The sequence below is a fragment of the Streptomyces sp. NPDC047028 genome, from assembly GCF_040644095.1.
Taxonomy (GTDB): Bacteria; Actinomycetota; Actinomycetes; order Streptomycetales; family Streptomycetaceae; genus Streptomyces.
This window is the reverse complement of record NZ_JBEYVS010000030.1, coordinates 1-56785: the sequence shown is the minus strand read 5'-3', so window position 1 is coordinate 56785 and position 56785 is coordinate 1. Positions and strand designations below refer to the sequence as shown.

The window sequence follows — 56785 nt, the reverse complement described above, 5'->3', positions numbered from 1 at the left end:
TGCCCCTACCCGCCCGATCGATCATCGATACTTCGCGGTAACGTGCACGGTCGGAGCAGGCGCCGAGACCCGGACGACCTGACACAGCCGACAGATCAGCGAAGGGGACGATGTGACGGACATCCCAGCGGGAGACATCGCTCGCGTCGGAGTCGTGGGCTGCGGCCAGATGGGCGCCGGCATCGCCGAGGTGTGCGCCCGCGCCGGACTGGACGTGAAGGTCGCCGAGACCACCGGCGAAGCCCTGGAGATCGGCCGCACCCGGCTGTTCAACTCCCTGGCCAAGGCCGCCGAACGCGGCAAGATCAGCGAGGCCGAGCGGGACTCCACCCTGGCCCGGCTGAGCTTCACCACCGACCTCGGCGAGTTCGCCGACCGCGATCTGGTGATCGAGGCGGTCGTGGAGAACGAGCAGGTCAAGACCGAGATCTTCCAGGTACTCGACCAGGTGGTGACCCGGGCCGACGCGATCCTGGCCTCCAACACCTCCTCGATCCCGCTGGTGAAGCTGGCGGTGGCCACCTCGCGGCCCGACCACGTGGTCGGCATCCACTTCTTCAACCCGGCCCCCGTGCAGAAGCTCGTCGAGCTGGTTCCCGCGCTCACCACCTCCGAGGGCACGCTGAGCCGGGCCCAGCTGTTCGCCGAGAAGATCCTCGGCAAGCACACCATCCGGGCCCAGGACCGCTCCGGGTTCATCGTGAACGCGCTGCTCGTGCCCTACCTGCTGTCCGCGATCCGCATGTTCGAGTCGGGCATCGCCGGCCGCGAGGACATCGACAACGGCATGGAGATGGGCTGCGCCCACCCGATGGGCCCGCTGCGGCTGTCGGACCTGATCGGCCTGGACACCATCGTCTCCATCGCCAACTCGATGTACGCCGAGTACAAGGAGCCGCTGTACGCCGCTCCCCCGCTGCTCCAGCGCATGGTCGAGGCGGGCCGGCTGGGCCGCAAGACGGGCTCCGGCTTCTACACCTACCGCTGACCCCACGGCCGTACGGGCCCGGCACCGAACGCGGTGCCGGGCCCGTACGGCCGTTCCGCGAACCCGCTCCGGTCAGCGGCCGTCGGTGAGCCGGAGGTGGTGGAGCAGGAGTAAGGCGGCCGCCATGTTGGCGGCGGGGACCTCCCCCCGGGCTATCAGATCGGGTACGACCTTGAGCGGGACCCATTCCCTGCGGTCCGACTCGAAGTCGTCCACCGGGTGGCCACGGTACTCGCCCTCCTCCGACCAGAAGACGTGGTGCCGGGCGTCGGTGAGGCCGTTGGACGGCTCCACGGTCATGAGGTGGTGCAGGGGCCCCGGCCGCCAGCCGGTCTCCTCCTCCAGTTCCCTGGCGGCCGCGCCCGCGACGTCCTCGCCGTCCTCCACGACCCCCGCGGCCAGCTCCCAGCCCCAGCTGTCGGTGATGAAGCGGTGCCGCCACAGGAGCAGCACCTCGTTGGCCTCGTTGACGACGGTCGCCACGGCGACGGGCCGCAGCCGGATCAGGAAGTGGTCGAGGTGTCTGCCGTCCGGCAGCTCGACATCCGCCAGGTTGACGCTGAACCAGCGGTTTTCATACACAGTTCGTTCGCTCTGTTTCGTCCACTGCACGGTTCTGCCACCTTCCGCTGAGTAAGGGGCAATATCGCAGCAGCGGCGGCGCACCTACAGGGCGTCTACAGGGGCACCCGCAGCGCTCCGTCGATGAGTTCGGCGGCCTCGGCGGTCCCGGCGGAGCCGTTGCGCACCAGGTGTTCGCGTACCGCGCGCAGCCGGTCGCGCAGGCGCTGGGACTCCATACCGCGCGCCTGCTCGGCCATCCGCACGGCGGTGGCCACCGCCCGGTCGGCGTTCCCCTGGCGCAGTTCGATCGTGCTGAGCATGGCCAGCCGGTGCACCCGGCCGCGGTCGTGCGCCGGGTTGTCCACGGCGGCCGCCGCGTGCTCTCCCGCGGCGGCGAGTTCACCGAGACTCAGCAGCGCCTCCGCCACCTGGACGTTGACCAGGCCCGGCTGGACGTACCCGGTCTCGTCGGGCTCGTAGCCGCGCCGGATGCGCTCGGCGGCGGTCTCCGCGCGGCGGATGCAGGACAGGGCGCCGCTGCCGTCGCCGATGTGGGCGTACGCCTTGGCCTGCATCGCGTACAGGTCGGAGGCGAGCGCCGGCGTGATGTGCTTTCCGGCGGCACGCAGCGCGGCCTCCGCGAAGGCGACGGCCTGCCGGTACTCCCGCATGAACAGGGCCTGGTTGACCAGCAGCGCGATCACGTACGCGCCGAGTCCCCGGTCGCCGCTGGCCTTCGCCAGTCGCAGGGCCTGGTGGAAGTAGCGCTGGGCGAGCCCGTGCGCGTCGGAGTCGTACGCACAGATCCCGGCGATCGCCACCAACCCGCCTGTGGCGCGGTGCAGTTGGCGGCCGGTGGCGTCGGTGTAGCTGCCGCGCAGCAGGGGGGCCGCCTCGGCGTTGAGGAACCCGACGATCCGGGCGCGGGTCGCGATGCCGCCGGCCTTCCGGTACATCTGCTCGTAGTGGGTGCGGGCGGCGCGCAGCATCTCCAGGTCGGCCGGGGTGACGCGGTGCCGGCCGCCACGGGAGACGTCCACGTCCTCCGGCGGGTTCTCCCACTCCCACACCGGCATCACGGCGGGCGTGCCGGTGACCGCGGGGGCGCCGAGGACGTGCGGGCGCTGCTGCTCGTCGGAGCGCCACAGGGCGGTGGCCCGCTCGACGAACCCGGACAGGGAACCGGCGTGCGGGCTGCTGGGCTCGCCGGGGACGCCCAGGCCGATGTCGTCGAGGGTGACGGGGCGGTGCAGGCGGGCCGCGAGCACCTCGCAGATCAGGTCGGGCACCTGGCCGCGGGGACGCTGGCCCTTCAACCAGCGGGCCACCGCGGTGTGTTCGTACCTCAGCGCGAGTTGGCGGGCGCGTCCGGCCTGGTTGACGTGGGCGGCGAGACCGGCGTGCGAGATGCCGGCCTCGTCCAGGATCGCGTCGAGCAGAGTGTTGGGCTGCATTCAGGCCCCCCGAGTGCGTGGTGCGCGTCAGCGTAGTGGCTGCGCCTTCACACGGGGTGTGAACGGAGTGCGCCTATCCACAGCGTACGTGCGGTGTCGCTCAGCGTGTCGACCCGGCTTCACTGGAGTGCCCCGGCCAAGCCACCGGCTCCCCCTCATGAACGGCGGCTTGGCCGGGTGCGGTGTCGAGTGCGGGTGCGCTGTCGCTTGTCGCGCAGTTCCCCACGCCCCTTGGGAAGTTACGCGCACTGTCCCTACCTAGGGGCGCGGGCAACTGCGCGGCCGGCCACGAAGCATCCGCAGCCGGCGACGCGCAGAACCCCTGCGGCGGCTAGCCGCGAAGGACAGCTCCGGTTCGCTCGCCCGCGAGGGCAACCGCCGCGTCACGCGCAGCCGACGCCTCGTCAACGGTCAGCGTCCGGTCCCCCGCGCGAAAGCGCAACGCGTAGGCGAGCGACTTCCGCCCCTCCCCCAGCTGCTCCGCGTTCTCGTAGACGTCGAACAGCCGGATGGACTCCAGCAGCGCGCCCGCCCCCTCGCGGAGCGCCGCCTCGACGTCCGCGTGCGGGACGAACTGGTCGACGACCAGCGCGACGTCCTGCGTGGCGACGGGGAACGTCGAGATGTGCGGCCCCTTCACCAGGCCGGCGCTCGCCCGCTCGACGACGTCCAGGTCCAGCTCCATCGCGCTGGTGCGCGCGGGCAGACCCAGGGTCTTCAGCACACCGGGGTGCAGCTCACCGGCGTGGCCGACGACCCGCTCGGTGCCGTCCACGACGACGACCAGCTCGGCGCAGCGGCCGGGGTGCCACGGCCCGTACTGGCCCTTGCGGACGGTCAGTTCGGTGCCGGCCTCGCGCGCGACGATCCGCGCGGCCTCGACCGCGTCGGCCCACTCGGCCGGGCGGCCCCTGCCCCACCAGCCGGCCTGCTCGCGGGCGCCCGCGAGGACGACGGCGGCGTGCCGGGGCTGGACGGGCAGCGCCTCGGTGAGGGAGGCGATCTCCTCGTCGGTGGGACGCCGGTCCACGGGGAGGCGGACGGCGGCCGTCAGCTCCTCGCGGGGGTGGAAGACGAGGCCCGTCTCGAACAGGGCCAGGTCGTGCGAGCCCCGTCCGTCGTTGCGGCGCAGCGCGCCGAGCAGGCCCGGCAGCAGCGTCGTACGCAGCGCGGGCTCCTCGTCGGAGAGCGGGTTGACGAGCTTGACGACGCGGCGGGCCGGGTCGTCGGCCGCGAGGGCCAGCTGGTCGAAGGCCTGCTCGCCGAGGAACGGGTAGTTCAGCGCCTCGACGTACCCGGCGCCGGCCAGCGCGCGGCCGACCCGGCGGTGCAGCCGCTGCCGGTCGGTCAGGCCCAGGCCCGCGGGGGGCTTGGGCAGCGTGGAGGGCAGGTTCTCGTAGCCCTCCAGCCGGATGACCTCCTCGGCGAGGTCGTTCGGGTCGGTGAGGTCGGGCCGCCAGCTCGGCACGGTGACGGTCAGCTCGTCCTGGCCGAGGACGTCGCAGCCGACCTCCTGGAGGCGCCGTACGACGGTCTCGCGGCCGTACGTCACACCGGCGACCTGGTCCGGGTGGTCGGCCGGGATGGTGATGGTGCGGGGCGCGGCGGGCGCGACGACCTCGGTGACGCCCGCGTCGGCGGTGCCGCCGGCGAGGAGCACGAGCAGGTCGACGGTCCGCTGCGCGGCCGCGGCGGCGGCCTGCGGGTCGACGCCGCGCTCGAAGCGGCGGGACGCCTCGGAGGCCAGCTTGTGCCGGCGGGCCGTGCGGGCGATGGAGATCGCGTCGAAGTGCGCGGCCTCCACGACGACCTCGGTGGTGGTGCCCTCGGTGTCGTCGATCTCGGTGTTGGCGCCGCCCATGACGCCGGCGAGGCCGATGGCGCCGCGGTCGTCGGTGATGACCAGGTCCTCGGCGTCGAGGGTGCGGGTCACACCGTCGAGCGTGGTGAGCTTCTCGCCGGCCTCGGCGCGGCGCACGCCGATGGTGCCCTGGACGCGCGAGCGGTCGTACGCGTGCAGGGGCTGGCCCAGCTCCAGCATCACGTAGTTGGTGACGTCGACCGCGAGGGAGATCGGGCGCATGCCGGCCTTCTGCAGGCGGCGCTGGAGCCAGATCGGAGAGCGCGCCTCCGGGTCGAGACCGGAGACGGTGCGGGCCGTGAAGCGGTCGCAACCGTGCGGGTCGGAGACCTGGACGGGGTAGCCGTAGGCGTTCGGCGCCGGGACGTCCAGGAGGGCCGGGTCGCGCAGCGGCAGGCCGTAGGCGATGGCGGCCTCCCGAGCGACGCCGCGCAGCGACAGGCAGTAGCCCCGGTCGGGGGTGACGGCGATGTCGAGGACCTCGTCGACGAGCTGGAGCAGCTCGATGGCGTCGGTGCCCGCCTCGTGCTCCGGCGGCAGCACGATGATGCCGTGCGTGCCGTCGTCGCCCATGCCCAGCTCGTCGGTGGAGCAGATCATGCCGTGGGAGGTCTTGCCGTACGTCTTGCGGGCGGCGATCGCGAAGCCGCCGGGCAGCACGGCGCCCGGGAGGACCACGACGACCTTGTCGCCGACGGCGAAGTTCCGGGCGCCGCAGACGATCTCCTGCGGCTCCCCGGTGCCGTTGGCCTGGCCGACGTCGACGGTGCAGAAGCGGATCGGCTTCTTGAAGCCCTCCAGCTCCTCGATGGTGAGCACCTGGCCGACGACGAGCGGCCCCTTGAGGTCGGCGCCGAGCTGCTCGACGGTCTCGACCTCGAGGCCGACCGAGACGAGCTTCTCCTGGACGTCGCGCCCGGTCTGAGTCGCCGGCAGGTCGACGTACTCCCGCAGCCAAGAAAGCGGGACCCGCATCAGATCTCCATCCCGAACGGCCGGGTGAACCGGACGTCACCCTCGACCATGTCTCGCATGTCTTCGACGTTGTGGCGGAACATCAGCATCCGTTCGATGCCGAATCCGAAGGCGAATCCGCTGTACTTCTCGGGGTCGACGCCGCAGGCGACGAGCACCCGCGGGTTGACCATGCCGCAGCCGCCCAGCTCGATCCAGCCCTCGCTGGAGCAGGTGCGGCAGGGCCGGTCGGGGTTGCCGACGGAGGCGCCCTTGCACACGTAGCAGAGCATGTCCATCTCGGCGCTCGGCTCGGTGAAGGGGAAGTAGTTGGGGCGCAGCCGGGTCTTCATCTCCGGGCCGAAGAGCGACTGGACCATGTGGTCCAGGGTGCCCTTGAGGTCGGCCATGGTCAGGCCCTCGTCGACGGCCAGCAGCTCGATCTGGTGGAAGACCGGGGTGTGCGTGGCGTCCAGCTCGTCCGTGCGGTACACGCGGCCGGGGCAGACGACGTAGACCGGCAGCTCGCGGTCGAGCAGCGTGCGGGCCTGCACGGGCGAGGTGTGGGTGCGCAGGATGACCCCGGAGTCGCCGTTCTCGCCCTTGGGGCCGTCGACGAAGAAGGTGTCCTGCATCTGCCGGGCCGGGTGGTCCGGGGTGAAGTTCAGGGCGTCGAAGTTGAACCACTCCGCCTCGACCTCGGGGCCCTCGGCGATCTCGTACCCCATGGACACGAAGACGTCCGCGACCCGCTCCATCATCGTGGTGAGCGGGTGCCGGGCGCCGGCCGGTACGCGGTCGTAGGGCAGGGTGACGTCAACGGCCTCCTCGACCAGTACGCGGGCGTCGCGCTCGGCCTCCAGTTCGGCCTGGCGACCGGCGAGGGCCTTGTTGACGGCGCCGCGGGCCATGCCGACGCGCTTGCCGGCGTCGGCCTTGGCGTGCGGGGGCAGGGCGCCGATCTCGCGGTTGGCGAGGGCCAGCGGCGAGGCGGGGCCCGTGTGGGCGACCTTGGCCTCGTGGAGCGCGTCGAGGGAGTCCGCGGCGGCGAAGGCGGCGAGCGCCTCGTCCCGCATGCGCTCGATCTCTTCCGGTTTCAAGGTCTCGACCTCGACAGGGTCGTACGACTTATTGGGTGCCGACATCTCTTCCCGTGCTTCCGATTGCTGGCGGATGGTCCCGTACCGGCTCCGACACTGCCTGCGGCCGTGTGAAGGACACAAAGGTGCCAAAGGCCGAGTCTAACGGGGTGCGGACAGGCGATTGCGCCCGTGGCCGTCAGGCGAGATACGCCGGAGCCGCCACGGGCAGCGTAAATCGGAACTCGGCGCCGCCGGCGGGGGCGCGGCCGACCGTGATCGTGCCGCCGTGGGCCTCGACGATGCCCTTGACGATGTACAGCCCGAGGCCGGTGCCGCCGCGCTTGCTGCCCCGCCAGAAGCGGGTGAAGACGCGGTTCATGGACTCCTCCGGGATGCCGGGCCCCTCGTCGCTCACCGTGACCGACGTGCCGGTGTCCTCGCCCACGCGGGGGGACGCCGTGGCCGTGACGTCAATGGTGACGGTTCCCTCGCCGTGCCGCACCGCATTTTCCAGCAGGTTGCTCAGCACCTGGTCGACCTTGTCGGGGTCGGCCCACAGGTCGGGCAGGGGCTGCTCGACGCGGAGCAGGAACCGGTCGGCGCGCTGCCCGGCGGCGACGTACGCCTGGATGTGCCGGCCGACGGCGGCGCCGATGTCGACGGGCTGCCGGCGCACCTCCAGGCGCCCGCTGTCGATGCGGGAGATGTCCAGCAGCTCGGCGATGAGCCGGGTGACGCGGTCGGCGTCGGCGTCGACGGTCTCCAGCATCAGCCGTTTCTGGTCGTCGGTGAACCGCTCCCACTTGGCCAGCAGCGTGGCGGTGAAGCCCTTGACGGAGGTCAGCGGGGAGCGCAGCTCGTGGGCGACGGTGGCGATCAGCTCGGCGTGGCTGCGCTCGGTGCGGCGCCGGGCCTCGGTGTCGCGGAGGGTGACGACGACACGGTGGACGGGACCCAGGGGTTCGGCGCGCACGTAGCGGGCGGAGACGAGGACCTCGTGTCCGCCCGGCAGCAGCAGGTTCCGCTCCGGCTGCCGTACCCGGATGGCCAGTCCGCCGTAGGGGTCCGTCAGCTGCCACCAGCGGCGGCCCTCCAGGTCCTCCAGCGGCAGGGCCTTCTCCAGGCTCTCGCCGAGGGCGTCGGGGGCGCACAGGCCGGTGATGCGGGCGGCGGCGGCGTTGAAGCAGACGACGCGGCCGTCCTGGTCGGCGACGACGAGGCCGTCGGGCAGGTCGTCGGGGTCGATGCCGTGGTCCGCTCCCCGGTCCGCGAGGTCGCCGTGCCGGGGCGCGGGCGTGCGCGCGTCCCGCCCGGCCGCCGCGGTGCTCGTGCGGACCACACTCATCCCCGTACCCCACCTCTCAGCCGGCGCAGGGCCCCGAACTGGTCACCTTACTGGCTCTGGGTGACGGAGCGGCACCCTCCGGAGGCGCGCTGGGCCCGGGCCGACGCATAGAGACATACGGCGGCGGCGGTGGCGAGGTTCAGGCTCTCGGCGCTTCCGTGGATGGGGACGCGTACGACGGCGTCGGCGAGGGCGCGGGTCTCCTCGGGCAGACCCCAGGCCTCGTTGCCGAAAACCCAGGCGGTCGGGCCGCCCATGGTGCCCTCGTCCAGCTCGGCGTCGAGGTCGCGGTCCCCGGCCCCGTCGGCGGCGAGGACGCGCACGCCGGCCGCCGTCAGGCCCTCGATGGCGTGCTCCACGGGCACGCCGACGGCGACCGGCAGGTGGAACAGGGAGCCGACGGAGGCGCGTACGGCCTTGGGGTTGTACAGGTCGACGGAGGCGTCGGTGAGGACGACGGCCTCGGCGCCGGCGGCGTCGGCGCAGCGCAGGACGGTGCCGGCGTTGCCGGGGTCGCGGACGTGGGCGAGGACGGCGACGAGCCTGGGCCGGGCCGCGAGGACGTCCGCGAACGGGGTGTCCAGGAAGCGGCACACGCCGACGAGGCCCTGGGGGGTGACGGTGGTGGAGATGTCGGCGATGACCTCGTCGGGGGCGAGGTGGACGCGGGCGCCGGCGTCGCGGGCGGCGCCGATGATGTCGGCGTAGCGCTCCGCTGCCTCGACGGTGGTGAACAGCTCGGTGAGGGTCGCCTGTCCGGCGGGCCGGTGCGCGGCCGCCTCCCGTACGGCCTGCGGGCCCTCGGCGAGGAACAGCCGGTCCTTGCCCCGGAAGTTCCGCTTGCCGAGGCGCCGGGCGGCGGCGACACGGGCGGACCGGGGGGAGATCAGCTCGGGGGTGGACATCCTCTGAGTCACTTTCCTCGTACGGGGAGCTGCTGCGGCTCGGGGCCAGGGGGCTCACTCACCGGTGCTGCCTGGGTACGGCCCGCTGCGGTGGGCCGGGGGTGGGTTCGCTTACCGGCGCTCGCCGGGTGCCTCCCCCACTCGGCTTCGCTCGAGCGGGGGCCCCCACCGCCCACCCGTGCCGCCCTGGGGATCCCCCCAGGCCCTTAAGGCACTGGGGAGGCACGCATGCCCGCAGCTACGACGTGCCCCGTAAGGGGCGCGGGGAACTGCGCGACGAGCCACGATGCGGCCGCAGGAGAAATCCGGGCGGTCGGGGCAGTGCCCCTTCGGGGGCGCGGGGAACTGCGCGATCAGCCACGACGGGCCGGCGGCCGAACGACGACCGGGGGGCGGGAACGACAGGACCCGCAAGCAAAGCGCCTGCGGGTCCCGGAACTACGACGGCTGAGGCCGGCGCAGCGTCACGCCGCCTTGGGCGCGTTGACGTCCGACGGCAGCGCCTTCTGCGCGACCTCGACGAGCGCGGCGAACGCGTTCGCGTCGTTGACGGCCAGCTCCGCCAGGATCTTGCGGTCGACCTCGATGTTCGCGGCCTTCAGACCCTGGATGAAGCGGTTGTACGTGATGCCGTTGGCGCGGGCAGCGGCATTGATGCGCTGGATCCACAGCTGACGGAAGTCGCCCTTGCGCTTCTTGCGGTCGTTGTAGTTGTAGACCAGCGAGTGGGTGACCTGCTCCTTGGCCTTGCGGTACAGGCGCGAACGCTGACCGCGGTAGCCGGAGGCCTGCTCCAGGATCGCCCGGCGCTTCTTGTGGGCGTTGACTGCCCGCTTGACGCGTGCCACTTGTTAACTCCTTGTAGCGGGGCCGCGGTGGAACTCACGCGGCCCGGAAACGATTGGGTCCCGGTCCAGACGCGCGGCGCTCATGGACGAGCGCCGGAACGTCACTTGCCGAGAAGCTTCTTGATCTTCGCGGCGTCGCCCGGGGCCATCTCGGCGTTGCCGGTGAGGCGACGCGTCACACGGGACGACTTGTGCTCAAGCAGGTGGCGCTTGCCGGCGCGCTCACGGAGCACCTTGCCGGAGCCGGTGATCTTGAAGCGCTTGCTGGCACCGCTGTGCGACTTGTTCTTCGGCATAGCGCCGTACTCTCCTCGTCGGTGGCGCTCCGGTGCCCGGTCGCGAAAACCGGGCACGGTGGAGCGTCGTTCTCTACTGTCGGTTGATCCTCGGGACTCGCGTCCCGGGGGATCACGCCTCGGCGTGCTCCTCGGCGGGCGTCTCGACCTCGGCCTCGACCTCGGCCGCGGTCTCAGCCTCGGCCTCGGCAGGGTTCTGCGAGCGGCCGGGGTTGGCCTTCGCGTCCGCCTTGCGGGCTTCCTGCGCCTGGCGAGCCTCGGCCATCGCCTCGGTCTTCTTCTTGTGCGGACCGAGAACCATGATCATGTTCCGGCCGTCCTGCTTCGGGTTCGACTCCACGAAACCGAGGTCCTGGACGTCCTCCGCGAGACGCTGCAGCAGTCGGTAGCCCAGCTCGGGACGGGACTGCTCGCGACCACGGAACATGATCGTGATCTTGACCTTGTCGCCCTGCTTGAGGAACCGGACGACGTGACCCTTCTTGGTGTCGTAGTCGTGCGGGTCGATCTTCGGCCGGAGCTTCATCTCCTTGATGACCGTGTGCGCCTGGTTCTTGCGCGCCTCACGGGCCTTCATGGCCGACTCGTACTTGAACTTCCCGTAGTCCATGAGCTTGCACACGGGCGGACGGGCGTTCGCCGCGACCTCGACCAGGTCCAGGTCGTACTCCTGCGCAAGCTCCAGGGCCTTGGCAAGCGGAACAATCCCGACCTGCTCGCCGCTGGGACCGACAAGTCGCACCTCGGGAACGCGAATCCGGTCGTTGATGCGGGGCTCGGCGCTGATGGATCCTCCTCGGTTAGCACCACACGGCGGTCTGGCGGACAGCCGCTTACGTCTCTTCTGGTGACCTAACCGCGCCGGAGCAGAAAAAATGCCCCGGACGATCACAGGCGGGGCTCCAAGCACTACCGGAGCACCGCCGCGATGAATCGCGGGGCGCGCTTTCGGACGACTCCATCGTCCGTACGGAACGATGGTGGCCGTCTGACCGGGTGACCCGCCGCCCCGGAGGGTGGTCGGGTGGGAGATCGGAGCCTCCACTTGTGGGCCGAGCACGCAGACGTGTCCAGCCGGTCGTGTATCAGGCTAGCAGGATCGTTTGACAAGGGCTAATCGAGGCGTAAGAAGCGCTGATCGAGGCGGGGCCAGGGCTCGACGAGGCCGGGGCGGACGGACCGCCTATCGTGTGGGGCATGAGTGACACCCCTCCTGAGACCCCCGACTTCGACGCGATGACCCGGGACATCGCCGAGGTCCCCGCCGTCGAGGTGATCGTGACGGTCGCCGTCAACCTGATGAGCGCCGCCGCCGTGAAACTCGGGCTGAGCGAGGAGGGCGAGAAGTACAAGGACCTGGACGAGGCCCGCAAGCTGATCACCGGTCTCGCCGGCCTGCTGGACGCGAGCGCGACCGAGATCAGCTCCTTCCACGCGGCTCCGCTGCGCGACGGCCTGAAGTCGCTGCAGCTGGCGTTCCGCGAGGCCTCGCTGGTCCCGGACGAGCCGGGCCAGGGTCCGGGCGAGAAGTACACCGGTCCGGTCTACGGCTGAGCCGCCGCCCCTCTCTTCTGTTTCCGCACGAACAAGGGCTCGCCCGGAGGCGTGGTCCCGGCCGGCAGCAGTGCCAGGTCGAGGCCGCGCACCAGGCGGGCCCGCAGTGTCTCGTCGGCGGCCAGCCGTTCGGCGACCGCGCGGGCGGCCGCGGCGGGCGGCACGGCCGGATCGAGGACGAGCGCCAGGGTACCGTCCGCCTGACCGGGGCCGAGGTGGGCGCGCAGCACGGCGGGCTCCGCGGCGACGACGGCACGGACGGCCTCGACGACCGCCGGGTCGGCGAGCGGGTCCGTGCTGGTACGGCCCTCGGCGAGGGCGAGCAGTGCCGGGCCGGTCAGTTCGAACGGCACCGGACCGGCGAGGTCCAGCACCACCGTGTCCGCTTTCTCGTGCGCGGCGGCCTGCAGCGCCTGGTGCAGCGGTACGGCCACGGGCCGGGCCGCCGGGTCCCAGCGGGCGAGGGAGTCGGTGGAGGTGAAGGCGGGCAGCGCGGTGCGCCCGCCGGCCTTCAGCGTGGGGACGGCCATGTCGCTGGTCTTCTCGCGGCGCAGCCCGTTCTCGTCTTCCTCGACCTCGCCGAGGACGGCCACGACCGGGACCAGCAGCCGCGCGCCCTTGAGGGCCTCCAGGACCGGCGCGACGGCGGTGCGGTCCTCGGCCCAGGCGGCGAGCGCGGCGCTCAGCCGGGGGTCGGCGGTGCCGTCGTCGTCGGAGAAGCCGGAGTCGGGAATGTTCTTGTTCGCCACGGTCACCGACCTTATAGGGGGCGGCGACCGGGGGCCGGTCGGGGCCCGGACCGACGGCTCAGCGGAACTCGCCGTACTCCTGCGGCCGGCGTTCGCGGCCCCGCCACAGCACGACGCCGGCGATCAGCAGAACCCCGCCGGCGCCGCCCGCGAGGGGGGCCGCCCACGCGGAGGTGCCGGCGGCGTCCTTGGGGGTGTCGGGGCCGGGGCCGAAGTACTTCTCGCCGTACGAGGTCACCTCCAGGCCCTCCGGCTTGAGCCGGGCGGCGGCCTTCAGCGCGGCGGCTGGGTCGACGAGGCCGAAGCCGCGGGAGTCGTCGCGGCCGCCGACGGGAGGGTTGCGGGCCGTGTCCTCCAGGAGCTTCTTGATCTGGGCCGGTGTCAGGTCCGGGTGGACGGCCTTGATGAGGGCGACCGTGCCGGAGACGAAGGCGGAGGCGGCGGAGGTGCCCCAGCCCTCGTAGTACTTGTGGTCGGGGTCGGCGATGACGACGTCCACGCCGGGCGCGCTGACCGCGGCGTACCAGCGGCGGGTGGAGAACGAGGCGCGGGTGCCGTAGCGGTCCACCGCGGTGGCGGCGATGACGCCCGGGTAGGCGGCCGGGTAGGAGACGTGGTCGCCCTTGTCGCCGCCGTTGCCGGCGGAGGCGACGACGACCACTCCCTTCTTGAGGGCGTACTGGACGGCCTCGTCCTCGCCGGCCTCGGGGTGGGCGGAGCTGGAATCGTCGCCGAGGGAGAGGTTGATGACGTCGGCGCCGTGGTCGGCGGCCCAGCGGATGCCGTCGGCGAGGGCGTTGCCCCGGCTGGTACGGGCCTTGGCGCGGGCGGGGTCGCCGTCCTCCAGGATGACCCGCACGGGCAGGATCTTCGCCTCGGGGGCTATGCCGATGACGCCGGCGGTACGGCCGGGTCCGTGGCCGTGCCCGGCGATGATCCCGGCCATCGCGGTGCCGTGCCGGGCCCAGCTCCGGTCGCCGGGCTCGGCGCCGAAGCCGATCATGTCCTTGGCCGGCAGGACGTTGCCGGCCAGGTCGGGGTGGCCGGCCTCGACGCCTGTGTCCAGGACGGCGACGGTGACGCCCTTGCCCCGGGTGACGCGCCAGGCCTGCGCGGTGTGCAGGGCGGACAGGCCCCACTGCTGGGCGCGGATGCCGTCGGCGTGGGCGGTGGCGGCGGGCAGCAGGACGAGGGAGCCGGCGAGGAGAAGGCTCGTGAGCGCCGAGCCGGTGGTGACCGCCCGGCGCGGGCGGCGGACCGGTCGCGGGAACGTGCGGGTCATGAGGGCTTCTCCGTGGCGGCGCCCCCGGTCTGCCGCAGCCGGCGTGCGATGCGGTCGGCCAGGCCCTGCGCCTCGTTGCCGAGGCCGGCCTGGGCGGGGGCCGAGGTGGCGCCGGTGCGGGTGGCGTCGGCGGCGGGCTGGGGCGCGTCGACGGTGCGGCCGTCGGCCCAGCCGGACACGGAGAAGGCGACGACGGGGACGTCGGTGAGGACGGAGATGGTCCAGGAGGCCCGCTGCGCGTCGCCGAAGCCGGCCGCCACGGTGCCCTTGGCGGCGTACGCCCGGGGCAGCAGGTCGGTGCGGCTGCTCAGGTGCTCGTCCCGGAAGCGCTTGGCGAGCGCGGACATGGCGGCCGGGTCGGCCTTGGTGAACAGCAGGCCGACGGTGGTCACATAGCTCTCGGTGGCGTCGGTGTAGGTGGCGCGCAGCAGCCGGCGGCAGCCCACGGGAGCGAGGGCCTTGCGCAGCAGCGGGTCGAAGGCGCGGGCGCAGCCGGAGTCGGGGGCCACGGCGACCCGGGTCCAGGTGCGGTCGGCTCCGCCGGGTCCTGCGCCGGTGCCGTCGACGGTGGGCGGGAACAGCTGGTCGACCGGCTCGCTGTGCCACAGGCTGTCGGCCGCGGTGAACCTGTCCCGCGCCGCCCCGCCGCCGTCGCCGGCGAGCCAGCTCCCCGTGACGGCACCGCCGATGAGCCCCAGCCCGAGGACGACACAGGCCGTCGCGGCAGCGGCCCGGGGACGCACCCGCCGTCTCACCCCCTCAGGTTCGGCAAACGTCACGACGGGCCGCGCGGCAGCACCCCAGGAGTGCGCCGGGTCGGGCGCCGGCGCCGAGCCGGCAGGGTGAGCGGACGCGCCCGCACTCCAGGCGCCACCGCGCGCGGGCCCCGCTTCGGCGGCTCCGCGGGAAGCGGCCGTGGCACCGCGGCCGACGGCAGCGGAGTCGGGCGCGGCGGGAATCGGCCGCAACCGGGCCGTCGTCTCCACGGCGGACTCCGCCGGCGCGATCGGCCTGCTCTGCGGGCGCGGCGGTACGGCCGTCCCGGCGGCGCCCTCCCGGCGTGGCTGCCCGTCCGTGCCGGACGGGCTCAGGGGGGCGGCGACGTCGCCCGTGCCCGGCGGTGCGTCGGGGAAGCGGGCCGAGGCCGGGGGCGGAGGCGGGGTCCGGCGGCTGTCGGGGGCGGGGGTGGGCCGGAGCCGAGGGAAGCGGGAGGCGGTGCGGTCGGGGGCGGGCGGCTGCGCCGGGGACGGCGGGCCGGGCACACTCCGCGCGGGGCTGGGCGTGCGCGGAGTGAAGACCGAGAACTCCTCGTCGGAATCGGCCTGGACGCGGGCGGGCTCGGCAGTCGAGCGGCCGCTCGCCGCACGCGGCCGCTCGACACGCCCAGCAGTGCCACGCGCCGGGTCGTCTCCGTCAGCGGGGCCCGTCGTACGTCCGGTCGGGCCGGTCGGGCCGGTCGGTGAAACGTTCACCTCGGGCCGGCCGGCCATGCGCGCAGTGGGGTCGGTCGCCGGGGCGTGACCGTCGGCCGGGCACGCCGGACGGGCGTGCGGTCCGGTGGGTGAAACGTTCACGTCGGCGCGGTCGGTGGCGTGTGCCGTGGGGTCGGGGGCGGGGTCCGTCGGGCGGCCGAGGGCGTGGTCCGGATCCGGGTGGAGCTTGGGGGGCAGGCCGGGAACGGGGGGATGGGGTGGGCGCGGGGGGACCGGGGCGCGGCGCGCTTCCGTGCTCATGCACCCCCCGTTTCCTCGTGCCCGGGCCGAACTTCGCGTACGCGGGCCGTGCTGGTCGCCGGCCGGCCCGGTGCGGTCGCTCCGCTCCCGGGCACGCATACCCGTACGGCCGGACCGGCATCCCGGTTCAGGTGACGCGGCCCGCAAGCGTTCGGCCGTACGCGTGCGCGTCACTCTACGGGTTGTCCGGGACGGAGAGAGAACCAGTCGGCAGGCCCGGGGCATCTGCCCGGAACGTCCCCCTACCCTGCGGTAATACTCTCTGGCAGGCTTCCGTCATGACTGCGCGCGCCGCCGACCGGGCCCGTTACGACCGGGCCACCGCCCATCTCGACGCCCCTCTCGCGATCGTGGACCTCGACGCCTTCGACGCCAACGCGGACGACCTGGTCCGCCGCGCGGGCGGCAAGCCGGTCCGGGTCGCCAGCAAGTCCGTGCGCTGCCGGGCCCTGCTGGAACGCGCCCTGGCCAAGGACGGCTTCCGGGGCGTCATGTCGTTCACGCTGGCCGAGTCCCTGTGGCTCGCCCGTTCCGGGTTCGACGACATCCTGCTGGCCTACCCCTCCGCCGACCGTTCCGGCTTCGCCGAACTGGCCGCCGATCCCAAGCTCGCCTCCGCCGTGACCGTGATGGTCGACGACGTCGCGCACTTGGACCTCATCGACGCGTCCCGTGACGGCGGCGTTGAGGACGTCCGGGTCTGCCTGGAACTGGACACGGCGCTGAAGATGTTCGGCGGCCGGGTCCGGGTGGGGGCGCGGCGGTCACCGCTGCACTCCCCCGCGCAGCTTGCCGAGCTGGCCCGGGCCGTGGCCCGGCGGCCGGGCTTCCGGCTGGTGGGGATCATGGCGTACGAGGGGCATGTCGCCGGGGTCGGGGACGCGGTCGCCGGACGGCCGCTGCGTTCGCGGGCGATCCGGCTGATGCAGGCCGCCGCCCGGCGGGAACTCGCCGAGCGGCGGGCCGCGGTGGTGCGGGCCGTCCGGGCCGTGGCGACGGACCTGGAGTTCGTCAACGGCGGCGGCACGGGCAGTGTGCAGCACACGGCGGCCGAGGACGCCGTCACGGAGATCGCCGCCGGGTCGGGGCTGTACGTGCCGCGCCTGTTCGACAACTACACGTCGTTCACCGGCCGTCCGGCCGCCCTCTTCGCGCAGCCCGTCGTCCGGCGGCCGGGTGTCGGGATCGTCACGGTGCTCGGCGGCGGCTACCCGGCCTCCGGTGCCGCCGGTCCCGACCGGCTGCCGGTGCCGTACCTGCCCGAGGGGCTGAGGTACGACCCGCAGGAGGGTCCCGGTGAGGTGCAGACCCCGCTGCTCGGCTCCCCCGCCGACGATCTCCTGATCGGCGACAAGGTGTGGTTCCGGCACGCGAAGGCGGGCGAGCTGTGCGAGCGGTTCGAGGCACTGCACCTGGTCGAGGGGGACGCGGTGACGGCGACCGTGCCGACGTACCGCGGTGAGGGGCACACCTTCCTCTAGCGCTACATAGGGGTCACGTACGCGCCCGAGATCCCCCCGTCCACCAGGAAGTCGGTCGCGTTGACGAACGAGGAGTCGTCACTGGCGAGGAACGCGACGGCGGCGGCGATCTCCTCGGCCTCGGCGAACCGGCCGACCGGGATGTGCACGAGCCGGCGCGCGGCCCGCTCGGGATCCTTCGCGAACAGCTCCCGCAGCAATGGGGTGTTGACCGGCCCGGGGCACAGCGCGTTCACCCGGATGCCCTCCCGCGCGAACTGCACGCCCAGTTCGCGGGACATGGCGAGGACGCCGCCCTTGGACGCGGTGTAGGAGATCTGGGAGGTGGCCGCGCCCATCCGGGCCACGAAGGACGCCGTGTTGATGATGGAGCCCTTGCCCTGGTGGCGCATGTACGGGATGGCGGCCTTGCAGCACAGGTAGACGGAGGTGAGGTTGACCTCCTGGACGCGCTTCCACGCCTCCAGACCGGTGTCGAGGATGGAGTCGTCGTCCGGCGGGGAGATACCGGCGTTGTTGAAGGCGACGTCGACGCTGCCGTAGGTGTCGTACGCCGCCTGGAACAGCGCCTCGACCTGCTCGGGGTCGGTGACGTCGGTCTTCACGAAGAGTCCGCCGGTCTCCTCGGCGGCGGCCTTGCCGCGGGGGTCGTCGACGTCGGCACAGACGACGTGCGCGCCCTCGGAGGCGAGCCGGCGGGCGGCGGCGAGTCCGATGCCGCTGCCGGCTCCCGTGACGACGGCGGTGCGACCGGCCAGGCGGCGGCAGATGATGTCGGTGTCAGAAGAGGTCACAGTGCGGGGCCCTCCGTGCTGATGAAGACGTTCTTGGTCTCGGTGAAGGCGGTCAGGGCGTCGGGGCCGAGCTCGCGGCCGAGGCCGGACTGCTTGAAGCCGCCGAACGGGGTCGAGTAGCGGACACTGGAGTGCGAGTTGACGGACAGGTTGCCTGCGCGGACGGCCCGGGAGACGCGCAGGGCGCGGCCCAGGTCGCGGGTCCACAGGGAGCCGGCCAGCCCGTAGGGGGTGCCGTTGGCGAGGCGGATCGCGTCGTCCTCGTCGGTGAAGGGCAGCAGGACGGCGACGGGCCCGAAGATCTCCTCGCACGCGGCCGATCCGTCCGGCCGTTCGCCGGTGAGCACGGTCGGCGGGAACCAGAAGCCGGGGCCGTCGGGGGCGCTGCCGCGCAGGGCGGGGGCGTCGTCGGGGACGTAGGACCGGACGCGGTCGAGCTGCCGGCGGGAGATCAGCGGGCCCATCCGTGTCTTCTCGTCGGCCGGGTCGCCGACCACGACGGCGGCCAGCGCGTCGGCGAGGACGGCGCGGGCCTCGTCGTACACGGACTCATGGACGAGGATGCGGGTGCGGGCGCAGCAGTCCTGCCCGGAGTTGTCCAGGAAGGAGAACGGGTCGAGGGCGGCCTCGAGGTCGGCGTCGGCGAACACGACGTTGGGGCTCTTGCCGCCGAGTTCGAGGGTGACCGGTTTGACCTGCCGGGCGCAGCGTTCCATGACCTCGCGGCCGGTGCGGGTGGAGCCGGTGAACACGATCTTGGCGACGGCGGGGTGGTCGACGAGGGCGCGTCCGGCGATGTGGCCGTGTCCGGGAAGGACCTGGAAGAGGTGCTCGGGCAGGCCCGCTTCCAGGGCGAGTCCGGCCAGGCGCAGGGCGGTCAGCGGGGTCGTCTCGGCGGGTTTGAGGACGACCGCGTTGCCGGCCGCGAGCGCCGGGAAGGAGCCCCAGGCCGCGATCGGCATCGGGAAGTTCCAGGGCGCGATCACGCCGACGACGCCGAGGGGTTCGAGGAAGGTGACGTCCCAGCCGCCGGGGACGGGGATCTGCTTGCCGAGGAGGCGTTCGGCGCCGCCGGCCGCGTAGAGCAGCAGGTCGCGGGCGTTGCCAGCCTCCCAGCGGGCGTTGCCGACGGTGTGCCCTGCCTCGCGGACCTCCAGTTGGGCCAGTTCCTCGACGTGGGTGTCGACGGCGTCGGCGAAGCGGCGCAGCAGCCGGGCGCGGTCGGCGGGGGCGAGGGCCGCCCAGGCCGTCCGGGCGCGTGCGGCCCGTACGACAGCGGCGTCCACATCCTCGGGAGTAGCTGCGGGGACGGTGGCGACGACCTCCTCCGTGGCGGGGTTGAGGACCTTCAACTCGTCGGCTGCGGACACGGATCGTCCCCTCACAGGCGTTCGAAGGAGCGGCGCAGCTCCCAGTCGGTGACGGCTGCGTCGAAGGCGGCGAGTTCGACGCGGGCCATGTTCCGGTAGTGGTCGACGACCTCGTCGCCGAAGGCCGACCGGGCGATCTCGCTGTTCTCCCACAGCTCGGCGGCCTCGCGCAGGGTGGCGGGCACGTGGGCGAAGTCCGCGGTGTAGGCGTTGCCGGTGCAGGGCTCGGGCAGCTGGAGTTTGTGCTCGATGCCGTGGAGGCCGGCCGCGACCATGCCGGCGACGGCGAGGTGCGGGTTGACGTCGCCGCCGGGCAGCCGGTTCTCGAAGCGCAGGGAGCGGCCGTGGCCGACGACGCGCAGGGCGCAGGTCCGGTTGTCGTGGCCCCAGGCGACGGCGGTGGGGGCGAATGAGCCGGGCTGGAACCGCTTGTAGGAGTTGACGGTGGGGGCGTAGAGCAGGGCGAAGTCGCGAAGGGCGGCGAGCTGTCCGGCGAGGAAGTGCCGCATGACCTCGGACATGCCGTCCGGGCCGGGCATCACGCTGGTCCCGTCGGCGTCGGCGAGGGAGAGGTGGATGTGGCAGGAGTTGCCCTCGCGCTCGTTGTACTTGGCCATGAAGGTGAGCGAGACGCCCTCCTGGGCGGCGATCTCCTTGGCTCCTGTCTTGTACAGCGCGTGCTGGTCGCAGGTGACGAGGGCCTCGTCGTAGCGGAACACGATCTCGTGCTGGCCGGGGTTGCACTCGCCCTTGGCGGACTCGACGGTGAGGCCGGCGCCGGCCATGTCGTTGCGGATCCGGCGCAGCAGCGGCTCGATGCGGCCGGTGCCGAGGATCGAGTAGTCGATGTTGTACTGGTTGGCCGGTGTCAGGCTGCGGTAGTTCGCGTCCCAGGCCTGTTCATAGGTGTCCTTGAAGACGATGAACTCCAGCTCGGTGCCGACGTGCGCGGTGCAGCCGAGTGCGGCGAGGCGCTCCAGCTGGCGGCGCAGGATCTGGCGCGGGGCGGCGGCGACCGGGGAGCCGTCCTCCCAGGCCAGGTCGGAAAGCAGCAGGGCGGTGCCGGGGTGCCAGGGGACGCGGCGCAGGGTGGCGGGGTCGGGGCGCAGGGCGAAGTCGCCGTAGCCGCGGTCCCAGGAGGACATGGCGTAGCCGTCGACGGTGTTCATGTCGGTGTCGACGGCGAGGAGGTAGTTGCAGCCCTCGGTGCCGTGATGCAGGACCTCGTCGAGGAAGAAGCGGGCGGCGAACCGCTTGCCCTGGAGCCGGCCCTGCATGTCCGGGAAGGCCAGGACGACGGTGTCGATCTCACCGCCGGCGACGAGGGTGTGCAGCTCCTCGACGCTCAGCGGGGGTGTGCGGTCTGCCACGGGAGAGCCTCCTTGGGCTTCTTCGGCGTCTTCGCTACGCATAAGGTATTGCTTCGAACCATTGCCAGGGAAGGGGGCACGGCCCATGTCGCGGGACGGGACTTCGAGGCCGGCCGACCGGCTCGCCGCCGTGCTGCGGCCGGTGCGCGCGGGCAACGGCTTCGAGGAGGCGCTGGAGCAGATCCTCCAGGTCGTACGGCTGGGTCTGGTGCCCGGCGGCGAGCGGCTGCCGGCCGAGCGGGAGCTGGCCGAGCGGCTGGGGGTCAGCCGGGTGACGCTGCGCGAGGTGCTGAAGGTCCTCCAGGAGCAGGGGCTGGTGGAGGCCCGGCGTGGGCGGTACGGCGGAACGTTTGTGCTGCGGCGCGCGGACGCGGGCGGACAGGACGAGCTACGGCGGCGGATCGCCTCGGTCGACATCGAGGACGTGCTGCGGTTCCGCGAGGTGCTTGAGGTGGGCGCGGCCGGGCTGTGCGCGGCGCACGGGCTGGACGAGGAGCAGACGGCGCGGCTGCGGGCCGCGCTGGACCGCACGCGGGACGCTCCGCTGGGCGAGTACCGGCGGCTGGACACCCTGCTCCATCTCACCCTGGCCGAGCTATGCGGGTCGCCGTCGCTGACCGCGCGGTACGCGGCGGTCCGGGCCACGGTGAACGACCTGCTCGACTGCATCCCGCTGCTGGTGCGCAACCTGGAGCACTCGCAGCGCCAGCACGCGGCGCTGGTCGAGGCGGTACTGGACGGGGACGCGGACGGGGCGCGGGAGACGATGCGGGAACACTGCGCGGGCACGGCGGCGCTGCTGCGGGGCTTCCTCGCCTGAGCGCACTCTGCAAAGGTGTAGGTGTGTACCTTTGGGAGGCAGGGTGGGCGCACGACCGCTGATCGGTGTCAGCACCTATCTGGAGACCGCGGCGCGCTGGGGCGTGTGGGAGCTGGAGGCGGCGCTGCTGCCGGCCGCGTACCCGCGCATGGTGCGGCGGGCCGGCGGGCTGGCCGCGATGCTGCCGCCCGACGACCCCGCGCACGCGGCGGCGACGGTGGCCCGGCTGGACGGGCTGGTGATCGCGGGCGGCCCGGACGTGGACCCGGCGTGCTACCGCGCGGAGCGCTCCCCGCGCACGGGGCCGCCGGCGCGGGAGCGGGACGCGTGGGAACTCGCCCTCCTCCGGGCCGCTTTGGAGACCGGGGTGCCGCTGCTGGGCGTCTGCCGGGGCATGCAGCTGCTGAACGTGGCGTGCGGAGGCACGCTGGTCCAGCATCTGGAGGGGCACGCGGAGGTCGTCGGCGTGTTCGGCGGGCACGCGGTGAAGCCGGTGCCGGGGACGCTGTACGCGGGTGCGGTGCCGGAGGAGACGGTGGTGCCGACATACCACCACCAGGCGGTGGAGCGGCTCGGCACGGGCCTGGTACCGGCGGCGCACGCGGCGGACGGCACGATCGAGGCGATCGAACTGCCGTCGGCCCGGGGGTGGGTGCTGGGGGTGCAGTGGCATCCGGAGATGGGGGATGACGGGCGGGTGATGGAGGCGATGGTCGCCGCGGCGGGGTGAGCGGCGTGGGGGTGCGGTTCGTCTGCCGGGTGCGGGTGCGCTGTGGCTTGTCGCGCAGTTCCCCGCGCCCCTGAGGGGGTTGCCTTGCCGTCGGCTGTGAACGAGCCCTGGGGTCCATTCCGTTGGGGGTGCGGTGGTGACGCCGGTGCGGGTGCGTCGTGGCCGATCGCGCAGTTCCCCGCGCCCCTGAGGGGGTTGCCGTGCCGTCGGCCGTGAAAGAGCCCTGGGGTCCATTCCGTTGGGGGTGCGGTGGTGACGCCGGTGCGGGCACGTCGTGGCCGATCGCGCAGTTCCCCGCGTCCCTGAGGGGGTTGCCTTGCCGTCGGCTGTGAACGAGCCCTGGGGTCCATTCCGTTGGGGGTGCGGTGGTGACGCCGGTGCGGGTGCGTCGTGGTCGATCGCGCAGTTCCCCGCGCCCCTGAGGGGGTTGCTCCGCCGTCGGCTGTGAAGGTGCCCTTGCCTTTGACAGCCGGCGGCACTGCCACACCCCAGGGGCGCGGGGAACTGCGCGGCGAGCCGCGGCGGAGCGGCACGTTCAGCCCTGGGTCAGGGAGAGCAACTCCCTTGCTGGGCCGGTGGGGCGGTGGCCCGTGGGCCAGACTGCTCTGAGGTCGCGGCGTAGGAGGATGCCCTCCACAGGGATCCGGACCAGGCGCCGCGTCGCCAGTTCCTCGCCGACGGCGAGCTCGCTGAGGACGGAGGGGCCGGCCCCGCTGACCGCCGACGCCTTCACCGCCGTCGTGGAGGAGAGTTCGATCAGCGGACGCGCCAGCCCGCCGAGCGCCGCGTCCAGGACCTGCCGGGTTCCGGACCCGCGTTCGCGGAGGATCAGCGGCGTGGCCGCGAGTTCCTCGGGAGTCACGGGGCGCCGGCGCCGGGTCCAGGGATGGCCGGGGGACGTGACGACGATCAGCCGGTCGTGGGCGATCACCGTGGCGTCGAGCCCGGCGGGGACCGAGAGCCCCTCGACGAAGCCGAGGTCGGCCTCGTCGGCGAGCAGCAGTTCCGCGACCTTCGCCGAGTTCCCCGCGAGCAGCGACACCGCCGTGTCGGGGCGTTCGGCGTGGAGCGCCAGGAGCCAGCCGGGCAGCAGGTACTCCGCGATCGTCATGCTCGCCGCGACCCGCAACCGGGAGTCCCGCCGGTCCCGCAGCGCCTGCGCGCCCGCGTCGAAGACGGCCGCCGCCTCCACGATCCGGCGCGCCCAGTCGGTGACCAGGGCACCCGCGTCCGTGAGCCGGGAGCCGCGCGGTGAGCGGTCGACCAGGGCCACGCCCAGCTGCCGTTCCATGGAGCGGATACGGCTGCTGGCGGCCGGCTGGGTGATGCCGACCTCCCGGGCCGCCGCCCCGAGGCTGCCCAGCCGGGCCACGGCCAGCAGCAGCTCCAGCGCGCCGAGATCCGGCACCCGGTGCGCCAGCGAGCCCGCGCCCGCGACTCTGTAGTCGTCGTCGCTCATAAGACCAGCTTATGTCGCACCGTTCAGCGGCCGGCCGCCCGCAGCGCCTCGGACAGGACGCGGGGTGCCTCGGTGAGCGAGGGGCCGTACCAGGTCAGGTGCCGCCCGCTGACAAGTGCGCAGCTCAGACCCGGGAAGGCTTCCGGGCCGTCGCCCGCGGTGAAGGCGTAGGGCTCGTCGGGCAGGACGACGAGGTCCGGGGCCGCCGCGACCAGTTCGGGCAGGGGCACGCGGGGGTAGCGCTCGGCGTGGGCCGCGTGCAGGTGGTCCACGCCGAGGCGGGCCAGCACGTCACCCGCGAAGGTGTCCCGGCCGAGAACCATCCAGGGGCGGCGCCAGATCGGTACGACCGCTGTCCTGCGCTCCGCCGGTGCGGGGAGCGCCGCCCAGGCGGCCTCGGCCCGGTCCAGCCAGCGGGGCCGTACCGGCGCACCGCACGCCCTCAGCACGCGGTCCAGTTCGGTGAACGCCTGCGGCACGGTCCGCACCTCCGTGACGAGGACATCCGGGCCCGCCGCACGCAGGGCGTCGAGGTCGGGGGCGCGGTTCTCCTCCTCGTTCGCCAGCACCAGGTCGGGGGCGAGGGCGGCGATCCGCTCCACGTCCGGGTTCTTGGTGCCGCCGACGCGGACGACGTCCAGGCCGGCCGGATGGCTGCACCAGTCGGTGGCGCCGACGAGGACGCCCGGCAAAGACACCGCGACGGCCTCCGTGAGGGAGGGCACCAGGGAGACGACCCGCATCTAGCGCGTCCGGTCCTTGACCGCCTCGATGTGCTCGGCGACCGCCACCACGATCACCCGGGTGTCGGGGACGGTGGCCCGCCAGCGGTGGCGCACACCGCCGGTCAGGTACAGGGTGTCGCCGCGGCCGAGGCGGTACGCGCGGCCCTCGGCCTCGATCTCCACCGCGCCGTCGGCGACGTACATCAGCTCGTCGTTGCGGTGCTGGAACTCGCGGCCCGCGTCGTGGTCGCCGGTGAACTCGGAGGCGTGCAGCTGGTGGTGGCCCCGCACCAGGGAGCGGAACCGGGGGGAGAAGTCGCCCTCGGCGGACTCGGCGCGGACGACGTCCACGCTGGCCGCGGGGTCGGCGGCGGCGAGGAGTTCCACGGCCGTGGTGCGCAGGGCGTCGGCGAGCTTCTCCAGGGAGCCGCGGCTCGGGCGGGCCTTGTCGTTCTCGACCTGACTGAGGAAGGGCACGGAGAGACCGCTGCGCTCGGCCACCACGGCGAGGGTCAGCTCCAGCGCGCGCCGGCGCCGCCGGACGGCCGCGCCCACCCGCACCGACTGCTGCTCCTTGTGGTCGCCCATCGCTCCCGGTTCCCTCCTTCACCCGTCGTGCCGCGCCCCGGGTGCCCCGGTCCGGCGGCACCCCTTCTGATGAGTTGTCTGCACCCTACGCATGTTCGGCAAACCGTTTCAGGTGCCTGTCACATCCCTGACACGTCCGGCGGCCGGACCCCCACGGTTCGCGCCAGTGCCGTACGGCCGACGCCTACACCGTATGCCCCCTGCTTCAGCGCGCGCACGGGCACGCGTGTTCCCAGCGGGTGGGAGGCGATGGCGCTCCGTGGTTGGCCGGATCCTTACGGTAGGCACGGCGCTCGGGTTATGCCGCGAGGGGTGGGAACTGCCGCGCCCTGACGGACGTACGGCGGTTCCCACCCCTCGGGCGGCGGTCCGGAACTGTCAGGTCACCCGGCCGCCTGGCTCGTGCTGCCGTCCTTGGCGACGGGGGCCCACTTGTCGGCGAGGCCCGGGTGCTGCTTCAGCCAGGTCCGTACGGCGTCCTGCTCCTTGCCCTTGCCGGACTTCTGGATCTGCGCCTCCAGACCGGTGAGCTGCTTCTCGGTCATCGAGAAGTTCTTCAGCCAGGTGCCGACCTCGGGGTTGTCGGCGGCGAAGCCCTTGCGGGCGACGGTGTGCACGCCGTCGCCCTTGCCCCAGGCGCCCTTGGGGTCCTTGAGCTTCTTCAGGTCGTAGTCGCTGTACGCCCAGTGCGGCGACCAGAGGGTGACGACGACCGGCTTCTTCTTGTCGTAGGCGCGCTTCAGCTCGGTCAGCATCGCCGGGGTCGAGCCGTCGATGACCTGGAGGTCGCCCTGGAGGCCGTACTCCTTGAGGACCTTGGTCTTGAGCAGGCCCATCATGCCGGCGCTGGGCTCGATGCCAATGATCTTGCCGTCGAACTCGGAGGCGTGGGTCTTGAGGTCCGCGAGGGAGTTCACGTCCTTCACGTAGGCGGGGACGGTCAGCTCCAGGGAGGTCGGGCCGTACCACTTGCCGAGGTCGTCGAGCCGCTTGCCGTACTTCTTCCAGTACTCGGCGTGGGTGGTGGGCAGCCAGGAGTCCGTCTGGAAGTCGAGCTGGCCGGTGGCGAGGCCGGTGTAGAGGGGGCCGGCCGCGTACTGGGTCGTGGTGACCTTGAAGCCGCGCTCCTCCAGGAGTTCCTTCCACAGGAAGGTGGAGGCGATGCCCTCGTCCCAGGGGATGTAGCCGATGCGGATCTCCTTGCCCTTGCCGACGTTCGTGCCGGAGGCCTCGGAGGTGCCGGAGGAGGAGCCGAAGACGCCCATGCCGCCCGCGACGAGCGCGAGGACGACGACGCCGACGACGGCGACCGCCGGGCGCGGCCGGTACGACCAGACGGTCGGGCGGACCTTGGCGGTGGCCCGGCGGCCCAGCGGGGAGAGCCGGGTGCCCAGCGCGCCGGTCACCCGGTCCAGGTAGATGGCGAGGACGACGATGGCGACGCCCGCCTCGAAGCCGTAGCCGATGTCGACCTGGCCGATGGCCTCGTTGACGGCGCCGCCGAGGCCGCCGGTGCCGACCATGCCGGCGATGACCACCATGGACAGGCCCAGCATGATCACCTGGTTGACGCCGGCCATGATGGTCGGCAGGGCGAGGGGCAGCTGGACGCGCCACAGGATGTTGCTCGGGGTCGTGCCGAACGCCTCGGCGGCCTCGACCAGTTCGGGGTCGACCTGGCGGATGCCCAGCTCGGTCATGCGGACGCCGGGTGCGAACGCGAAGATCAGGGTGGCGACGACACCGGGGGCCGTGCCGAGGCCGAAGAAGAGCATGGCCGGGATCAGCAGGACCATGGACGGCATCGTCTGGAGCAGGTCCAGGACGGGCCGTACGACGGCGCTGACGGCCTTCGAGCGGGCGGCCCAGATGCCCAGCGGTATGGAGAAGACCAGGGCAATGACGGTGGCGACGAGGACGAGCGCCAGCGTCGACATCGCCTTGTCCCACAGGTCCAGCGAGTCGATCAGCGCGAACCCGGCGAAGGCCAGGACGCCGGCGACGAGCCCGCGCAGCCACCAGGCGAGCACCGCCAGGATGCCGGCGAGCAGCAGTGGCGCGGGCGCGGCGAGGACCGTGTCGATGCCGTTGTACATGCCCTCCATGACGGCCTTGATGGCGTCGAAGAGCCAGGACAGGTGGTCGACCAGCCAGTTGACACCGGAGTCGACCCAGTCGCCGAGGTGCAGCCTAGGCACGGGAGATCACCTTCTTCCCCTGGTCGCCGCCGGGGTGGTCGCACGCTCCGGGTTCGCCCTGTTCGTCGCCGAGGAAGCCGACCAGGCGCCGGCGCGGCACGACGCCGACGAGCGTGCGGCCCTCGTCGAGGACGGCCACGGGGTGCGTCAGGCGGGCGCTGATCGCGCACAGTTCCGCGAAGGGGGTCTCCGGGGTGGCGGTCTCGCACCCGCAGTCCGCCTCGTCGCCGCGCACGTCGGTGTCCATGACGGCACCGGCGGTCAGCACGCGGGAGCGGTCGACGTCCTGGATGAAGGACGCCACGTAGTCGCCCTCGGGGCGCAGCAGGATGTCCTCGGCGGTGCCGGTCTGGACGATGCGGCCGTCGCGCATGACGGCGATGCGGTCGCCCAGGCGCATGGCCTCGTTGAGGTCGTGGGTGATGAAGACGATGGTCTTCTTCAGCGTCTTCTGCAGTTCCAGGAGCTGGTCCTGCATGTCGCGGCGGATCAGCGGGTCCAGCGCGCTGAAGGACTCGTCCATCAGCAGCACGTCGGCGTCGGTGGCCAGCGCGCGGGCGAGGCCCACGCGCTGCTGCATGCCGCCGGACAGTTCGTCGGGCCAGGACTTCTCCCAGCCGGCCAGGCCGCACAGGGCGAGCGCCTCGTCGGCACGGCGTACGCGCTCGGCGCGGGGCACGCCCTGCACTTCCAGGCCGTAGGCAGCGTTGTCACGGACGCTGCGGTGCGGGAAGAGCGCGAAGTGCTGGAAGACCATGCTGATCTTCTTCGAGCGCAGCGCGCGCAGGTCGCGGTCGTTGAGCGCGGTCAGGTCCTCGCCGTCGTAGCGGACCTGGCCGTCGGTCGGCTCCAGCAGGCCGTTGAGCATCCGCAGCAGCGTGGACTTGCCGGATCCCGACAGGCCCATGACCACGAAGATCTCTCCGGCCGCCACGTCGAAGGAGGCGTCGATGACGGCGGCGGTCGTGCCGTCGGCGCGCAGTTCCTCCCGATCGGCGCCCTTTCTCAGGCGGTCCACCGCCTCGTCCGGTCGTCTGCCGAACACCTTGTACAGGTGCTCGGCCGCAAGCCTCGCTGACACGCGTACCTCTCGTCCCCACGGCAACAGAAACGGAGCGATCGGGCCGCAAAAACAGTTGAAAGTGCAACCGAGACCGCTCCGAGGCGGCGCCTGCCCAGACGGCCGCAGGCCAAACGCGCGAGTGGCCGGCTTCACACCGGGTTCACGGAGCGGGCGCGGGGCGGCGCGGGCGGGGCGCGTTTCGGTGCGGCCGCCGCTGTCGGTGCCGTACGGCATGATGCGAGCGTGACCGGACATCTCATGCTCCTCGACACCGCCTCGCTGTACTTCCGCGCCTACTTCGGCGTCCCCGATTCCGTGAAGGCGCCGGACGGCACGCCGGTGAACGCCGTGCGCGGGCTGCTCGACTTCATCGACCGGCTGGTCAAGGACCACCGGCCGGAGCGGCTGGTCGCCTGCATGGACGCGGACTGGCGGCCGCAGTGGCGGGTGGACCTCATCCCGACCTACAAGGCGCACCGGGTCGCCGAGGAGCACGAGGGCGTGCCGGACGAGGAGGAGGTGCCCGACACCCTCTCCCCGCAGGTGCCGGTCATCGAGGCCGTGCTGGACGCGCTCGGCATCGCCCGCGTGGGCGTCGCGGGGTACGAGGCGGACGACGTGATCGGCACGTTCACCGCTCGTGCGGACGGCCCGGTCGACATCGTCACCGGCGACCGCGATCTGTACCAGCTGGTGGACGACGAGCGCGGGATCCGCGTGCTCTACCCGCTCAAGGGCGTGGGCACGCTGCAGCTCACCGACGAGGCCGTGCTGCGCGGGAAGTATGGGGTCGACGGCAGGGGGTACGCGGATCTGGCGCTGCTGCGCGGCGACCCGAGCGACGGACTGCCGGGCGTGCCCGGGATCGGCGAGAAGACGGCCGCCAAGCTGCTCGCCGAGTTCGGCGACCTGGCCGGGATCATGGCGGCGGTCGACGACCCGCGGGCCAGGCTCACGCCGTCGCAGCGCAAGCGGCTCACCGAGGCGCGTCCGTACGTGGCGGTCGCTCCCACGGTGGTGCGGGTGGCGGGTGACGTGCCGCTGCCGGACGTCGACACCGCGCTGCCGCGCGGGCCGCGTGACCCGGCGGGACTGGAGGCGCTGGCGGCGCGCTGGGGCCTGGGCGGTTCGCTGCAGCGGCTGCTGACGACGCTCGGAGCATGATCACTGCCGGCTGATCACCACTGGAATATTCCGGTAAAGGGGCCCCGCCGGGCCCGCGGACGCGAGGTGTTCTCTGGGAACGGATGGTAACTTAGGTAAACCTAACCAATTCTTGCAGGAGGCCGTGATGGCAGAGCGTCCGGGACGAAAGCCGCGCAAGATCCATACTGCCCGAGTGGTGCGCACCGAGCGGCTGACCCCGCACATGCAGCGCGTGGTGCTCGGCGGTGAGGGGCTGGCCGGCTTCGCGGCGGACACCTGCACCGACCACTATGTGAAGCTGCTGTTCGGCCCGGCGGGCGTCACATACCCGGAGCCCTTCGACCTGGAGCGGATCCGCGCCGAGTTCCCGCGCGAGCAGTGGCCCGTCACGCGGACGTACACGGTGCGCGCGTGGGACGCCGAACAGCGTGAGCTCACCCTGGACTTCGTGGTGCACGGCGACGAGGGGCTGGCCGGGCCCTGGGCGGGCCGCGTGCAGCCCGGAGAAACGGTCCGCTTCATGGGTCCCGGCGGCGCCTACGCCCCCGATCCCGCCGCCGACTGGCATCTGCTCGCCGGCGACGAGAGCGCGCTGCCCGCCATCGCCCGCGCCCTGGAGACCCTGCCGGCCGGCGCCCGCGCGCACGCCTTCGTGGAGGTGTCCGGCCCCGAGGAGGAGCAGAAGATCGCCTCCGACGTGGACGTCGTGTGGCTGCACCGCGGCGAGCGCCCGGTCGGCGAGGCTCTGCTCGCGGCCGTACGGTCCCTGCACTTCCCGCAGGGCCGCCTGCAGGCGTTCGTCCACGGCGAGGCCGGCTTCGTCAAGGAACTGCGCCGCCTGCTCCGCGTCGAGCGCGGGATCCCGCGCGAGGACCTCTCGATCTCCGGCTACTGGCGCCTCGGCCACAACGAGGACGGCTGGCAGGCCTCCAAGCGGGAGTGGAACGCCCGCATCGAGCAGGAGCAGGAGAGCGCGACGGCGGCCGCGTGAGGTCGTCCCCGCAGGGGTAGGCCGGTTTTCGCGCCGTACCCTGGACCGCGATGAGACGCCGTACGCCGCCACCGCCTTCTCCGCTCCCCCAGCGGCACGGGGTCGACGCCGTGCGGGTGCGGCTGCCGGCCGGCGGGGCCTGGGCCACCGTGCGCGAGCATCTGGTGGAGCGGCTGACCGGGGCCGGACCGGGCGTGGTCGAGGCCCTGTTCACGGCGGGGCGTGTCGTGGGGGCCGACGGGCGGCCGGTGGCACCGGACGCGCCGTACGAGCCGGGCGCGTTCGTGTGGTTCCACCGGGACCTGCCCGCGGAGGTACCGGTGCCATTCCCGGTCCGCGTGGTCTACCAGGACGAGCACATCGTCGTGGCCGACAAGCCGCACTTCCTCGCCACGACCCCGCGCGGCTCTCATGTCACCGAGACCGCGCTGGCCCGGCTGCGGCACGACCTGGACCTTCCGGCGCTGGGCGCGGCACACCGGCTGGACCGGCTCACCGCCGGGCTGGTGCTGTTCACCGTGCGGCCCGAGGAACGCGGCGCGTACCAGACGCTGTTCCGGGACCGGGCGGTGCGCAAGGCGTACGAGGCCGTCGCGCCGTACGACCCCTCGCTCGCCCTGCCCCGGACCCTGCGCAGCCGGATCGTGAAGGAGCGGGGGGTGCTGGCCGCGCGGGAGGTGCCGGGCGAGCCGAACGCGCTGACGCACGTGACGCCGGCCGGGCACCGCGACGGGCTCGGCCGGTACCGCCTCGTCCCGGAGACCGGCCAGACGCATCAGCTCCGGGTTCACCTCAATTCGCTCGGCATCCCCATCCTCGGCGACCCCCTCTACCCCGAGGTCGCCCCACCCGCCCCACCCGACGACTTCCGCCGCCCCCTCCAACTCCTCGCCCGCACCCTGCAGTTCACCGACCCGATCACCGGCCACCCCCACCACTTCACCAGCACCCGCACACTCCAGTCCTGGGCCTCACCGGACGAGTGGGCGGGATGAGCCGACGGGCGGTCCGCCAGTCCCGAAGGCCCGCCGGCCTGGTGGCTTGGCAGCCAGTGGGGCCTGCTCAGGCGAGCATGCCCCCCTCGGCACGGACGCCGGCAACGCGGCCGCGGGCCCGGGCGTGCGCCCCCTGCCCCGGCGTCCCCGGCGTCCCGAGCCGGTGTCCGTTATTCCCCCCTCCACCACCGCAGCAGGCGGCGCCACATGCCCTGGCGGGGGGTGGGCGGGGACGGTTGTGTGACGGGTTCGGGGGTGGGGGGAAGCTGGGGCGGCTGGGCAGCGGGGGCGGGCGGTGGGTCCGAGGGGAGGGTGCCGATCTGCCAGGTGGGGCGGGGGGGCTGGAGTGGGGAGGCGCTCGGGGGGCGGGAGACGTCCTGCTGCGGCTTCGGCTCGAAGAGGACCGGCAGCGCCACCAGGTGCCGGGAGGCGATGGAGGACCGCCACTCCAAGTCCTCCTCCAGGCAGTCCAGATGGACGTCCGGGAGCCGCATCAGCAGCGCGTCCACGCCGACGTCGGCGATGGCGCGGCCGATGTCCTGGCCGGGGCACTCGTGCGGGCCGCCGCCGAAGGAGAGGTGGGAGCGGTTGCCCTGCATCCCGGCCGACAGGTCGGGCCGCACCCGGGGGTCGACGTTGCCGGGGGCCGGCGCGAACAGCAGCCCGTCGCCCTTGCGGATGCGCTGCCCGCCCAACTCGGTGTCCTGCTTGGCGAAATAACCGAAGACGGTGCTGAACGGCGGCTCGTCCCACAGGGACTGCTCGATGGCCTCCGGCACGGTCATCTGCCCGCCGTTGAGCTGGGCGCGGAAGCCCGGCTCGGTGAGAACCATCCGCAGCGCGTTGGCGAGGAGGTTGGTGGTCGCCTCGTAGGCCGCGAACAGCACGACCCGCAGGTGCTCGCGCACTTCGTCGTCGCTCAGCCCGGCCGGGTGCGTGACCAGGTAGCTGGTGAAGTCGTCCTCGGGCCGGGCCCGGCGCCGGGTGGTGAGCCGGCTCAGCGCGTCCATGACGTAGGCGTGGCTCTGCAGCGCGGTCTCGCTGCCCTTGAGCGCGTCACGGGCGGCCTGCACCATCCGGTCGTTGTACTCCTCGGGCATGCCGAGGATCTCGCACATCACGGCCATCGGCAGGTGCTCGGCGAACTGGGAGACCAGGTCGGCCCGGCCCCGCTCGCAGAAGCTGTTGACGAGGGTCTGGGTGGAGCGGCCGATGCTGCGCCGCATGCCCCGGTGGTCGATGGTCGACATGGCGCCGGTGACGGCCGCCCGCAGCCGCTGGTGCTCGTCGCCCTCGGCGTGCGAGCAGATGGGCTGCCAGGCGATGTGCGGCATGAGCGGGTGGTCGGGCTTGACCATGCCCTCCAGCAGCGGCGTCCAGATGCGGCTGTCCCGCGTGAACACCGAGGGGCTGCGCACCAGGTCCAGGTTCTCGGCGTGCCCGAGGACCACCCACATGGGTACGTCGTCGTGCAGCAGCACGGGCGCCACGGTGCCGTCCTCCTCCCGCAGCCGCTCGTAGAGATCGCCGAGATCGTCGGCGTCGGCGCCGTAGAGCCGGTGCAGTCCCCCGGGTCCCCGGCCGTGTGCCGGGCAGCCGGGCGGCGGTGCCGGGGCCGGGATCGGGGCGGGGTCGTGGGTGCCGGTGAGGGGGCGGTGTTCTGGCGTCACAGTGGTCGCTCCGGAAGCGATGGGGTGGGGGAGGATGCGAATCAGGTGAGGGTGCCGCTCATGGCGAGGGAGTGCAGGAAGCGCATCAGGGTCATCAGCACGTCCTTGCTGGAGGCCCGGCGCCGCACGTCGCATTCGACGATCGGGATGTCGGCGGCGAGGTCGAGCGCGGTGCGCAGCTCGTCCAGCGGGTAACGGGGCGCGTCGGGGAAGGAGTTGACGGCGACGACGAAGGGCACGCCGCGTTCCTCCAGCCGGCCCATGACGTCGAAGCTGACCTCCAGGCGCCGGGTGTCGACGAGGACGACCGCGCCGAGCGCGCCCTCGAACAGCCCGTTCCACAGGAACCAGAAGCGTTCCTGGCCGGGGGTGCCGAAGAGGTAGAGCACCAGCTTCTCGGTGATGCTGATGCGCCCGAAGTCCATGGCCACGGTGGTAGCCGTCTTCGTGTCGGAGCCGTAGTTGTCGTCGATGCCGATACCGGCCTGGGTCATGGTCTCCTCGGTGGTCAGCGGCCTGATCTCGCTGACCGACCCGACCATGGTGGTCTTGCCGACGCCGAAGCCGCCCACGATCACGAGTTTCACCGCGGTCTGCGCCGTCTGCGGCAGGTGGTCCTCGGTACGTGGGCCGGGGAGGGTGTCAGAGCCGTTGAAGTCCATGCATCACCGCTTCGAGAAGGGATCGGTCGGCGACCGCCCGCCGGATGATCGGGGCGCGCGCCTGCACCAGTTCGGCCGTGATCAGCTCGGTGATCAGTACGGTCATCGCGCTGAACGGCAGCTTCAGATAGGCCGAGAGCTCGGCGACGGACAGGGGGGCGGTACACAGCCGGAGCAGCGCGGTCTGCTCGGGGCCTGCGGACGGCGGGGGCTCGGTCCGCGCGACGATCAGGGTCACCAGGTCCAGTTCGGCCCGTCCGCCGTCACCGGCTCCGGCGATGATGTACAGCCGTTCGAGGTCCTTGCCGCCGCCCTCGCCGTCCCCCTCGCCGTCCGCCGGTTCGGGGGACGGCGCCGGCGGGGGCGGCGGCAACGGGGTGGGACGGCGCCGTTTGCGTCGTGGAGCGGTCATACGGTCTGCCCGTTCCTCCGGGGCGGACTGGTGAGGTGGGCGCCGATCCGGACGACGAGGTCGCGCATCATGCTGCTCATCCGGCCCGGTTCGCAGGTCACGTCGGCGAGCACGGCGAGGTAGGCGTTGGCGCCGGCGTTCATGAGGTAGAAGTAGCCGCCCTCGATCTCGATGACGACGACCTTCATGTCGCCGGCGCCGGGGATCTCCTGGATGATGGCGCCGGCCAGGCTCTGTACGCCCGCGCAGGCGGCGGCCACCCGGTCGGCGGCGTCGGGGTCGCCGCCGTAGCGGGCGATGCGCAGTCCGTCGGCGGAGAGGACCACGATCATCTCGATGCCCGGGACTCCGTCGTTGAGCTGCTTGAGCAGCCAGTCGAAGTTGCCTCGCTGCTGGATCACTTGAGGTCCCCCTCGTCGTCGGCCGTGGTGGGGTCGGCCGCGTCGTCGATCAGGTGCAGGTACTTGGTCGGGTTCAGCGTGAAGTCGGTCAGTTCGGAGGCCGTGGCGTCCTCGGGCATGCCCTTCCTCAGGCCGTTCCAGAAGTCCTCCATCCACATGCCGGGCGGCCGTTCCCTCAGCTTCTTCAGCTCGGGGTCCATCTCCGGCTCGGGTTCCGGCTCGCGTGTGGTCTGCGACCAGATGGTGGGCCTGCCCTCCCGCTCGGCGCGGTCGATGGCGGCCTGTTCGGCGACCCGCTGGGTGTAGGAGGTCTTGACCCGGCTGCGGCGCTGCGGCAGCCCGCCCGCCGTCCACTCGGTGACCTCGGGAACGTCGTCCTCCATGGAGATCCCGGCGGGGATGCGGGGGCTGGTGGGGCGGCGCTTCTTCGGCGGGCGCTTCGGGCCCTCGACGGCACCGAGTTCGGGCTGGGGCACGCCGGTCGCGCCGATGCCGTGGGCCACGCCGACACCGGGCTCGGTGGTCGTCATCACGCGGGGTACGACGAGGATGGCGCGGACGCCGCCGTAGGCGGAGGCGCGCAGGGCGACCTCCATGTCGTAGGCGGAGCAGAGGCGGCCGACGACGGCGAGGCCGAGGCGGGGGTTCTCCCCCAGGTTCTGCGTGTCGTTGCCGGCCTTGGCCGCCTCCAGGGCGCCCTCGATCCTGGCGCGTGACTCCTCGTTCAGGCTGACGCCGGCGTCCTCGATCTCGATGGCGACACCGGTCTGCACCTCGGTCGCGGTGACGTGGACCTTGGTCTGCGGGGGCGAGTAGCGGGTGGCGTTGTCGAGCAGTTCGGCCAAGGCGTGCAGGATCGGCTCGACGCAGGTGCCCTTGATGTTCATGTGGACGATGGAGTTCAGCTCGATGCGCTTGTACTCCAGGATCCGGGACATGGCGCCGCGCAGCACGCTGTAGAGCGAGACGGGCAGGGGCCACTGCCGGCCGGGGCGGCCGCCGCCGAGGACGGTGATGGTGTCGGCGAGGCGGCCGATCAGGGCGGTGCCGTGGTCGATGCGCAGGAGGTCGTCGAAGACCTCGGGGTTGCGGCCGTGGTCCTCCTCCATCTCCCGCAGTTCGTGGGCCTGTTGGTGGACGATGGCCTGGACGCGCCGGGCGACGCTCACGAAGGACCGCTCCGTGGCGTCGCGCATGGAGATCTCCTGGTCGACCTCGCGCACGGCCCGGCGGACGAGTTCGCGCTGCGACTCGGGGACGTGGCGCAGCTCGGGGTCGAGGTCGAAGACGCGGTGCATGGCGCCGCGCACCGATTCCCCGCCGCGCAGCCAGCCGACGGCGGTGGGCAGGATCTCGGTGCCGAGGCGGACGATCTCCTCGTCGTGGGCGGCGAGGCGGCGCTCCAGATACGCGGTGTGACGGGCGTGCTCGGCCTGTGCCTCCCGGAGTCTGCGTCCGCGTCGGACGACCTCGTACGCCGTGAGCAGCACCAGCACCGTGGCGACGGCCCCGCACACGCCGACGGCGACCCGGGCCGCGGGCGCCACCATGGCGGCGGCGCCGCCGCTCGCGCCGGCCATCACTATGGCCGGCGGCAACAGCACACGTGCATAGGGACGTTCACGGCGACCGGGCGGCTTCTGAACACTCACCATGGATGCCTTCTGAGACGAATCGGCTGGGTGTCGGAGGAGCTTTCGAGGGGAAGGTACATGGAACTGTCGGGATCAACTACGTGTATGGGAACAGGCGCACGAACCACCTCAACTCGGTGCGCCGCGGGCGAGCTTAGTCCGACCGGATCATCGCCGTGTCATATTCGGCAAGCACCTGAAATCCCCCGCACACCAGGGGTACGCTCAACTCCATTTGCACACAGGGCACTTATTCGAACACGTGGAGTAGCCGCCGATGGGCGCACGAATGCAACTCACCGTGACGAGTGAAAGAGGGTCGGGGCAGCCGACCTAAAGGGGCGCGGGGAACTGCGCGACAAGCCACAGTCCACCCGCACCCGCGAGACGCCTCACCCCACCGACGAGTAGGCGACAACCCCCCGCAGCAGCTGATCAACAGCCTTACGCGCAGCACGCGCCACAGTCGAGCCCTCCGCAGGAGAAGCCGCAGAGACTTGACCCAAGACGTCAATGACCTGCTTGCACCACCGCACGAAGTCCCCCGCCGGCATCTCCACCTCGCGCAGCACCTCGTCGAGCCCCTTCCCCGAGGCCCACATGTACGCGGCCCAGGCGAAGCCGAGGTCCGGCTCGCGCTGCCCGACCCCCTCCGTCTGGTTGATCCGGAAGTCCTCCTCCAGCGCGTCCAGCCGGCCCCAGATCCGCACCATCTCGCCCAGCGCGGCCTTCGCCTTCCCGGACGGCAGCTTCGGCGCCATCGCGTCGTCGCTGACCCGCGCCTCGTACACCAGCGCCGAGACGCAGGCGGCGAGTTCCGCGGGGCCGAGTCCCTCCCAGACGCCTTCGCGCAGGCACTCGCTGGCCAGCAGGTCGAGTTCGCCGTAGAGCCGGGCCAGCCGCCTGCCGTGCTCGGTGACCTCGTCGGCGCGCAGGTAGTCCAGTTCGGTCAGCAGGGCCACGATCCGGTCGAAGGTCCGCGCGATGGTGTTCGTGCGGCCCTCGATCCGGCGCTCCAGCTGCGAGGTGTCCCGCAGCAGCCGGTGGTAGCGCTCGGCCCAACGGGCGTGGTCCTCGCGGTCGTCGCAGCCGTGGCAGGGGTGGGCACGGATCGCCGTGCGCAGCCGGGCGATCTCGCGGTCGTCGGCGGCCTGTGAGCGCTTCTTGCGGGCCCGCTCGGGCGGGATGTGCCCGGCCTTGCTGCGCAGCGCGGAGGCGAGGTCGCGGCGGGACTGCGGGGAGCGCGGGTTGAACGACTTCGGGATGCGCATCCGGTCCAGCGGTTCGACCGGCACCGGGAAGTCCATCGACGCCAGCCGCTTGACCTGCCGTTCGGCGGTCAGCACCAGGGGGCGCGGGCCGTCGTGGTGGTCGAAGCCGCGGTGGCCGTTGGACCGCCCGGCGGGCAGCCCCGGGTCCAGCACCAGCGCCAGGCCCGCGTACTTGCCCGTGGGCACGTGGATGACGTCTCCGGGCTTGAGCTTCTCCAGGGCGACGGCGGCCTCGGCGTGCCGCTGGCTGGCGCCCTGCCGGGCGAGTTCGGTCTCCCGGTCCTTGAGTTCGCGGCGCAGCCGCGCGTACTCCTCGAAGTCGCCGAGGTGGCAGGTCATGGAGGCCTTGTAGCCCTCGAGCCCCTCCTCGTTGCGCTGCACCTGCCGGGAGATCCCGACGACCGACTTGTCGGCCTGGAACTGGGCGAAGGAGGTCTCCAGCAGTTCGCGCGAGCGGTGCCGGCCGAACTGCTCGACCAGGTTGACCGCCATGTTGTACGACGGCTTGAAGCTGGAGCGCAGCGGATAGGTACGGGTGCCCGCGAGTCCGGCGAGGTGCTCGGGGCTCATGCCGCGCTGCCACAGCACGACGGCGTGGCCCTCGACGTCGATGCCGCGCCGGCCGGCCCGGCCGGTGAGCTGGGTGTACTCGCCGGGGGTGATGTCGGCGTGCTGCTCGCCGTTCCACTTGACGAGTTTCTCCAGCACTACCGAGCGGGCGGGCATGTTGATGCCGAGGGCGAGGGTCTCGGTGGCGAACACGGCCTTGACCAGACCGCGTACGAACAGTTCCTCGACGACCTCCTTGAAGGTCGGCAGCATGCCCGCGTGGTGGGCGGCGATGCCCCGCTCCAGGCCCTCCAGCCACTCGTAGTAGCCGAGGACGTGCAGGTCCTCGGTGGGGATGGCGGCGGTGCGCTCCTCGACGAGCGCGCGGACCTGTTCGCGGGCCTCGTCGTCGTTGAGCCGGAGCCCGGCGTACAGGCACTGCTGGACGGCGGACTCGCAGGCGGCGCGGCTGAAGATGAAGGTGATGGCGGGCAGCAGGCCCTCGGCGTCAAGGCGCTCGATCACCTCGGGCCGGCCGGGCGTCCAGATCCGGGAGCGCTGCCTGCGCTCGCGCTCCCGGTCGGCCTCGCGCATGGCGCGGCCGCGCCGGCGGTCCTGGTACGACGGCCTGCTCGCCTCCATGCGGGCGAGGCGGGCGAGGTCGGGGTTGACGGCCTTCCTGTGGCCCTCGCCCTCCTCGAACAGGTCGTACATCCGGCGCCCGGCGAGCACGTGCTGGAAGAGGGGCACGGGCCGGTGCTCGGAGACGATCACCGCGGTGTCACCGCGGACGGTGTCCAGCCAGTCCCCGAACTCCTCGGCGTTGGAGACGGTCGCCGACAGCGAGACGAGGGTGACCGACTCGGGCAGGTGGATGATCACCTCTTCCCAGACGGCGCCGCGGAACCGGTCGGAGAGGTAGTGCACCTCGTCCATGACCACGTAGCCGAGGCCGAGGAGGGTCTGGGAGCCCGCGTACAGCATGTTCCGCAGCACCTCGGTGGTCATCACGACCACGGGGGCGCCGGAGTTCACGCTGTTGTCGCCGGTGAGCAGGCCGACCTTGTCCGCGCCGTAGCGGCGGCACAGGTCGGCGTACTTCTGGTTGGACAGCGCCTTGATCGGCGTCGTGTAGAAGCACTTCTTGCCCTGCCCCAGGGCGAGGTGGACGGCGAACTCGCCCACGATCGTCTTGCCGGAGCCGGTGGGCGCGGCCACGAGCACACCCTGTCCGGCTTCGAGGGCCTGGCAGGCCTCGATCTGGAAGGGGTCGAGACCGAAGTCGTACATCTCGCGGAAGGACGCGAGCGCGGTGGCCTGCTCGGCAGCCCGCCTGCGGGCCGCCGCGTACCGCTCGGCCGGTGAGAGGTCCTGAGTCATCGTGCTTTCGAGCGTACCGGGCCGCACTGACAACAGGACGATCATTATCCGCGGCAGCGAGCCATCGGGCGGGCGCCGACTCCGGAAACGCAGGCGCCCCGGCCCGGGAGACTCCCGGCCGGGGCATCCGGCGTCTGGCGGCTCCGGTGACGGAGAGCCCTCGTTCGTCACATCACGTGATGTCGTCGTACCCGTTGACGCGTTCGCTGCCCGGGAGCTCGGGGGCGGTGCTCGCGGTCACCGACTCCACCTCGCCGATGTCGTCGGGCGTGAGGTCCAGCTCGGAGGCCTCGTCGTCCCCGGGTCCCCCGGCGTCGCGGCGGGCCCGGCGCCGGTCGTTGAGCAGCGAGAAGGCCACGGCGATGAAGAAGAGCGCCCAGATCGGCGACGCCAGCGCCAGCATGGTCATCGGGTCGGGGCTGGGCGTGGCGATGGCCGCGAACGCGGTGATGCCGACGATCATCCCGCGCCACCAGCCGAGCATCCGCTTGCCGGACAGCACGCCGGTGAGGTTCAGCATGACCAGCAGCAACGGCATCTCGAAGGCGAGGCCGAAGACGACGATCATGCGGGTGACCAGGTCCAGCAGGTCGTCGAGCGGCAGCAGGTTCTCGGCGCCGGTCGGCGTGAGGTCGATCATCACCCGCGCCGTGGTGGGCAGCACGTTGAACGCGAGGTATCCGCCGCCGACGAAGAGAGGGAAGCCGAAGCCGACGAAGGCGTAGGCGTACTTCTTCTCCTTGCGGTGCAGGCCCGGCGCGACGAACGCCCAGAGCTGGTAGAGCCAGACCGGCGAGGCGAGCACCACACCGGCCGTCAGCGCGACCTTCAGGGCCAGGGTGAAGGGAGCCAGCAGGCCGCTGACCGTGATGTGCGCGCAGTGGACGTTCTTCGACTTGGCCAGCTCACCGAACGACTGGTCGCAGCCGATCTCGTCCAGGATGGGCCGGGTGATGAAGTCGATGATGTCCTTGTAGAAGAACGCCGCCACGATGGTGACGACCAGGATCGCCAGGACACCCTTCGCGAGCCGGTTGCGCAGCTCACGCAAGTGATCCGCGAGCGGCATCCGCCCCTCGGGATCTCTCTCCTTGTTGCGGGCAGACTTGGGCAACCCACATCCTCATCTCGTGCAGGGGACCGGATCGCCCCGGTCCTCGCGTCAGCGCTGGGTCGTGTCCGTCGGCTCGTTGACCGGGCGGGAGCTGGTCACGTCGCCGGGCGCGGCCTGGATCGTGCGCTGAGCCGGAGAGGGCTCCTCGGCGGGCTGGGCGGAGGAGGCGGTGGACTTGCCGCCGTCGTCCTTCATCGCCTTCGCCTCGCTCTTGAGGATGCGCGCGGACTTGCCGAGCGAGCGCGCCATGTCCGGGAGCTTCTTCGAGCCGAACACGAGGACGATCACCAGAACCAGGAGCAGGATGTGCCACGGCTCAAGTCCGTTGCGGAACATAAATCTTCACCTTCTCACCGAGGCGGGGCGGCGGGGCCATGTCCGACCGGTCGGACACGTGTCCGAACCTGGTGCTTCGCAGCGATCGTATCGCCTGGGAGTGAACACGGGACAATCCCGGGGCGTGACTCTGCTCTGCGGACCGTGCCTCGTCGCCGGGCCGCGACCTGAAGCGTACCTGGCCCGGTGGGCGGCGTAACAGGGCGAAGTGACGCACACCGCTCACACGCGCGGACTCACCGGCCTTTGACCAGGTCCGTCACAGGGAATCCACGGCCCGGGCCGCGCTCACCGCCGACTTCTCCAGGTCCTCGGCCGCCCTGCTGATACGGCGCGCGGAGTCCGTCACCTGCTGCCCGAGGCGCCGCGCCTCCAGGAAGACCCGGACGGCGAGCACACCCAGCACGGCGAGACCCAGAAAACCCACGGCAACGGCGAACATCGGCCAGAACATGAGCCGAGCCTAGTGCCCCCGCGGGCGTGCCTCCGCGAACCGTCGCACCAACGGGAGTGCGGCCGCGCGACCTAGACCGTCGAGTGCAGTCGCAGGGTCCGGACGCCGCCGCCGGTCAGCAGTTCCACGATCCGCTCCCCCGCCGGCTTGCGGACGGCCGCGCCGCAGTCCGGGCAGGTGAAGGAGTAGAACGTGGTCCGGCTGCTGGCGCCGATGGCTAGGCGCAGGGCGCTCGCGGTCAGCTCGAAGCGGCCCCGGCAGTCCGGGCAGCCCGCCCGGAACACCACGGGCACCACTCTCCGCATCCCGGCGAAGGCGGCCGCCACCGTCATTTCCCGCGCACCGGACACCGCACCGGACACCGGAGACTCGCTCAACACCCTGGCTCCCGCCTGTCGTGAACACCGTGCACCGCCGGCGGTGACGTGTCGTACGCCGCCAGGGCCTCGCGGGCCGCCTGCCGTGCGCTGCCGGCCAGCTCGGCCGGCGAGACGATCCGTCCGTCGTGGCCCAGGCGCAGCGCGAGCCGGCGCAGCGAGGCCGGGTCGGGGGTGCGCAGAGTGATACGCAGCCCGCCGTCGGGAAGCTCATCCGCGCTGTCGTGCGGGTAGTACTCGGCGACCCAGCGGCCGCCCGGGCCGACCTCGACGACGACCTCCGGGTCCTCGGCGGCCGGCTGTACCAGCGCCTCGGACAGGTCCCGCAGCTCCATCTCGGGCGGCGCGGACGGCTCGTCCAGGATCCTGATCTCCGCGACCCGGTCCAGGCGGAACGTGCGCCGGGCCTCCGAGCGGCGGCACCAGGCCTCCACATAGGTGTGCCCGACGCTGACCAGGCGGATCGGGTCGATCTCGCGCTCGGTGACCTCGTCCCGGGCCGGCGAGTAGTAGCGGATCCACAGGCGGCGCCGCTCGGAGATCGCCCGGTCGACGTCGGCGAAGACCCCGCCCTCCGACTCGAAGGTCACCGACAGTCGGGAGCTGGCGCCGGCCGCCTCGCCGGCCGCCGTCTCCACCTTCGCCGTGGCCCGCAGCAGGGCCTGCCGGTCGCCCTCCCTGAGGCCGGGCAGCGTGGCCACCGCGCGGGCCGCCACCAGCAGGGCGGTCGCCTCGTCGGCGGCGAGGCGCAGCGGCTCGGCCGCCTCCTCTCCGAGCGCCGCCGGGTTGTGCCACCAGATCCGCTCGCCGTCGGTGTCGATGTCCAGCAGGTCACCGCCGCGGAAGCTGGTGCCGCACATAGGCAGCAGATCGAGGTCCGAGACCAGCTCGTCCTCGGTGATGCCGAAGGCGCGCGCCACGTCCGCGATCCGGGCGCCGGGCCGTTCCCTGAGGTACGTCACCAGGGACAGCATCCGCCGGGTCTGGTCGATGGCGTTCACGGGCCTGACCGGTTTGCCTGCCACAGTGTTGCTCGCTCCCCCTCAGCCCTTGGCCACGGCACGCAGCCGGTCCACCACGTCGGCCCGCAGCTCGGCCGGCTCCAGCACCACGACGTCCGGCCCGAACTCGACCAGCCAGGCGTCCAGTCCGTGCCCGTACGGAATCTCCAACTCGTCCCAGCCGTCGCCGAGTTCCCGCACCTTGGCGGCTTTCGCCCGAAGGGGGTACCCGGCGCCGGACCGCAGCCGGATCAGCGCCGTGCGGTCGGCGATCTCCCCCGCCCAGCCAGCCACCGTCTCCCGGACCGTGACCACGTCCGGGACGGGCGCGGTGAAACCGCTGCCCCGCGAGCGCACGCGGCCGGTGATCCGGGACAGCCGGAACACCCGCTCCGCGCCCCGGTCCCGGTCGTACCCCGCCAGGTACCAGTGGCCGCGCCAGCACTCCAGCGCCCAGGGCTCCACGTGCCGGGGTTCGGGATGCGCGGCGGAGGCCTTTCGGTACTCGAAGACGACCGGGCGGCGGTCCCGGCAGGCCAGCATGAGCGGCTCGAAGGCCGTCTCGTGGACGGGGATCCGCGGTTCCAGCGCGCCGTGGGCCTCGTACGGGTCGACGCCCTCGGGCAGGCCGGCGGCCCGCAGCTTCTGCAAGGCGCCGCTGGCCGCGCCGGCGAGCCGGGCCTGCTGCCACACCTTGGCGGCCAGACCGAGGGCGGCGGCCTCCTCCGCGTCGAGGGTGATCGGCGGCAGCCGGTTGCTGTCCCGGCGGGCCAGATAGCCGACCTCGCCGTCGATGTTCTCGACGGTCTCGATGACCAGTCCCAGCTCGCGCAGGTCGTCCTTGTCCCGCTCGAACATCCGGTTGAAGGAGTCGTCGCTCCCGGCCGCCCCCTGCTCCGGCCTGAACGCCTCGACGTAGGCCTCAATGGACTCGCGCAGCTCACGCTTGCTCAGCGGCCGCCGGGTCCCCAGCAGGCACAGCGCGAGGTTCATCAGCCGCTCGGCCTTGGCAATGGCCATCGACGCCCTTCGCCTTCCCTCTGTTGCTTCCGACCGATGACCGTACCGCTCCGCGGTGTGGCGGCAAAAGCCGGAGCAGACAAAGAGGGCCCATGCGGACAGCACGGGCCCTCTTTCGACCAGGAACGGTCAGCGCTTGGCCACGCCCATCAGGTCGCAGACGAAGATCAGCGTCTCACCCGGGGCGATGGCACCGCCGGCGCCGCGGTCGCCGTAGGCGAGGTGCGCCGGGATGACCAGCTTGCGCCGGCCACCGACCTTCATGCCCTGTACGCCCTGGTCCCAGCCCTTGATGACCTGGCCGACGCCCAGCTGGAACTCCAGCGGGGTGCCCCGGTTCCAGGAGGCGTCGAACTCCTCGCCGGTGGAGAACGCGACGCCCACGTAGTGGACCCGCACGAAGTCGCCGGGTCCGGCGACCTCGCCGTCGCCCTCCCAGAGGTCCTTGATCTCAAGGTCCGCCGGCGCCGGCCCGTCCGGGAAGTCGATCTCCGGCTTGTCGATGTTCACGTCACTGGCTCCTGCTTGTGTACGACACGAAACGCGAACAGTCTTTCATCTCCGCACGCCCTCCGCCCGCCACCCGCACGGGCACGGCCGGCGCCGTCACATCGCGGCGAGGATGTCCACCGTGAACACCAGCGTCGAGCCCTTCTTGACGGCGCCGCCGCTCGGCGGGTTGTCGCCGTAGCCCAGGTCCGGCGGCACCACGATGAGCACCCGGCTGCCCACCTTCTTGCCGGTCAGCCCCTGCGCCAGGCCCTTGACGACCTGCTCCATCTGCTGCACCGCGAACTGGCTGAGCCGGCCCGAGCCGTACGTCCGCTGGAACGTCTTTCCGCCGTCCCAGACGAGGCCCTGGAACTGGCACAGGACCGTCTGGTCGGCGGTCACCTTCGGGCCGTCGCCCTCCAGCACGTACACCGACACCAGCTTCTTCGGCGGATCCGTCTTCGGCACGGTCACCTTCGGGACCTGGCCGTCGGTGTTGGTGCCGACCTTCGGCAGCGCCGGGTCCTGGGCGACCGGCTTGCCGTGCACGGAGCTCTTGGAGTTGAACGACTCCAGCACGTCGATCACGAACACCAGCGTGTCCGTGCCCTTGATCCCGGCCTGTGCGTTGCCCGAGGTGCCGTAGCCCCACTTCGGCGGCACCGCGATCTCGACCCGGCTGCCCACCTTCTTGCCGGTCAGCGCGTACCGCCAGCCGTCGATGACACTGCCCTGCGCCAGCTGGATCACCAGCGGCCGCTTGCGGTCGTAGGAGTTGTCGAAGACCTTCCCCGTGGCCCAGATCTGGCCCAGGTAGTCGGCCCTGATGAAGTCGTTCTCCGCGAGCGTGCGGCCGCTGCCCGCGATCAGCGTCCGCACGGCCAGGTTCTTCGACGGGTCGCCCGTGCCCTTGGCGACCGTCGGCTTCTCCCCGAACTTCTTGCCCGCGGTGACCGCCGGCAACGGCCCGTCCACGATCTTCGGCGGAGGCGCCGACGAGGCCGACGGCGACGCGCCGGGCTTGCCGGCTCCGGACTTGTCGTCGCTGCATCCGGCGAGCGTGACGAGTCCAGCGGGAACGGCGGCGAGGAGAAGAGAACGTCGGCGCACGGAAGCCTCGTAATCGGTCGATCTTGCGGACGGGCGTGCGCGCAACTCTACGACGTGAGCAGGGCGCCGTACCGGAAACGTACGGCGCCCGTGTGGCGCTCTGCCGGCAATTCCCGCCCGGAGCGCTCGACTCACATCTCTTCGCCTACATTCCGGCGATCAGCTTCTCCACCCGGTCGTCCACCGCACGGAACGGGTCCTTGCACAACACCGTCCGCTGGGCCTGGTCGTTGAGCTTCAGATGCACCCAGTCCACCGTGAAGTCCCGGCGCTGCTCCTGCGCCCGCCGGATGAAGTCACCGCGCAACCGCGCCCGAGTGGTCTGCGGGGGAACCGACTTGCCCTCGAAGATCTTCAGGTCGTTGCAGATCCGGGTCGCCTGGCCCTTCTTCTCCAGCAGGTAGTACAGGCCACGACGGCGGTGGATGTCGTGGTAGGCGAGGTCTATCTGCGCGACCCGCGGATGCGACATCGTCATGTTGTGCTTGGCCCGGTACCGCTCGATGAGCTTGTATTTCATCACCCAGTCGATCTCGGTGCCGATCCGGTCCAGTTCCTCCGTCTCGATCGCGTCGAGGGTGCGGCCCCACAACTCCAGGACCTGCGCCACCGTGCCCGTGCGGATGCCCCGGCGGTCGCAGAAGTCCACGGCCTTGTCGAAGTACTCGCGCTGGACCTCCAGGGCGGAGGCCTCCCGGCCGCTGGCGAGGCGCACCTTGCGCCGGCCCGTGATGTCGTGGCTGACCTCGCGGATCGCCCGGATCGGGTTCTCCAGGGTCAGGTCGCGCATCACCGTGCCGGCCTCGATCATGCGCAGCACCAGGTCGGTCGCGCCGACCTTGAGCAGCATCGTCGTCTCGGACATGTTCGAGTCGCCCACGATGACGTGCAGCCTGCGGTAGCGCTCCGCGTCCGCGTGCGGCTCGTCACGCGTGTTGATGATCGGGCGGGACCGCGTCGTCGCCGACGACACGCCCTCCCAGATGTGCTCCGCGCGCTGGCTCACGCAATACACCGCACCGCGCGGGGTCTGCAGCACCTTGCCCGCACCGCAGAGCAGCTGCCTGGTCACCAGGAACGGGATGAGGATGTCGGCGAGGCGGGAGAACTCCCCGTGCCGCGCCACCAGATAGTTCTCATGGCAACCATAGGAGTTGCCCGCCGAGTCCGTGTTGTTCTTGAACAGGTAGACGTCGCCCGCGATTCCTTCCTCGTGCAGGCGTCGCTCCGCGTCCACCAGGAGTCCCTCGAGAATGCGCTCGCCGGCCTTGTCGTGGGTGACCAGCTCGGTCACGTTGTCACATTCGGGTGTCGCATATTCCGGATGTGACCCCACATCGAGATACAGCCGGGCGCCGTTGCGCAGAAATACATTGCTGCTGCGGCCCCATGACACGACACGGCGGAAGAGGTACCGCGCCACCTCGTCAGGAGACAGGCGCCGCTGTCCCCTGAACGTGCACGTGACGCCGTACTCGTTCTCCAGCCCGAAAATGCGGCGGTCCATGACTGAACATTACGCCCGATCACCCGAGCTGAAACGGGGTTCGACAGCACGATTTGGATCATTTTCCGATGAAGCCGCAACAACCGCGCCCCGCGCGGGAGCTGCGAGGACCCCGCTCAGGGCCAGCAGCACCAGCAGCGACACCGCCCCCGCCGCGCCCGGCACCGCGAAACCCCAGCGCGCGCCACCCGCCTGGACGACCGGCCCGGCCAGGCCCGTTCCGACCGAGGCGCCCACCGTGAACGTCGTCACCAGCCACGAGAACGCCTCCGTGACCGTCCCGCTCGGAGCGTGCCGGTCCACGAGGATGAACGCGCAGGCGATGCACGGCGCCAGGAACACTCCTGCCAGCACCGCCAGGGCCACCATCGCCGGCACACCCGGCATCCACACCAGCGGCAGGTAACACACCGCCAGAAGCGCCACCAGCCACCGCAGTCGCCGCTCCGGCGCACCCCGCCACTGCCGCGCCCCGTACGCGGTACCGCCCACGAGCGCGCCTAGGCCCACGCCCGCCATCAGCCAGCCGTACACCGCGTCACCGCCATGACCGTCCGCGTACGACACCGACGCCACCGCGATCGAGCCCAGCGCCATCCCGACGAACAGGAAGGAGCCCAGCAGCACCAGCAGACCGGGCGACCGCAGTGCGCCCAGCCAGTGCGCCTCACGCGGCGCCGACCGCCACGCGCGCGAGGGCGGCGACAGCACGACCGACAGCGCCCCCAGCACACCCAGCCCGTTCAGCACGAGCAGCGCCGCCCGCTCCGACCACATCGACACGCACAGCGTCACCAGCAGCGGGCCTACCGTGAACATGACCTCCTGAGCGACCGCGTCCATCGCGTACGCCGTGTGCACCTGCTCCTCGCGGCGCAGCACCGAGGGCCACAGGGCGCGCAGCCCGCCCTCCAGCGGCGGCGTGAACAGTCCCGCCGCGGCGACGGCCGCGTACGCCACCGGCAGCGGGTCGGTACCGCAGAACGCGAACGCGCCCATGGCGAGGGCGGAGGCGAGAGCCGCCGGCAACTGCACGCGCGGCTGGCCGTACACGTCCACCAGCCGCCCCAGCACCGGCTGCCCCACGGCGTTGGCCACCCCGTACGCCGCCGCGAGTCCCCCGGCGAGGCTGTACGAGCCGCCCTGCGCGCGCACGAACAGCACCAGCGCGATCGCCGCGGTCGCGTTCGGCAGCCGGCCCACGAGCGTGCCGGCCAGCAGCCGGACCGCGTGCCGCGCCCTGAGGACCTCCGAAAAGCCCGCGGCCATGTCCAGCCTCCAAGTGTTACGTATAACCCCGCCTGTCATACGTACCATGTGCGCTGTTCACACGTCCAGGCGAACGACCCGCCAGAACAGGAGCACGACCACGGTGGCACGCAGCAGCACGCGCCCGACAAGCCGTGACGTCGCCCACGCCGCGGGAGTCTCCCAGGCCGCCGTCTCCCTCGTCCTCGGCGACAAGTGGCGCGGCCGGGTCTCCGAGGCCACCGCCGAACGCGTCCGCCAGGCCGCCCGAGACCTCGGCTACCGCCCCAACCTCGCCGCCCGCAACCTCCGCCTCGGCCGCACCCGCACGGTCCTCCTCGTCGTGCCGGCCCTGACCACCGAGTTCTTCGCCGGCGTCTACACCGGCGCCGCCCGCGTCGCCGGCCGGCACGGCTTCGGCGTCGTCCTCTACCCCTCCCCCGAGGGCATCGGACCGGCCCGCGACCCGTTCGCCTCCGCACAGGCCGCCCTCGACGGCATCATCGCCTCGTCCATGGCCGCCGACGCCCTCACCGCCCTGCGCGGCGACCAGCTCCCCCTCGTGATGCTCGACAGCGACCCGCACGGCAGCCTCGGCGCCGCCACCGTCAACCTCGACATCGCCGACGGCGTCCGCCAGATCACCGGGCACCTGCTCGGCCTCGGCCACCGCCACGTGCTCCACCTCGCGGCCGACGTCCCCTCCTGGACCTTCGACCTGCGCGCCCGCGAACTGGCCCGCCGCCTGGCCGCCACCCCCGGCACCCGGCTGCGCACCGCCCGCGCACCCATCTCCATCGACGGCGCCCGCACCGCCACGGAGGCCGCGCTCGCCGCGCCGGGCCCCCGGCCCACCGCCGTCATCTGCGACGACGACAAACTCGCCGCCGGCGCCTACAAGGCGCTGCGCCGCCTCGGCCTGCGCGTCCCCGACGACATCTCCGTCACCGGACTCGACGACCTGGCCCTCGCCACCGCCCTCGACCCCGAACTCACCACCGTCCGGCTCGACGCGGAGCTCTTCGGGGAACGCGGCATGCAGGCCCTCCTGGCCGTCCTGGACGGCCGCACACCCGACGCCGGGGACATCCCCGTGGAACTCGTGGTGCGGGGCTCCACGGCCCCGGCACCGGCCTCCTGACGCGCGGGTGCCCCGGCCAGATCACCGGCCGGGGCACCCGCGCGCCGAGGTATCCGCTACTCGTCCTCGTCCTCGGAGGTCTCCGCCTCCGTCGACGCGCCCTCCGCCTCCAACAGTCGGGCCAGCTGCCGGCCCACGATCCGCTTGAACTTCCGCTTCTGCGGCCGCGTGCGGTCCAGCACCGCCACTTCCAGCCGCTCCGCGGGAATCTCCCGCTCGCTGCCGTTGGTGTCCCGCGACAGCGCCTGCACGGCCAGGCTCAACGCCTCCGCGAGACTCATCCCGTCCTGATGGCGCTGATCCAGGAAGCCACTGATCTGCTCGGCGTTGCCGCCGACCGCCACCGAGCCGTGCTCGTCGACGATCGAGCCGTCGTGCGGCAGCCGGTAGATCTGGTCGCCCTCCGGGGTCTCCCCGACCTCGGCGACCACCAGTTCCACCTCGTACGGCTTCTCCGCCGCCGAGGAGAAGATCGTGCCCAGGGTCTGCGCGTACACGTTCGCCAGCCCGCGGGCGGTCACGTCGTCACGGTCGTAGGTGTACCCGCGCAGGTCGGCATAGCGGACACCGCCGATCCGCAGGTTCTCGTACTCGTTGTACTTGCCGGCGGCGGCGAAGCCGATCCGGTCGTAGATCTCGCTGAACTTGTGCAGCGCACGGGACGGGTTCTCGCCGACGAACACGATGCCGTCGGCGTACTGGAGCACCACGAGGCTGCGACCGCGCGCGATGCCCTTGCGGGCGTACTCCGCGCGGTCCGCCATGGCCTGCTGGGGTGAGACATAGAACGGCGTCGACACCGGTTATCCGTCCCTTTCTGTCATGGTCACAGTGATCACCTTCCACACAACCGGTCCGCGGTCAGAGCAGCGCGGCCTTCGGGCCGTCCGGCTCCTCCAGACGCTTCTGCAGCACCGCGCGGGACAGGTCGGACGCCTGCTCCTCCGTCAGCCTGCGGAAACCGTCCTCGGTGATCACGGTGATGATCGGGTAGATCCGGCGGGCGACATCGGGACCACCGGTCGCCGAGTCGTCGTCAGCCGCGTCGTACAGGGCCTGGACGACCAGGGTCGTGGCCTGCTCCTCGGTCAGGTCCTCCCGGAACAGCTTCTTCATCGCGCCCCGCGCGAAGATCGAGCCTGAACCGGTCGACGCGTAGTTGTGCTCCTCGGAACGGCCGCCCGTCACGTCGTACGAGAAGATCCGCCCCCTGTCCCGGTCCACGTCGTACCCGGCGAACAGCGGCACCACGGCCAGGCCCTGCATCGCCATGCCCAGGTTGGACCGGATCATCGTCGACAGCCGGTTCGCCTTGCCCTCCAGCGACAGCTGCGCACCCTCGACCTTCTCGAAGTGCTCCAGCTCCAGCTGGAAGAGCTTCACCATCTCCACGGCGAGACCGGCGGTGCCGGCGATGCCCACGGCCGAGTACTCGTCGGCGGGGAACACCTTCTCGATGTCCCGCTGGGCGATCACATTGCCCATGGTGGCCCGGCGGTCACCGGCCAGCACCACGCCGCCTGGGAACGTCACCGCGACGATCGTCGTCCCGTGCGGCGCCTCGATCACCCCCTGCGTCGGCGGCAGCTGCCGCTTGCCGGGCAGCATCTCCGGCTGGTGCTCGGAGAGGAAGTCCATGAAGGAGGAAGATCCTGGCGTCAGGAAGGCAGCTGGTAGACGCCCGGTGCCACGAGTATTGGCTTCCACGAGTTTCCTTCCAGATAGGCGGCAGCCCGGCCCGCGGCGTCGGGATCCTCCCCCAACTCGCCGATGGCCGAATCGCAGTTGAAGCACAGTACGCCAGGGACCCTACCCGTCTTGGGGCGGTGATCCACATGTTCGGCCGATGGCCTCCCGGCAGTGAACCCGGAGGCCATCGCGCCGGCGCCGTCCCGTGCGCACGCGCGGGAGGCAGGCTCCGCCCGCCCGTCCCGCACCGCTTCACGTCCGGTTCCTCAGCCACTCCACTGTGACCTCCGCTTCGAAGGTCACGCGACTGATTCGCCTTTACTCTCCACCCTTTTGCACGAAGGAGCGCACGAAATCCTCTGCGTTGGACTCCAGGACATCATCGATTTCGTCCAGGACGTCGTCCACGTCGTCGCTCAGCTTTTCCTGTCGCTCCTTGAGGTCCTCGGCAGCCTGCGCGTCCTGCGCCTGCTCCTCGACCTCTTCGGTGGAGCGTGTGGCCTTCTGCTGGCCGCCGCCGGTGTCCTTGGTTGCCATAACCCTCACCCCGCTCAGATCGCCCGACATGGTCGTCAGGTCGGCATCGCTGCCGATCGGTGATGATCAGACCCTACAAGCCGGGTCCGACATCGGCCCCGCAGTTTCGACAACGTGCGGGGGCCACTTCGATGATTCCCGGGCGGTGGGGTTTCCACCCTGTCCGCCCGGGCCGGTACGAGTACCCCACGTGACCTTGCTCAGCCGCCGGACAGGATCCTGACCAGGTCTTCTGCCGTGCGGCAGCGGTCCAGCAGCTCCTTGACGTGATTTCGCGTTCCGCGTAGCGGTTCCAGGGTTGGGACCCGCTGCAGGGAATCCCGGCCGGGGAGGTCGAAGATCACCGAGTCCCAGGAGGCGGCCGCCACGTCGTCGGCGTACTGCTCCAGGCAGCGCCCCCGGAAGTAGGCGCGGGTGTCCTCCGGGGGCTTCCTGCGGGCCCGGTCGACCTCCGTCTCGTCCAGCAGCCGCTTCATGCGCCCGCGGGCCACGAGACGGTTGTAGAGGCCCTTCTCGGCGCGCACGTCGGCGTACTGGAGGTCGACGAGGTGGAGCCGGGCGGCGTCCCAGTCGAGGCCGTCGCGGCGGCGGTAGCCCTCCATGAGTTCCCGCTTGGCGACCCAGTCGAGCTCGCCGGCCAGGCTCATCGGGTCGTTCTCCAGCCGGTTGAGGGTGTCCTCCCAGCGGGCCAGGACGTCCTTGGTCTGCTCGTCGGCGTCGGCCCCGAAGCGCTCCTCGACGTACTTGCGGGACAGCTCGAAGTACTCCATCTGGAGCTGTACGGCGGTCAGGGTACGGCCGCTGCGCAACGTGATGAGCCGTTGCAGGGTCGGGTCGTGGGAGACCTGGTGGAGCGTGCGGACCGGCTGGTCGACGGCGAGGTCGACGGCGATGAAACCGTCCTCGATCATCGACAGGACGAGGGCGGTGGTGCCCAGCTTGAGGTAGGTCGAGATCTCGGAGAGGTTGGCGTCGCCGATGATCACGTGCAGTCGGCGGTACTTCTCGGCGTCGGCGTGCGGTTCGTCGCGGGTGTTGATGATGGGCCGCTTGAGTGTCGTCTCCAGGCCGACCTCGACCTCGAAGTAGTCGGCGCGCTGGCTGAGCTGGAAGCCGTGCTCGTGGCCGTCCTGGCCGATGCCGACGCGGCCTGCGCCGGTGACGACCTGGCGGGAGACGAAGAAGGGGGTGAGGTGGCGGACGATGTCGGAGAACGGTGTCTCCCGCCGCATGAGGTAGTTCTCGTGCGTGCCGTAGGAGGCGCCCTTGTTGTCGGTGTTGTTCTTGTACAGGTGGATGGGCTGGGCGCCGGGGAGCTGGGCGGCCCGCTCGGCGGCCTCGGCCATGATCCGTTCGCCGGCCTTGTCCCACAGGACGGCGTCCCGGGGGTTGGTGACCTCGGGGGCGCTGTACTCGGGGTGGGCGTGGTCGACGTAGAGGCGCGCGCCGTTGGTGAGGATGACGTTGGCGAGGCCGATGTCCTCGTCGGTGAGCTGGGTGGAGTCGGCGGCCTCGCGGGCGAGGTCGAAGCCCCGTGCGTCGCGCAGGGGGTTCTCCTCCTCGAAGTCCCAGCGGGCCCGGCGGGCCCGGTGCATCGCCGCGGCGTAGGCGTTGACGATCTGGGACGAGGTGAGCATGGCATTGGCGTTGGGGTGGCCCGGGACGGAGATGCCGTACTCCGTCTCGATGCCCATTACTCGCCGTACGGTCATGCGGCCCTCCTTGCCCGGCGGCGCCCTCGGTCGTGGGTGCCGCTCACGTCCCGCTGGCGCTCCGGTGCGTGTGCGGTGCCCGTCCCCGCACTGCGCGACTCGGCGGTAGGAAAGAGCCTAGAACGCCTCTGCGCTGGTGGGGAGATCATTTGCGTCATTGCCTGCTCCGGTCGTGGCCTGCGGAAAGCAGTCGGCTGCGGGTACCCCGGTGAGGGCACCCGCAGCCGCCCCGCTTTTACAGGTACTGGCCGGTGTTCGCCACCGTGTCGATGGAGCGCCCGGTGTCGGAGCCCTGCTTTCCGGTGATGAGGGTGCGGATGTAGACGATCCGTTCGCCCTTCTTTCCGGAGATGCGGGCCCAGTCGTCGGGGTTGGTGGTGTTGGGCAGGTCCTCGTTCTCCTTGAACTCGTCCACGCAGGCCTGGAGGAGGTGGGAGACGCGGAGACCCTTCTGGCTCTTCTCGAGGAAGTCCTTGATCGCCATCTTCTTGGCGCGGCCGACGATGTTCTCGATCATGGCGCCGGAGTTGAAGTCCTTGAAGTAGAGGACTTCCTTGTCCCCGTTGGCGTAGGTGACCTCCAGGAAGCGGTTCTCCTCGGATTCGGCGTACATCTGCTCGACCGCTGTCTGGATCATGCCCTGGACCGTGACCGCCCGGTCGCCGCCGTGCTCGCCGAGGTCGTCGGTGTGCAGCGGGAGGCGCTCGGTGAGGTACTTGCCGAAGATGTCCTTGGCGGCCTCGGCGTCGGGGCGCTCGATCTTGATCTTCACGTCGAGGCGGCCGGGACGCAGAATGGCCGGATCGATCATGTCCTCGCGGTTGGAGGCGCCGATCACGACCACGTTCTGCAGGCCCTCGACGCCGTCGATCTCGGCGAGGAGCTGCGGGACGATGGTGTTCTCCACGTCCGAGCTGACGCCGGAGCCGCGGGTGCGGAAGAGGGACTCCATCTCGTCGAAGAAGACGATGACGGGGGTGCCCTCGCTGGCCTTCTCGCGCGCACGCTGGAAGACCAGGCGGATCTGCCGCTCGGTCTCGCCGACGTACTTGTTGAGCAGCTCGGGGCCCTTGATGTTGAGGAAGAAGCTCTTGCCGGCGGCCTGCCCGGTGACCTCGGCGACCTTCTTGGCGAGCGAGTTGGCGACCGCCTTGGCGATGAGCGTCTTGCCGCATCCGGGCGGGCCGTAGAGCAGGACGCCCTTGGGCGGGCGCAGCTCGTGCTCCTTGAAGAGGTCCGGGTAGAGGTAGGGCAGCTCGACCGCGTCGCGGATGGCCTCGATCTGGTTGCCGAGGCCGCCGATCTGCTCGTAGCCGATGTCGGGGACCTCTTCGAGGACGAGTTCCTCGACCTCGCTCTTGGGGACGACCTCGTAGACGTAGCCGGAGCGGGGTTCGAGGAGCAGGGCGTCGCCGGGGCGGATGGTGACGTCCAGCAGCGGCTCGGCGAGCCGCACCACCCGTTCCTCGTCGGTGTGCCCGAGTACCAGTGCGCGCTCGCCGTCCTCGAGGATCTCCTTGAGGGTGACGATGTCGCCGACGCGCTCGAACTGCATGGCCTCGACCACGTTGAGCGCTTCGTTGAGCATCACTTCCTGGCCGCGCCGGAGCTCGTCGACCTCGACGCCGGGGCTGACGTTCACCCGCAGCTTGCGGCCGCCGGTGAAGATGTCGGCGGTGCCGTCCTCGTTGGCCTGGAGGAAGACTCCGAAGCCTGCGGGGGGCTGTGCGAGCCGGTCGACCTCTTCCTTGAGGGCCACGATCTGGTCGCGGGCCTCGCGGAGTGTGTTGGCCAGGCGCTCGTTCTGGGCGGAGACGCCGGCCAGGTTGGTCTGCAGCTCGACGATCCGCTCCTCGAGAATCCTCGTGTGCCGCGGAGAGTCGGCGAGCTTGCGTCGCAGGACGGCGATCTCCTGCTCAAGATAGGCGATCTGTCCGGCCGGGTCGTCGGACCCTCGTCCCGGGCGGATGCCGCGGTTCATGTCGTCGTCGTGGGCTGCCACGGTCCTCACCTCCTCCAAGGGGAGCTGGACGCTTCCAGACCCTACCTGGGTGGGTGTCGATTGAAACCCCTAGATCACAAAGACTGTCAAGGTGTGTCGTCGGTCACCCGTTGCGCTCTCCCTCGTGCCGTTGGGATACCCACTCAACGTCATTCGGAAGCGGCTTGTTCCATGTCAGAGTTGCTCGAAACCCTTCGCGAGTGGCTGGAGTTGTCCGTTCCGGATCGGTTGGGCGACGCCTGGAAGGGCATGAATACGCTCGTACGATCATCACGCTGAGCAACAAGGAGGGTGTCCGGCGTCACCGTGAGTTCGGCTTGAAGTGATCGTCCGCCTCCTGTGCGTGGCCCTGTCCGGTCGCCGCCTCGTACCCGCCCGCCGGGGCCGGAAGCCCGCTGTTCCGGCCGCGCGTGGCGGCTTCGCCGGCGGAGGTAGGGTCGAGGTGTTCAGCAGCCGCTGGGGCGGACCCGGCCGGTGTTCGCACCGGGGCCGCCCCGGCGAACCGACGGCAGGAGAGGTGACCGTGCAGCAGGAGGCCCCGGGCGGCGAGGCGCTGGAGGTCTGGATCGACCAGGACCTGTGTACCGGCGACGGCATCTGCGCCCAGTACGCGCCGGAGGTGTTCGAGCTGGACATCGACGGGCTGGCCTATGTGAAGGGCGCGGACGACGAACTGCTCCAGGCCGCGGGTGCGACGGCACCGGTGCCGCTGCCGCTCCTCACCGACGTGGTGGACTCGGCGAAGGAGTGCCCCGGCGAGTGCATCCATGTACGCCGGGTCGCCGACCGGGTCGAGGTGTACGGACCCGGCGCGGACTGAGGCCCGGTCAGCTGCCGGAGCGTCACGGCCGGGACGTCACACGCTGTGCGCGCCCGCCGCGGTGGAGCGCACGAAGGCACGGCCGTTCCAGTTCCAGTCGGCGCCGGTCCTGACGTCGGGGCAGCAACTGGGCACGTCGTCGGAGGAGTAGCCGAGCAGGGTGGCGGTCACCGTGCCCGCGTGCAGGGCGAAGTCGGTGACGGTGAGCCGGTCCTTGGGGTCGACGAGCGTGGCGACCACGCGGGCCTGCGCGCTGTCACCGGCGCGGGTGAGGACGTAGACGGCGTCGGGCGGGGTGCCCATGGCGGCGTCGCAGTGGACCACCGCGACGGTTTCCGGCCGGCCGTCACCGTCCAGGTCTCCGGTGGCCTTCTTGGCGACCACCGCCTTGACCGGCCCGCAGTCGAGGGGGAAGCGCACCCCCGTGGTGGCGGGCGGGGCGACGGCGGGGGCCGACTTGACCTCGGTGCCGACGCCCTTCTGGGCGGCCGTCGCGGATCCGGGCTGCAGGAGCGGCGACAGGGCGACGACACCGGCGACCGCGGTGGCCGTGGCGACCCAGTGGATCGGCCTGGTGTGCGTATGGGCGAGCTCCGGAACGGCGGATTGCTGCACTAGGAGTGTCTCCTGCGAGGGCTGTGCCGGTGGGGGGGTGGCCAGCATGGTGCCACACGTCACAGTGCGGGGGAACGGCGGGGGCCGGGATTTCCGCAGGCGGGGAGCCCGCGCGCGTGGGGGCGCACCCGGTCCGGGTGCCGGGTCAACGAACGGGCGCCGTGCCCGGGTTCCCGGTATGGACCGGACGAAGCCCAAATTGCCGGACTTGCCGGGCTTGTCACCCGTTGTGGCGGTGGTGTTGGGGGGCATCGCTGTCCTTGCTGTCCTAACGCGAGCGGCAGGC

General features: G+C 71.7%; 52 protein-coding genes and 1 pseudogene. 10 read left to right on the top strand and 43 right to left on the bottom strand.

Annotation, left to right across the window (positions count from 1 at the left end; genetic code table 11):
* Window positions 1-112 precede the first annotated feature (112 nt).
* Window positions 113-988: a 3-hydroxybutyryl-CoA dehydrogenase gene (locus ABZ854_RS25210; protein ID WP_361214652.1), complete on the top strand. Its 876-nt coding sequence runs from the start codon at window positions 113-115 to the stop codon at window positions 986-988.
* 72 nt (window positions 989-1060) lie between these two features.
* Here ABZ854_RS25210 and ABZ854_RS25205 read toward each other — a convergent pair whose 3' ends face one another.
* The 9 genes from ABZ854_RS25205 to infC form a co-directional block, all read right to left on the bottom strand.
* Entirely contained in the window at window positions 1061-1600 is a 540-nt protein-coding gene (locus tag ABZ854_RS25205; protein WP_361214651.1) for an NUDIX hydrolase, read from the bottom strand.
* A 65-nt stretch (window positions 1601-1665) separates the two neighbouring features.
* Window positions 1666-3006 carry a transcriptional regulator gene (locus ABZ854_RS25200; protein ID WP_361214649.1) on the bottom strand — a complete coding sequence of 447 codons (1341 nt, stop codon included), beginning with the start codon at window positions 3004-3006 and terminating at the stop codon, window positions 1666-1668.
* Between the two features lie 331 nt (window positions 3007-3337).
* Window positions 3338-5842: a phenylalanine--tRNA ligase subunit beta gene (gene pheT / locus ABZ854_RS25195; RefSeq protein ID WP_361214647.1), complete on the bottom strand. Its 2505-nt coding sequence runs from the start codon at window positions 5840-5842 to the stop codon at window positions 3338-3340.
* Window positions 5842-6966: a phenylalanine--tRNA ligase subunit alpha gene (gene pheS / locus ABZ854_RS25190; RefSeq protein ID WP_129310100.1), complete on the bottom strand. Its 1125-nt coding sequence runs from the start codon at window positions 6964-6966 to the stop codon at window positions 5842-5844. Before pheS ends, pheT begins: the two co-directional genes overlap by 1 nt.
* A 133-nt stretch (window positions 6967-7099) precedes the next feature.
* The gene (locus ABZ854_RS25185) at window positions 7100-8248 is read right to left on the bottom strand and encodes an ATP-binding protein (RefSeq protein ID WP_361214644.1); all 1149 of its coding nucleotides are present in this window, start codon (window positions 8246-8248) and stop codon (window positions 7100-7102) included.
* 47 nt (window positions 8249-8295) lie between these two features.
* Window positions 8296-9153, bottom strand: coding sequence for an RNA methyltransferase (locus ABZ854_RS25180; RefSeq protein WP_361214642.1), 858 nt, complete (start codon window positions 9151-9153; stop codon window positions 8296-8298).
* Between the two features lie 464 nt (window positions 9154-9617).
* On the bottom strand, window positions 9618-10001 hold the full coding sequence (rplT, locus tag ABZ854_RS25175; protein WP_016642495.1) for a 50S ribosomal protein L20: 384 nt from the start codon (window positions 9999-10001) through the stop codon (window positions 9618-9620).
* A 101-nt stretch (window positions 10002-10102) separates the two neighbouring features.
* On the bottom strand, window positions 10103-10297 hold the full coding sequence (gene rpmI / locus ABZ854_RS25170) for a 50S ribosomal protein L35 (RefSeq protein ID WP_003977225.1): 195 nt from the start codon (window positions 10295-10297) through the stop codon (window positions 10103-10105).
* 112 nt (window positions 10298-10409) lie between these two features.
* Window positions 10410-11084, bottom strand: coding sequence for a translation initiation factor IF-3 (gene infC / locus ABZ854_RS25165; RefSeq protein WP_361214750.1), 675 nt, complete (start codon window positions 11082-11084; stop codon window positions 10410-10412).
* A 410-nt stretch (window positions 11085-11494) separates the two neighbouring features.
* Here infC and ABZ854_RS25160 point away from each other — a divergent pair, with 410 nt between their 5' ends.
* Window positions 11495-11851 (top strand): DUF1844 domain-containing protein, encoded by a 357-nt coding sequence (locus tag ABZ854_RS25160; RefSeq protein ID WP_129310093.1) that lies wholly within the window; start codon window positions 11495-11497, stop codon window positions 11849-11851.
* Here the strand turns inward: ABZ854_RS25160 and ABZ854_RS25155 are convergent.
* From ABZ854_RS25155 to ABZ854_RS25145, 3 genes are read right to left on the bottom strand one after another with little or no spacing between them, the layout of a single operon-like run.
* A complete protein-coding gene (locus ABZ854_RS25155) occupies window positions 11842-12600 on the bottom strand; it encodes an SseB family protein (RefSeq protein ID WP_361214640.1) in 759 nt (252 codons plus the stop codon). The two genes, ABZ854_RS25160 and ABZ854_RS25155, sit on opposite strands and share 10 nt — an antisense overlap.
* Before the next feature lie 58 nt (window positions 12601-12658).
* On the bottom strand, window positions 12659-13882 hold the full coding sequence (gene mycP, locus ABZ854_RS25150) for a type VII secretion-associated serine protease mycosin (protein ID WP_361214638.1): 1224 nt from the start codon (window positions 13880-13882) through the stop codon (window positions 12659-12661).
* Window positions 13879-15615, bottom strand: a complete 1737-nt coding sequence (locus tag ABZ854_RS25145; protein WP_361214636.1) for a hypothetical protein — start codon at window positions 15613-15615, stop codon at window positions 13879-13881. The genes mycP and ABZ854_RS25145 overlap by 4 nt, the downstream gene beginning before the upstream one ends.
* Window positions 15616-15893: 278 nt before the next feature.
* Here ABZ854_RS25145 and ABZ854_RS25140 point away from each other — a divergent pair, with 278 nt between their 5' ends.
* Window positions 15894-17096, top strand: coding sequence for an amino acid deaminase/aldolase (locus ABZ854_RS25140; RefSeq protein WP_361214634.1), 1203 nt, complete (start codon window positions 15894-15896; stop codon window positions 17094-17096).
* Between the two features lie 2 nt (window positions 17097-17098).
* Here the strand turns inward: ABZ854_RS25140 and ABZ854_RS25135 are convergent, their stop codons facing one another.
* Genes ABZ854_RS25135 through ABZ854_RS25125 form a run of 3 tightly spaced genes read right to left on the bottom strand, consistent with a single transcriptional unit; the run spans window position 17099 to window position 20630 of the window.
* Window positions 17099-17890 (bottom strand): 3-oxoacyl-ACP reductase, encoded by a 792-nt coding sequence (locus ABZ854_RS25135; protein WP_361214631.1) that lies wholly within the window; start codon window positions 17888-17890, stop codon window positions 17099-17101.
* Complete coding sequence (locus tag ABZ854_RS25130; RefSeq protein ID WP_361214629.1) at window positions 17887-19260, bottom strand: aldehyde dehydrogenase family protein; 1374 nt, start codon at window positions 19258-19260, stop codon at window positions 17887-17889. The genes ABZ854_RS25135 and ABZ854_RS25130 overlap by 4 nt, the downstream gene beginning before the upstream one ends.
* Before the next feature lie 11 nt (window positions 19261-19271).
* Window positions 19272-20630: a glutamine synthetase family protein gene (locus ABZ854_RS25125; RefSeq protein WP_361214628.1), complete on the bottom strand. Its 1359-nt coding sequence runs from the start codon at window positions 20628-20630 to the stop codon at window positions 19272-19274.
* Between the two features lie 85 nt (window positions 20631-20715).
* On the opposite strand from ABZ854_RS25125, the gene ABZ854_RS25120 reads away from it, so the two are divergent.
* Both ABZ854_RS25120 and ABZ854_RS25115 read left to right on the top strand, forming a co-directional pair.
* Window positions 20716-21450 (top strand): FCD domain-containing protein, encoded by a 735-nt coding sequence (locus ABZ854_RS25120; protein ID WP_361214626.1) that lies wholly within the window; start codon window positions 20716-20718, stop codon window positions 21448-21450.
* A 43-nt stretch (window positions 21451-21493) separates the two neighbouring features.
* A complete protein-coding gene (locus ABZ854_RS25115; protein WP_361214624.1) occupies window positions 21494-22180 on the top strand; it encodes a gamma-glutamyl-gamma-aminobutyrate hydrolase family protein in 687 nt (228 codons plus the stop codon).
* A 535-nt stretch (window positions 22181-22715) separates the two neighbouring features.
* On the opposite strand, the gene ABZ854_RS25110 is transcribed toward ABZ854_RS25115, so the two are convergent.
* The 5 genes from ABZ854_RS25110 to ABZ854_RS25090 form a co-directional block, all read right to left on the bottom strand.
* A complete protein-coding gene (locus ABZ854_RS25110; protein ID WP_129310073.1) occupies window positions 22716-23639 on the bottom strand; it encodes a LysR family transcriptional regulator in 924 nt (307 codons plus the stop codon).
* A gap of 23 nt (window positions 23640-23662) precedes the next feature.
* On the bottom strand, window positions 23663-24382 hold the full coding sequence (locus ABZ854_RS25105; protein WP_361214622.1) for a helical backbone metal receptor: 720 nt from the start codon (window positions 24380-24382) through the stop codon (window positions 23663-23665).
* A complete protein-coding gene (locus tag ABZ854_RS25100) occupies window positions 24383-24952 on the bottom strand; it encodes an XRE family transcriptional regulator (RefSeq protein ID WP_129310069.1) in 570 nt (189 codons plus the stop codon).
* A 383-nt stretch (window positions 24953-25335) separates the two neighbouring features.
* The gene (locus ABZ854_RS25095) at window positions 25336-27150 is read right to left on the bottom strand and encodes an ABC transporter permease/substrate binding protein (protein WP_361214620.1); all 1815 of its coding nucleotides are present in this window, start codon (window positions 27148-27150) and stop codon (window positions 25336-25338) included.
* Window positions 27143-28231 carry a betaine/proline/choline family ABC transporter ATP-binding protein gene (locus tag ABZ854_RS25090; protein WP_361214619.1) on the bottom strand — a complete coding sequence of 363 codons (1089 nt, stop codon included), beginning with the start codon at window positions 28229-28231 and terminating at the stop codon, window positions 27143-27145. The genes ABZ854_RS25095 and ABZ854_RS25090 overlap by 8 nt, the downstream gene beginning before the upstream one ends.
* Before the next feature lie 225 nt (window positions 28232-28456).
* Between ABZ854_RS25090 and ABZ854_RS25085 the strand changes: the two genes are divergently transcribed.
* From ABZ854_RS25085 to ABZ854_RS25075, 3 genes are all read left to right on the top strand, one after another.
* Complete coding sequence (locus ABZ854_RS25085) at window positions 28457-29377, top strand: 5'-3' exonuclease (RefSeq protein WP_361214617.1); 921 nt, start codon at window positions 28457-28459, stop codon at window positions 29375-29377.
* A 127-nt stretch (window positions 29378-29504) separates the two neighbouring features.
* Window positions 29505-30350, top strand: a complete 846-nt coding sequence (locus ABZ854_RS25080) for a siderophore-interacting protein (protein WP_361214615.1) — start codon at window positions 29505-29507, stop codon at window positions 30348-30350.
* Between the two features lie 50 nt (window positions 30351-30400).
* A complete protein-coding gene (locus tag ABZ854_RS25075; RefSeq protein WP_361214613.1) occupies window positions 30401-31345 on the top strand; it encodes an RluA family pseudouridine synthase in 945 nt (314 codons plus the stop codon).
* Window positions 31346-31515: 170 nt separating this feature from the next.
* Here ABZ854_RS25075 and ABZ854_RS25070 read toward each other — a convergent pair whose 3' ends face one another.
* The 16 genes from ABZ854_RS25070 to ABZ854_RS24995 all read right to left on the bottom strand — a co-directional run bounded on the left by ABZ854_RS25070 (window position 31516) and on the right by ABZ854_RS24995 (window position 48004).
* The gene (locus tag ABZ854_RS25070) at window positions 31516-32967 is read right to left on the bottom strand and encodes a cytochrome P450 (RefSeq protein WP_361214748.1); all 1452 of its coding nucleotides are present in this window, start codon (window positions 32965-32967) and stop codon (window positions 31516-31518) included.
* An 89-nt stretch (window positions 32968-33056) separates the two neighbouring features.
* Window positions 33057-33677 (bottom strand): ATP/GTP-binding protein, encoded by a 621-nt coding sequence (locus ABZ854_RS25065; protein WP_361214611.1) that lies wholly within the window; start codon window positions 33675-33677, stop codon window positions 33057-33059.
* Window positions 33658-34089: a DUF742 domain-containing protein gene (locus ABZ854_RS25060; RefSeq protein WP_361214609.1), complete on the bottom strand. Its 432-nt coding sequence runs from the start codon at window positions 34087-34089 to the stop codon at window positions 33658-33660. Before ABZ854_RS25060 ends, ABZ854_RS25065 begins: the two co-directional genes overlap by 20 nt.
* Window positions 34086-34490: a roadblock/LC7 domain-containing protein gene (locus tag ABZ854_RS25055; protein WP_129310052.1), complete on the bottom strand. Its 405-nt coding sequence runs from the start codon at window positions 34488-34490 to the stop codon at window positions 34086-34088. The genes ABZ854_RS25060 and ABZ854_RS25055 overlap by 4 nt, the downstream gene beginning before the upstream one ends.
* Window positions 34487-36145, bottom strand: a complete 1659-nt coding sequence (locus ABZ854_RS25050; RefSeq protein ID WP_361214607.1) for an ATP-binding protein — start codon at window positions 36143-36145, stop codon at window positions 34487-34489. Before ABZ854_RS25050 ends, ABZ854_RS25055 begins: the two co-directional genes overlap by 4 nt.
* A gap of 371 nt (window positions 36146-36516) precedes the next feature.
* The gene (locus tag ABZ854_RS25045) at window positions 36517-39369 is read right to left on the bottom strand and encodes a DEAD/DEAH box helicase (protein WP_361214605.1); all 2853 of its coding nucleotides are present in this window, start codon (window positions 39367-39369) and stop codon (window positions 36517-36519) included.
* A gap of 127 nt (window positions 39370-39496) precedes the next feature.
* Entirely contained in the window at window positions 39497-40438 is a 942-nt protein-coding gene (gene tatC / locus ABZ854_RS25040; protein WP_361214603.1) for a twin-arginine translocase subunit TatC, read from the bottom strand.
* A gap of 48 nt (window positions 40439-40486) precedes the next feature.
* Complete coding sequence (tatA, locus tag ABZ854_RS25035) at window positions 40487-40774, bottom strand: Sec-independent protein translocase subunit TatA (protein ID WP_361214601.1); 288 nt, start codon at window positions 40772-40774, stop codon at window positions 40487-40489.
* 259 nt (window positions 40775-41033) lie between these two features.
* On the bottom strand, window positions 41034-41228 hold the full coding sequence (locus ABZ854_RS25030) for a hypothetical protein (RefSeq protein ID WP_361214599.1): 195 nt from the start codon (window positions 41226-41228) through the stop codon (window positions 41034-41036).
* Between the two features lie 71 nt (window positions 41229-41299).
* Entirely contained in the window at window positions 41300-41560 is a 261-nt protein-coding gene (locus ABZ854_RS25025) for a hypothetical protein (protein WP_129312140.1), read from the bottom strand.
* A 41-nt stretch (window positions 41561-41601) separates the two neighbouring features.
* A complete protein-coding gene (locus ABZ854_RS25020) occupies window positions 41602-42630 on the bottom strand; it encodes a WYL domain-containing protein (RefSeq protein WP_361214597.1) in 1029 nt (342 codons plus the stop codon).
* Between the two features lie 18 nt (window positions 42631-42648).
* Window positions 42649-43626: a WYL domain-containing protein gene (locus ABZ854_RS25015; protein WP_361214595.1), complete on the bottom strand. Its 978-nt coding sequence runs from the start codon at window positions 43624-43626 to the stop codon at window positions 42649-42651.
* A gap of 129 nt (window positions 43627-43755) precedes the next feature.
* Entirely contained in the window at window positions 43756-44136 is a 381-nt protein-coding gene (locus tag ABZ854_RS25010; protein WP_361214593.1) for an FKBP-type peptidyl-prolyl cis-trans isomerase, read from the bottom strand.
* Window positions 44137-44232: 96 nt separating this feature from the next.
* Window positions 44233-45228 carry an FKBP-type peptidyl-prolyl cis-trans isomerase gene (locus tag ABZ854_RS25005; protein ID WP_361214591.1) on the bottom strand — a complete coding sequence of 332 codons (996 nt, stop codon included), beginning with the start codon at window positions 45226-45228 and terminating at the stop codon, window positions 44233-44235.
* A gap of 145 nt (window positions 45229-45373) precedes the next feature.
* Window positions 45374-46735, bottom strand: coding sequence for a Pup--protein ligase (gene pafA / locus ABZ854_RS25000; RefSeq protein WP_129310034.1), 1362 nt, complete (start codon window positions 46733-46735; stop codon window positions 45374-45376).
* Between the two features lie 9 nt (window positions 46736-46744).
* Window positions 46745-48004, bottom strand: coding sequence for an MFS transporter (locus ABZ854_RS24995; protein WP_361214589.1), 1260 nt, complete (start codon window positions 48002-48004; stop codon window positions 46745-46747).
* Between the two features lie 103 nt (window positions 48005-48107).
* Between ABZ854_RS24995 and ABZ854_RS24990 the strand changes: the two genes are divergently transcribed.
* The gene (locus ABZ854_RS24990; RefSeq protein WP_361214587.1) at window positions 48108-49124 is read left to right on the top strand and encodes a LacI family DNA-binding transcriptional regulator; all 1017 of its coding nucleotides are present in this window, start codon (window positions 48108-48110) and stop codon (window positions 49122-49124) included.
* 56 nt (window positions 49125-49180) lie between these two features.
* Here the strand turns inward: ABZ854_RS24990 and prcA are convergent, their stop codons facing one another.
* From prcA to arc, 6 genes and pseudogenes are all read right to left on the bottom strand, one after another.
* Complete coding sequence (gene prcA / locus ABZ854_RS24985) at window positions 49181-49924, bottom strand: proteasome subunit alpha (protein WP_361214585.1); 744 nt, start codon at window positions 49922-49924, stop codon at window positions 49181-49183.
* Between the two features lie 61 nt (window positions 49925-49985).
* On the bottom strand, window positions 49986-50831 hold the full coding sequence (gene prcB, locus ABZ854_RS24980) for a proteasome subunit beta (protein WP_361214583.1): 846 nt from the start codon (window positions 50829-50831) through the stop codon (window positions 49986-49988).
* Window positions 50783-50968: pseudogene (locus ABZ854_RS24975) on the bottom strand (endonuclease domain-containing protein); the annotation flags it as partial. The gene prcB and the pseudogene ABZ854_RS24975, both read right to left, overlap by 49 nt.
* 163 nt (window positions 50969-51131) lie before the next feature.
* Window positions 51132-51350, bottom strand: a complete 219-nt coding sequence (locus tag ABZ854_RS24970) for a ubiquitin-like protein Pup (RefSeq protein ID WP_328899374.1) — start codon at window positions 51348-51350, stop codon at window positions 51132-51134.
* A gap of 200 nt (window positions 51351-51550) precedes the next feature.
* Window positions 51551-53062 carry a depupylase/deamidase Dop gene (dop, locus tag ABZ854_RS24965; protein WP_361214580.1) on the bottom strand — a complete coding sequence of 504 codons (1512 nt, stop codon included), beginning with the start codon at window positions 53060-53062 and terminating at the stop codon, window positions 51551-51553.
* Window positions 53063-53297: 235 nt separating this feature from the next.
* The gene (arc, locus tag ABZ854_RS24960; protein ID WP_361214579.1) at window positions 53298-55064 is read right to left on the bottom strand and encodes a proteasome ATPase; all 1767 of its coding nucleotides are present in this window, start codon (window positions 55062-55064) and stop codon (window positions 53298-53300) included.
* Window positions 55065-55581: 517 nt separating this feature from the next.
* Between arc and ABZ854_RS24955 the strand changes: the two genes are divergently transcribed.
* Entirely contained in the window at window positions 55582-55884 is a 303-nt protein-coding gene (locus ABZ854_RS24955) for a ferredoxin (protein ID WP_361214577.1), read from the top strand.
* Between the two features lie 36 nt (window positions 55885-55920).
* Here ABZ854_RS24955 and ABZ854_RS24950 read toward each other — a convergent pair whose 3' ends face one another.
* A complete protein-coding gene (locus ABZ854_RS24950; RefSeq protein WP_361214576.1) occupies window positions 55921-56499 on the bottom strand; it encodes a hypothetical protein in 579 nt (192 codons plus the stop codon).
* Window positions 56500-56785: the final 286 nt, after the last annotated feature.

What these genes read in the sequence shown, in the direction of transcription:
- ABZ854_RS25145 (WP_361214636.1), bottom strand. Translation starts at nt 15,615, where the DNA reads ATGAGCACGGAAGCGCGCCGCGCCCCGGTCCCCCCGCGCCCACCCCAT.
- mycP (WP_361214638.1), bottom strand. Translation starts at nt 13,882, where the DNA reads ATGACCCGCACGTTCCCGCGACCGGTCCGCCGCCCGCGCCGGGCGGTC.
- ABZ854_RS25140 (WP_361214634.1), top strand. Translation starts at nt 15,894, where the DNA reads ATGACTGCGCGCGCCGCCGACCGGGCCCGTTACGACCGGGCCACCGCC.
- tatA (WP_361214601.1), bottom strand. Translation starts at nt 40,774, where the DNA reads ATGTTCCGCAACGGACTTGAGCCGTGGCACATCCTGCTCCTGGTTCTG.
- pafA (WP_129310034.1), bottom strand. Translation starts at nt 46,735, where the DNA reads ATGGACCGCCGCATTTTCGGGCTGGAGAACGAGTACGGCGTCACGTGC.
- ABZ854_RS25120 (WP_361214626.1), top strand. Translation starts at nt 20,716, where the DNA reads ATGTCGCGGGACGGGACTTCGAGGCCGGCCGACCGGCTCGCCGCCGTG.
- ABZ854_RS25025 (WP_129312140.1), bottom strand. Translation starts at nt 41,560, where the DNA reads ATGACGGTGGCGGCCGCCTTCGCCGGGATGCGGAGAGTGGTGCCCGTG.
- ABZ854_RS25050 (WP_361214607.1), bottom strand. Translation starts at nt 36,145, where the DNA reads ATGGTGAGTGTTCAGAAGCCGCCCGGTCGCCGTGAACGTCCCTATGCA.
- ABZ854_RS25075 (WP_361214613.1), top strand. Translation starts at nt 30,401, where the DNA reads ATGAGACGCCGTACGCCGCCACCGCCTTCTCCGCTCCCCCAGCGGCAC.
- ABZ854_RS25065 (WP_361214611.1), bottom strand. Translation starts at nt 33,677, where the DNA reads ATGGACTTCAACGGCTCTGACACCCTCCCCGGCCCACGTACCGAGGAC.
- ABZ854_RS24970 (WP_328899374.1), bottom strand. Translation starts at nt 51,350, where the DNA reads ATGGCAACCAAGGACACCGGCGGCGGCCAGCAGAAGGCCACACGCTCC.
- ABZ854_RS25200 (WP_361214649.1), bottom strand. Translation starts at nt 3,006, where the DNA reads ATGCAGCCCAACACTCTGCTCGACGCGATCCTGGACGAGGCCGGCATC.
- ABZ854_RS25015 (WP_361214595.1), bottom strand. Translation starts at nt 43,626, where the DNA reads ATGGCCATTGCCAAGGCCGAGCGGCTGATGAACCTCGCGCTGTGCCTG.
- ABZ854_RS25185 (WP_361214644.1), bottom strand. Translation starts at nt 8,248, where the DNA reads ATGAGTGTGGTCCGCACGAGCACCGCGGCGGCCGGGCGGGACGCGCGC.
- ABZ854_RS25160 (WP_129310093.1), top strand. Translation starts at nt 11,495, where the DNA reads ATGAGTGACACCCCTCCTGAGACCCCCGACTTCGACGCGATGACCCGG.
- ABZ854_RS25180 (WP_361214642.1), bottom strand. Translation starts at nt 9,153, where the DNA reads ATGTCCACCCCCGAGCTGATCTCCCCCCGGTCCGCCCGTGTCGCCGCC.
- pheT (WP_361214647.1), bottom strand. Translation starts at nt 5,842, where the DNA reads ATGCGGGTCCCGCTTTCTTGGCTGCGGGAGTACGTCGACCTGCCGGCG.
- ABZ854_RS25030 (WP_361214599.1), bottom strand. Translation starts at nt 41,228, where the DNA reads ATGTTCTGGCCGATGTTCGCCGTTGCCGTGGGTTTTCTGGGTCTCGCC.
- dop (WP_361214580.1), bottom strand. Translation starts at nt 53,062, where the DNA reads ATGACCGTACGGCGAGTAATGGGCATCGAGACGGAGTACGGCATCTCC.
- ABZ854_RS25110 (WP_129310073.1), bottom strand. Translation starts at nt 23,639, where the DNA reads ATGAGCGACGACGACTACAGAGTCGCGGGCGCGGGCTCGCTGGCGCAC.
- pheS (WP_129310100.1), bottom strand. Translation starts at nt 6,966, where the DNA reads ATGTCGGCACCCAATAAGTCGTACGACCCTGTCGAGGTCGAGACCTTG.
- ABZ854_RS25105 (WP_361214622.1), bottom strand. Translation starts at nt 24,382, where the DNA reads ATGCGGGTCGTCTCCCTGGTGCCCTCCCTCACGGAGGCCGTCGCGGTG.
- ABZ854_RS25045 (WP_361214605.1), bottom strand. Translation starts at nt 39,369, where the DNA reads ATGATCGTCCTGTTGTCAGTGCGGCCCGGTACGCTCGAAAGCACGATG.
- ABZ854_RS25100 (WP_129310069.1), bottom strand. Translation starts at nt 24,952, where the DNA reads ATGGGCGACCACAAGGAGCAGCAGTCGGTGCGGGTGGGCGCGGCCGTC.
- ABZ854_RS25080 (WP_361214615.1), top strand. Translation starts at nt 29,505, where the DNA reads ATGGCAGAGCGTCCGGGACGAAAGCCGCGCAAGATCCATACTGCCCGA.
- rpmI (WP_003977225.1), bottom strand. Translation starts at nt 10,297, where the DNA reads ATGCCGAAGAACAAGTCGCACAGCGGTGCCAGCAAGCGCTTCAAGATC.
- ABZ854_RS24995 (WP_361214589.1), bottom strand. Translation starts at nt 48,004, where the DNA reads ATGGCCGCGGGCTTTTCGGAGGTCCTCAGGGCGCGGCACGCGGTCCGG.
- ABZ854_RS25060 (WP_361214609.1), bottom strand. Translation starts at nt 34,089, where the DNA reads ATGACCGCTCCACGACGCAAACGGCGCCGTCCCACCCCGTTGCCGCCG.